Raw genomic sequence first — 51,221 nt, forward strand, 5'->3', positions numbered from 1 at the left:
ATACCTCCTTTCTCTCGAACGTTAGTATAGCCTCTCTTTAGGACATTTCTACTTTGGCACTTTAGGACATTATCATTTTGGCGGAACAGCTTTTTTGGCAATGGGGCGGGGCTGTCTGTCCAGTTATAATTCTCTTTTTTTCAAATGTATAAGTCTGTCAGAGACGTAACTTACCAGCTCCTCAAGCCCCTGGTGAGCTGCAGCTGAGACCGCGAAAAAAGGCATACCACGTTCAGCACAGTATTGTCTTAATGTATCCAGCCGCTGCCCATCGCCTGCGATATCAAGTTTTGTGCCTACGACGACTTGTTCTTTAGAGACAAGTGCCTCATCGTAAAAACCAAGTTCCCGATTTATTAACTCAAGAATATCGACAGGGCAGTCTTCAATATGTTCAGAGATGTCTACCAGATGAAGCAGCAGCGAGGTTCTCTCAGCATGGCGCAGGAACTGTAGTCCAAGCCCTGCCCCATCGTGCGCCCCTTCGATGATTCCCGGTATGTCGGCCACTGTAAAACTCATATAATCTCTCAGCTTCACAACGCCAAGGTTGGGCACAAGAGTGGTAAATGGATATGGTCCAATTTTTGGCCTTGCTGCAGAGATTGCAGCAATCAGTGTGGACTTACCGGCATTGGGCATCCCAATAAGTCCGGCGTCTGCTATTAGCTTTAACTCGAGGACAAGGCGGGATTCTTCGCCGTCCTCGCCGGGCTGGGCAAACTTCGGCGCCTGATATGTTGAGCTTTTAAAGTGGGCATTGCCCTTGCCCCCCCTTCCCCCTTTTAATACAACGGCCTCGGCAGAATCTGTGGTAAGGTCTGCAATGACCTCCCCAGTGTCAGCATTTTTAATAACCGTACCGGTGGGAACCTTAATTATGAGGTCTTCGCCGTCTGCGCCGTGCATGTTACTGCCCTTGCCGTGACCGCCGTTTCTACCCTTATAGTGTCTCTTATATCTATGGTCAAGGAGGGTATTTAACTGTATGTCGGCCTTGAAGACTATATCTGCGCCCTTGCCGCCGTCACCGCCGTCCGGGCCGCCCTTTGGTTTGTATTTTTCCCTGAGAAAGCTGATACATCCCCTTCCGCCATGACCGGCCTTCGCATAAATAGTCACATAGTCAACGAACTTCATAGTGTAGTCATTGTTTGTGATGAGTTATTATAAAAACGGGGAGTATGACACCCCCCGTTAATACATAATTTAAGTCTCAGGCTTGAACCGCTAGGGGATATACGCTTATTTTCTGTCTTGTTTTGTCCTTTCTCTCAAACTTAACTACGCCGTCGATTTTTGAGAACAACGTATCGTCTGACCCTATGCCGACATTTGAACCGGGGTGAAACTGAGTCCCGCGCTGCCTGACAAGAATGCTGCCTGCGGTGACGGCCTGACCGCCGTATCTCTTAATACCCAGACGTTTTGCCTTGCTGTCTCTTCCGTTTCTTGTGCTTCCAACACCTTTTTTGTGTGCCACGGTCTAACCTCCGATTATCTCTTCAATCTTTATCTTTGTATATGGCTGCCTGTGGACGATGTGCTTTCTGTGGGCCTTTCGGGGTTTCATCTTAAACACCTCGACTTTCTTGTCTCTGCCGCCACTGACCAGCAGGGCCTTTACCTGTGCCCCTTCCACGTATGGTTTGCCTACTGATAACTTTTCATCTTTATAAAGCAACAGTACCTTATCAATTGTGATAGAGTCGCCGTCGTTGCCAGCAATCTTTTCTACCTTGAGAATCTCGTTGCTTGTAACCCTGTGCTGCTTGCCGCCCATTTCTATTATCGCGTACATCGTGTACTGGCCTCCTTAACGTGATTAAGCTCTCATTAAATCATACTAGAACTTATATGAAAGCATAAATTATATCTATTTGTCAAATTACATTTCTATTTCGGCTTGACACAAATTTAATTGTTCTTGTTTTATGCTGAACCGATACGGTACAATATATTGCAGGGGGTGAGGTATGTCACAATATTACAGTGAGTTATGAGAAGTTTTATTTACACAATATATAGTCTTTTGCTTGCTTTATGGGTGGGTGGAATGTTTATGTTTTCCATTATAGTAACACCTGTTATTTTTAAAAATAACACCAGAGATGCAGCAGGTTCTATCGTGGGTTATTTATTTCCTGTGTATTTTCCCTTTGTTGTTGGTGTTTCTGCCTTATCTCTCTTGTCATACCTCTTAACTCTGTCATGGCCCTTGATGCGATTACAAACAATTATACTATGCCTGCTTGTTTCAGCTTTTATATTCAGCATGTTAAACTTTACAGTCATTCATCCGCAAGTTAAGAAAGTGAAAGCAAAAGTTCATTCCTTCGATAAATCTATGCCAGATACCGTCGATGAGGGTTTACTACGAAAGAAATTTAAAAGACTTCACCAGATTTCTGTACTCCTCAATCTGATTATCCTCGCCGATGGTATAGCATTGATAGTTATATCGCAAAGGTTTTGAGTAACGATTTGAGGCTTCATAAATGAGTGAGATAGACAAAATAAATGAATCTGAGTGGGAGAACCAGGACAATTGGACATCACCCGGCTTCTATTTTTCAAAGAAGGACACAAGATGGTTAGTTCCAAAGCGAACCCCTGCGTTGGGTTGGACTTTTAACTTAGGGAATACGAAAGGTGCATGGGCGATGCTCCTTTCATTCCTGATACCGATGCTTGTGATACCGATGCTTATTATTAGGAGTGATTGTCTTTGGCACTGCAGGGCATTAGCTGGATGTCAAAATGTGAGGGGTTATTTTAAACGCTTACTAATATGTTATAATAAGTTTGCAGAGACTGACTAAGCAAATGGAGGTAGACATGACGAGGGAAATGAGCAGAGGACTGTATTTGGCAATTAAAGAGTTACACAACCAGGAGTATTCTGCCCATACTATTCATCAAATAATCTATGGACTGAAGGATTCTTTAGGTATAACTTCTGCGGTGCTTGTAGAAAAGAACCGAACCAACGACTACCTCGAAATAAAAAACAGGTACAACATCTCAGAACAGTTTTCGCGGACTTATAGACGAGGCATTGGTACAGATTTAGTAGGGAGGATATTCTACCATGACGAGCTTGCTGTTGTAATCAAAGGAGAAAGTGAAAGCGATTACAAGGACATTTTCCTTGAGCACGACTATGAGATGGCTGTAGTGTTGAGGATTTCTACTGAAAGCCGTGCAATAGGCTTCTTAGCCTTGTACTTTGATAAAAAAGAAGAAATTACAGATGAACTAAGTATGTTTCTTATCGCAATGGCAACGGTATGTTCCGAAGCAATACGAAAGGAAGTGATGGATAATTGCATGAAAGAAACACGCACTATTGATCCTCATACAGGCCTTTTGTATTATCTCTACTTTCACAATAGATTAAAAGATGAGGCCACTAAGAGTAAAAGAATGCAGATTCCGCTTACTGTAGCAATAATGGACATGGATAATTTCAAAGATGTGATGAGTGTTTATGGTATTGAGACGGCAAATAACCTATATAAGGAGCTTGCCGCAGAGCTGCGTAGCTGCATAAGGGGTATAGATGTTGTTGGACGCTACGGTACAGATGAGTTTATCTTGTACATGCCTAACACCTCATTAGAAAATGCTGAAATGGTACTAACCCGTTTCGTTAATGGTTTAGGGACTAAGGATTTCACATCCCATCACTTGCATACTTCACTTTCAATTGGTATTACGACACTGCATCATGATGAGTCATTGGAGGAATTACTCAATAAGGCACAGCGTGCATTGTATAAGGCAAAGTTGACAAAAGATAAAATATCAAAATGTGATGAATAGCAGATATCATTGGCATGAAAAAACAAAGGAGGGGTCTGATGATGTCTAAGCGAAAATTTGTGCTGACGCTCACTTTAGCCTTTTTAACACTACCCGCTGCTGTTTTGTACGCTGAAAATCCTGCGATAACTATATCTATTACTGATAGAGGACTGACGGCTACAGGAGCAGTCATAGGAATCAGTTTAGCAGCATTCGGCTCTTCTATCGCTCAGGCTATTGGTTTATTTGCCGCATGTAACAGTATCGCAAGGAACCCTCAGGTATGTCAGAAAATAACTTCTACATTAATCGTAGGTCTTGCTATGATTGAATCACTGTGCATTTACGCCTTCTTGTTATGCTTAGGGCTTCTGGTAAGCCAGAAGATGTTCTTCTGAATATAACTTGAAATAACTTGAAATAAACGGTGGCGAGGGGATACATTCAACGGCAGTAAACATTACTCCAGCTTACACGCTGAACCATAAACCGACAAACCCAATATTTTGTGTATCAAGCAAATGCCTATAAACCCGCTGGCAATAGGTATTACAGTTATAGCCCCCTGCCAACTCTTAAAATACACGCCTATTGCTATCAAAAGAGTTCCCAGTATAATCCTGCTAATAAGTACGTAAGTGTGAAGACAACAACTTTTTATAAAAGTCTTGTGCTGTGGTTTAAAACTATGTGTACCTTTAGTAATGATGCTGTCGGCTTCCTCTTTGTTTACCATGTTTACCATTGCCTGAACCCTCCTCTTGCCTGTTCACAGTTTGCACCATAGCCCTCCCTCTCATTTATATTATAAATGGAAGCAACTATTTTATCAAGTGATATTTTTTTCCGGTGATGACACTCTCCGTTTGGCAGCATGACATTTGGGCTTTCAAAACTCTCTGCTAGCTGAGTTATGGGCAGACCCTACTTAGTCTCCTGGTCAGGATTTGACCACAGGACATAGAGGATTTGGCCGTTTCTCCCCTGGATTTTATACCCTTCTATACCTTTTTTTAGCACCATGCGGGTAATCACCGGCTCATCCAGACACTTAAATTTTTCTATCAGCATCGCATATGCATAGTATGAGAGCTTCTTAGTGAATGCCCCCCCGTTTTTTGGATTATTGATAAATCCCGTATAGTCGTAATAGCTGAAGTTTCCAGCGAACTTGTTATGGTCGTAGATGTTTGTCCAGAGAACCTTTTTCACGCCCGCAGATATGGCGCTAAGATATCTGGTGATGAGGTCAGCGGCCTGTCTTCGTTCTGAAAAGCCGGTTTCATAGGGATTGTGTGAGCCGCTTGGGTAGCTTGTCTCACCTATCCAAATGGGTACGTCTTCGTAGCCGTAGCTCTTTAGAAGCCTTGCTGATTTGTCGAATTCTGCCTTTATCTTCTCAGGCTCCATCTCTGGTCCTTTATAGACATTTAATGTACCAAAGGGATGCCACATGTCAAAGATGTCAAACGCCTTTGCCGTCTTCATTATGACCAGGTTGTCCAGCACCTCTTTGTAGTATGAGCGTTCGGGGTTTACGTACCCGGCGGTTATTATCTTACAATCAGGGCAGACAGTCTTGATGGTTTTATACGTGGCAGACAGGGCAAGGGCATAGTCCCTGGGGTCAAACTTATAGTCGGCCTCTGTCTCGACGAAGAAGTATTTTACCTTTGGGAGCTTGGTAATAGCGGCCTTTAAGAACTCTGTGTAGTCTTTTACGTCTTTGTCTGTAAACGTAAGCCTGCCGAGGCCACCGGCCTGTGGGTTGGAGGCTGATGGAGAAGAACCGGGGTGAATTGTGGTGATGACATTTAGCCCCTTTGCAGAGGCATCGTCGTAGAGGGATTTCAACTGGTCAAGATAAGCGTCACCAGAGGCAAAGTCCTTGCCACCGGACTTATAGACCATGTAGTTCAACCCCGTTGCACCCAAAAATCTTATCCACCTAAGGCCAAGTTCCTGTGAGTACCGGCCCGCGTATTTTTGCGAGTTCCTGTCAAGGAGGACTTCTATTTCCGGCGAGATAAGGACAAATGGCGAATTGGCAGCGTTTGGCGTACAACTCGCCTCTGAGAGCGGCTCGATGTAAAGCGGTGTGTCTGTGAATTCAAGTTCGACTACACCGTTTTTTACGTCGGCTGTACGGGCATTAAACGCCGTTGAAAAGCCTGCCACAGTGCGACCGCTTTGTGAGGCGGGGAGGCCTTCTGTTATTTTTACTTTTTCTGTGTTTGGCGCTATTTGTAATTCAACATTTTTTTTATTCATCTGAGTTTTTGGCGTAGCGTGTTTAGTGCCGCTTTCGAGTTTTTCAAGATCGCCAAAGACACGGTCAACAATGGCGGCGGCCTTCTTAGGGTCTTCGTTGATATATGCCCTTATGACAGTGGCAGTCTCGGCGGGGTAGATTTTTTGGGAGTCAGGGTTTGTTTTCTTGAGCGCTGCCGCCCAGCCGTTAAGAACAGAGGCGCGGGACTGCACATTGTGTTCGTTAGTCGGTGTGGACTTTACCTCGCTGCGGACGGCCTTAATGGTCTGCGCGTCAATGTGTGGCGCTGCAGCAGGGACTGAGCTGTGGGCTATTGGCGGCTGGTTGAGCTGGTCTGGGCGCGTATCTGATTTCATTTCCGGTCTCATTTCTGGGCGCGGCTGCGGCGCGGCGGTTAGTTCTGCTTTGCCGAAGTGCTGCTCAAGGTCGGCATATGCCTTGTCTATTATCTTAAATGCCTGCTGGGGATTGGTCTTGGCAGTCTCTTCTATTTTTAGGGCACGTTCCTTATCAACGGCCTTGCTTACGTCAATACCCTTTTCAAAGAGAAGCCTCTGCCACTGAAAAAAAATGACCAGCCGCTCGTTTAGATTTGAGGCATTTGTTGCGGTATTTTTCACGTCGTTTCTGACCCTTTTGACAGCCGAAAGCAGGTCTTCCTGGGCATACGCTGTGTTAAGGGAAATAATTACAGACAATGCCAAAGACAACAACAGTCTCACCACCTGCTCTTTGCCCTCATAACGATTGTTGGCTGAATACATTTACATAAATTATACAAAATCTCACTCTCCGGTGTCTACCTCACAATAAATGTATAGGATTTAACTTAAGATAAATGCTATGATAGTACATGGCGTTGATGAATTTATGGCTTACTAATGTGGACCGTTGCGAGAGATGTCGGCTATGAAATGTCCGGCATGTGCAAAGCCTGTTGTCTCGCCGAAGGCCTGTTCATACTGTGGTTACATATACACAGGGGATGAGGCCGTTAAACTCGATTTCTATTTCGATATCAAAGGCAATCTACAAAACCTTATCGACGCAAATAACCAAATAGGCCAAAGCATAGAGCGCCTTGGTAAGAAGCTAAACAAGTTCGCTGACGTGATAGACCATGACCTTGCGCATGATTATAGGCCGCAGGTACCTAAACCTACACCGGCTATTACGCCTGATGCTCACACAGAGCAGCCCCCTAAGCCTGACCCCAAACATGATCAAATATCTACATTGCGCCCTAAGATGCCGGAGATGGAGGTTCGCCTCGGTCAGAAGTGGCTATTGATTGTCGGCATCATGGCCATTGTGTTTGGCGTTGCGTATTTCCTTAAATACTCGTTCGAGCGTGGGTGGATTGGACCGGAGGGGCGCGTAGCGGTCTCCTATACAGCCGGTATTGCAATGATGGCCTTTGGGGATATATTCAGGAAAAAGGGATATAAGGTATTCGGCCTGTATTTATTTGGAGGCGGGATAGCGGTATCGTATTTTGCCGCGTTTGCCGCGTTTCAGTTGTATCACCTGTTCAGCGCGCCGGTGTCGTTTGCAGTGATGGTGATGATAACCATACTTGCCTCGTCGATGTCCATCGTGTATGATACGAAGTGGCTTTCGGTGCTTGCCCTGGTTGGGGGATTTCTCACACCGTTTTTACTCCACAGGGGAAGTGGAGACCATGTGGCGCTCTTTTCTTATATAACACTCCTCAATCTTGGTCTGCTTAGTGTGGCCTTCTACAAGCGGTGGCACCTCCTAAATGTACTTGGTTTTATATTTACTTATCTGGCGTTTAGTATTTGGTTTATTTTCGGATTCAATATGGAGAAATTTTGGCCGGGTTTAATATTTATAAATATATTTTTTCTCATATACAGCCTGATTCCTTTTGTTTATGGTCTATTCCATGCTGAGACAGGCAAGCTGAAGGGGTTTGCCCTGACTGCACCCAATGCCCTTATTGCCTTTGCTTACAGTTACCATATGATACATAGATACGGGGCGGCGGAATTGACGTCTATCGTTACACTGCTGTACTCGGTAGTGTTTCTCTGGATGGCGTCATACTTGTACAAGAAGGGCAAGGCAGGTGAGAGCGCCTTTGTGCTGCTCATAGCAGAGGCGGCATTATTTTTGTCCATAACAGTGCCGATATTGTTTTCCAGGCACTGGATTACGATATTTTGGGCGGTTCAGGGGCTTGCCTACCTGTGGATAAGCGTAAAACTCGCCCGTAAGTCCCTGCTTTACGGTGCGTTTGCGGTACTGGGGCTTTCGTTATTCAAGTTCCTGTTTTACGACTATCACCGTGTGTTCAAGGTCGAACTTGACACATTTTTCATATTAAATGGATTCACGTGGATGCTTGCGCAACGCTGGATTACGTCAGTGTTTTTACTGGCCGCAGTGTATGTGTTTGCCTCGATATTGAGGAAAAACGCCAGCGCTCCACCAGTCAATTCACTGCATAGGCTTGTGAGAAGTGCCGTGTATGTCATATTTGGCTGTCTGCTTTTTATCGTGTTAAATGTCGAGACCGGGGCATTTTTCTATACATATCTGAGGGCGGCGCAGTTTGCAGCCTTATCAGTGTTGTATGCCGTTTTTTCTGTTTCTCTTATGTGTGTCGGGTTTATAAAGAATTCCAGACCGGTAAGAAATACTGCGTTTGTACTTTTTGGCATAACGGTCGTAAAGGTGTTTGCGTTTGATATGTCTAACGTCAGCACGCCGTACAGGATATTTTCATCCATTGTGCTTGGCCTGATACTTGTGGGGACATCATTTGCCTACCATAAGTATAAAGACAGGATATTCGCCGCAATTGTGACAAAAGATGACGCCGGTACCCTCAGCACACAAGGCGATGCTGAAAAAACACCTGATGGAGGTGTTCCCAGATGAAAAAGCTGCTAATCATTTTCGCCGTCATTTTAACCGCCATTCTAAACATGGGACAAGATGTCAGCGCGGCCCCTGATAAGGCCCTCCAGTACATTGCCCCCATTGCCGGTACACTAAAAAAGGGAACTCTCTACAGGGTACACCTGACGACTGAAATCTTGCAAAAATGCGCCCAAAACTGTAAAGACCTCCGCCTAATTGAATCTGTGGGCACTGGCGAAGTCCCATATATAATCCTCAATGATATCTCACCCGGGCAGCCCGTAGAAACTTATACGCTTAAAATAACCGATTACTCCGTCAAGGGTACCTCTGTAGAGATAACTATGAAGATGCCGGATGCCGCAAAGCCCATAACCGCTATAAAAGTCAGCACCGAGGCCCGTGATTTTCAGAAAAATGCCGTCCTCTATGGCAGCACAGACCAAAAACACTGGCAGGTACTAACCGAGGACAGCCTCTATGATTTCTCCTCACAGGTTGACCTTAGAAAGACCTCCATTCACTTCAAGAGGGCTGACTTTCCCTACTACCGCTTAAAGCTGTCTGAACCCAACGAGCAGCAGAAAAAAATCAACCTCACCTACGAGGGGCTTAATCTCACTGTCAACGAAGATACTGTTAAAAAACTTAAGATAAACTCTGTAACCGCCCTAACCACCACCACGCCGGATATTACAACCGTATATGATAACATCACCTTCACTGGATTCAAGGCACAGACAACTAAGAACACGGTCATAACCATCGAGGCCGCGCTGCCATTTAACAGGATATACTTCAATGTGACCAATCCATACTATAATCGCAGGGTAATGGTCAGTGGAAGCGGCGCTGAGAACCAGTTCATACCGCTTGTCGGCTATTTAAACATCTATGCCTACCCTGCATATCAAACCAAAAACTTTATTGAGTTCAAATCGGAAAGGCATCAACACTACCGGATTGAGATAGAAAACCGCAACAATCCGCCGCTTGATATTAAGGATATTACGTTTCAATGGGTAAGGAAATACTTATTTTTCGTGGCCCTGAATGACGGTGTGCCTGTGAATATGTACATAGGAAACCCGTCAGCCGTGAGACCGGACTATGACCTGTCTTCCTTCATAAGCCAGGAAAGCTGGTATAAGATTCAATATGAAACGCTCAAGGCTGGCACTCTGATGCCTAATCCTGCCTTTGTGCAGTCGTTAAGTAACCAGCAAATCGGGAAGACTGCCCTGAGAATCGTTGTTATTTTGCTGGTGGTGCTGGCTGGATACTGGATATACCGTCTGACAACCGCACCCGGCAGATCAAAAATTGATTAACGATTATTTTTTCTAAGAATCGATGAGATATTTTTAAAAAGCAGGGCGTTTTCTCTGTGGCTCTTTACGGCTATTCTCAGGTACTTGCCGCTTAAGCCGTGGAAGTTTGAGCAGTCTCTGAGGAGAATCCCCCGCTTTCTCAGCTCTTCATAGAGAAGCGGCGCTCTTTCGTCTTTTACCAGATAAAAATTTATATTAGAGGGAAAGAAGTTAATCTCAAGTTTTCGCAGCATTTTTTCCATGTAGACCTTTTCCTTCTTCAGATACTTAAATGTCTCCGCCTCGTATGCCCTGTCGTTAAGAGCGGCAACCCCAGCCCTCTGTGCAAGCGTGTTTACCGACCAGGGTTCTTTGTTAGCGGTAAGGGCAGATGAGAGTTCATCGTGAAAGAACAATGCCCCAAGTCTCAGGCCAGAGATGGCGTAGAACTTTGTCAGCGACCTCAGCACCAGTAGGCGCGGGTTATTACATACTTCAGCCCCAACGGTCTCCTGCGGCACAAAATCTAAGAATGCCTCGTCTATGACAATATAACAGTTCGCAAGTTCAGCATGCCTTACTATAGACAACACAGCATCTGTGCTTAGTACATGTCCGGTTGGGGTGTTGGGATTGCTGACAAAGGCAATGTCAGCATCTATCATCTGCTCAATGAAGGCTTCGATATTTAATTGAAAATCGTCTTTTTCTTCGATTGGAAACAATGTTATTGCCTTTACGCCATTTACCGACAATGCCCTTTCGTACTCTGAGAATGCCGGTACAGCGATGAGCGCCTTTGCTGGTTTGACAGCCCGTGCGATAAGATATATCAGTTCAGTACTTCCATTGCCGCACAATATATTTTTGTCCGGCACCCCTGATTTTTTTGATATGTGGCGGCGCAGTAGTGTGCAATTTGGGTCAGGGTAGCCGGGCAGCAATTTCAGGGTTTTTCTGATAGCGGCCTTCACCTTTTTAGATGTGCCAAGCGGGTTTACCGACGCGCTGAAATCCAGTATCTTTCTTTCATGAGTCCGAAGGTCAGTGGCAAGGCTGTAAACATCCCCCCCGTGACCCGGAGCGGACTGCCCGGCGGCATGGTGCGCATTCTTTAACACTTCTGAAGAAAGGCTATGCCTTGCCTACTGCACGAAGCATTTCGTTATATACCTTATAAAACATATTGTTGGCCGTGACTGATTTTTTTAGAACCTGCTTGAATTCCCTCATGTCGGCCTCGTTTATCACGACATTGGCGCTCTCTGAGTAGGCTTTCATATTGTCATTGGTGGTGTAACTTGCCCCGGCAAGGACAACAAATATCTTTCTTCTTGCCGACATGGGCATTGACTGGATGAACTCGAGGACTTCGTTGCTTTCTGGGTTGCCGCCTCCAAAATTTGCATGGAGATATATTATATCAAACTGGTTATGTTTCACCCTTTCATATGCATCATCTGGAGATTCTGCTGTCTGAACTTTATAGCCAAGGTCGTCCAGTGACTCTGCTGCTTCTTCCTGCCTGTCCTTGCTGTCATCGCAGATCAATGCGGTCTTTTCATCTATGTTTTCATTTGTATCGGCTGGCATTTCCCGGCCTCCTGTCTATTTTTTAGCCTTTTTTGCATAGTCTTTATCTATGCTCAGGCCCTCGATGTCTGTAGTCTTTTCACCCTTGGAGCTTTTTACCATATCCAGCCCCCTGCCTACGATAGCCTTCCTTGTTGAATAGGCAAGCGCGGTCTCTTCGTTTATCAGCCCTGCCTTGTAGAGGTTTATTATGGACTTGTCAAAGGTTTGCATCCCGTAGTTGTCACCAGAGTCAATGATTTCATAATAAGTCTTCCCCTCCGACTCACCGTTTGTCACAGTGTCCTTAACACGCAGATTGGTCTTTAATATCTCAATAGCGGCAACCCTTCCGCCTCCGACTTTGGGCAGAAGCCTCTGGCTCACTATCCATCTGACTGTATCTGAAAGCCGATGACGAAGCAGCACCTCTTCGTCCTTGTCGAACATGCCGATTATCCTGTTAATCGTCTGACCGGCATCGATTGTATGCAAGGTGGCAAGGACAAGATGACCGGTTTCTGCTGCCGAAAGGCCAATTTCCACAGTCTCTCGGTCTCTCATTTCACCAACAAGGATGACCTTTGGCGCCTGCCTCAGGGCTGCCCTCAGCCCGCTTGCAAAGGTGTCGAAATCAACCCCCATTTCCCTCTGGTTAAATGTAGACTTCTTGTGCGGGTGCATGTACTCAACAGGGTCCTCAAGCGTTAAGACGTGAACGGCCTTTTGTTCGTTGATGAGATTTAGTACCGCTGCAAGTGTCGATGACTTACCGCTTCCGGTTGCGCCGGTGACAAGGACGAGACCGTTTTTCTCTTCGGCAATCATACCTAGCACCTTTGGGACTCTCAGGTCGGCAAGGGTAGGGATGCGGGTCTCGAGTTTTCTTAAGACGATGGAATATGTGCCGCGCTGCGAGAAAACATTTACTCTGAATCTGGCCTTTCCCGGCAGGGCATATGATAGATCGCAAGAGCCTTGCCTTGTCAGATTTTCCAGTAGTCTCCTGTCTGAGTTGATAAGATGCAGGGCAAAGACCTCGGTCTGAAATGGAGTCAGTGATTTCAACGACTGGTCTTCAAACTCTACAGGCATGAGCTGCCCGGCTGCCTCTACCTGCGGCGGTTTACCGACTGTCAGGTTCAGGTCAGATACATTGGCTGCACTTTCAAGCATTGTGGATAATATCGAATCAATATCGTTTTTTGTCACAGTTCTATCTCCTCAAATCTCTTTAAACAGGTCATATAAGTCAGACTAAAAATCAGGCGGCGGTTCCTTAAGAAATGGGATAAAGCGCTTCTTATCGATGGCCTTTTCGTATGATTCCTCTGGTGACACCCAGCCCTTTTGCAGTAAGTCCAAAATAGCGTCATCAAGGGTCTGCATACCGAGCTTTTTTCCTGTCTGCATTACCGAGGCAAGCTGCGGGGTCTTGGCCTCTCTAATAAGGTTGGCAGCGGCATAGGTTATGATAAGTATTTCAAGCACCGCTACCCTACCTTTTTTATCTATTCTTCTAAAGAGATTCTGTGCAACAACCCCTTTTAGTGCCTCTGACAGTGTGGTGCGTATTTGTGCCTGCTGATTTGCTGGAAACACATCTACTACCCTGTCTACGGTCTTTGTAGCGCTTTGCGTATGAAGGGTTCCAAAGACAAGATGTCCGGTTGAGGCAGCCTCAAGGGCCAGTTGAATCGTCTCAAGGTCTCTCATTTCTCCAACGAGTATTATATCGGGGTCTTCACGAAGCGCCCCTCTGAGGGCAGCCGCAAAGGACTTTGTATGAAGGCCGACCTCACGGTGGTTGACTATGCAGCTCTGACTTTTATGGACAAATTCTATGGGGTCTTCGATTGTGAGGATGTGGTCTTTACGTATCTTATTTGCGTAGTCGATTATTGCCGCAAGGGTTGTCGATTTACCGCTGCCGGTTGGGCCGGTAACGAGGACAAGGCCTTTTTGCAGTGTTGCAAACTTCTTACATACAGATGGGATATTAAGGTCCTCAATAGTTGCAATCTTGCTTGGGATTAACCTGAAAACCGAACCTACACCCCATTTCTGCTGAAAAAAGTTAGCCCTGTATCTGCCAAGCCCAGGCACCTCATAGGCAAAGTCAATGTCTCCCGATTCCTCATAAACCTTTATTTTTTCCTCGGGCGCTATCTCATAGAGCATGGACTTCAGCTCGTCGTTATCCAGTTCTTTATACTTTACGCGCTCCATCTCACCGCGAATACGTAAAATTGGCTGTGACCCAGCAACCATGTGCAAGTCTGAAGCGCCTTGTTCGTTCATTAATTTAAAAAACGCATCTATCTTCGCCACATTAACCCTCCCCTAACTAATTTGTAAATTATTACGGAACGAACCATTCAGAAGGAAGTTTAGCAAACTATAATAGATTTTGTCAAATGCAGTAACCGTTGATTGAATTCATGGGGACTTGACTAATCAGGCAGTCCTAAAGAAGTTCCGGCAAAGGTTACTTAACAATAGGCTGCCCTTTAGTTTTCTTTTATGTAAAATTGTAGCTTGAGGCCGGACACTTCAACCACATCCCCTTCATGGAGTTTATGCTGGCCTTCGATATCCCTGCCATTTACCCTTATCCCTTTGCCGCCGGTTGAAGAGCTGATTGTGTAGCCGTCTTTTTTTCTGTTTATCAGGGCGGCCACCTTGGGCGCAAAGAAACCCTTGAGCTTTATCAGTGAGTTCTGGTCTTTGCCTATTGTGCTGATTCTGTCAGTTACTTCGTATTCCTTTTTCTCTGTTGAGCCTTCAATAACGACAAACCCTCCAAGTATATCTTTTTGCTCTACCTTTCCGGCCTCGGATTTTGGCGCCTTGGCGAGTATCTCGTCCTTTAGCTTTGCGTCAATCATAATAGTTTCATCCATTAAATCCTTGTCCTTAGTTTGTTCGGCTTGTTTTTTAGGCTGTGCCTCAGAGACAAAATTAAGCGTATGTTTACCTATTATGATTACGTCAGTGTCTGTAAGGGTGCATACAGAAATCTTCTTGCCGTTTACAAAAGTCCCGTTGAGGCTGCTTAGGTCTTCTATATAAAATTGGTCCCCTTTCTTAAATATCCTTGCGTGCGCCCCGGATACCGCAAGATTGTCCACATGTATGTCGTTTGTTGCCTTTCTTCCAATGGTTATGACCTCTTTGTCAAGCGGTATTTCTTTCAGGGCAGCTTCTTTGAATTTTAGCAATATCTTAGCCATTGATTACCTCCTTATCCATTTTATGAAATCATATATAAATGAAAATATCTTTTTCTTATAAATATATGCGACAATCACCGTTATATTGTCTCGTCCGCCCTTTTTGTTTGCCAGATAAACAAGTCTCTCGCAGACGCGTTTGGGGTCAACTGATGACCTTACGGTGTGCAGGATTGCCGTATCTGGCACCATTGTATAAAGCCCGTCTGAACACAACAGTAACGCGTCTCCATCATATACGGTCATCTCCTCAACATCAACATCTATATCAGGCGTAAAGCCCAGCGACTGCGTGATAACGTTTCTCATGCCAACTTCGTGAGCCTCCTCCTTTGTCATCATGCCCTTGCGGATTTGCTCGGCAACAAGGGAGTGGTCATCGGTGAGCTGCTCTATGGTGTTGCCCCTGATGAGGTACAGCCTGCTGTCTCCTGCGTGCGCGATGCTCAACCTGTCACCGCATAAGGCGGCGGCCACTACTGTAGTTGCCATGCCGCTTAGTTTTGGGTCATCCTTTGCCGTGTTATATATATGGTCGTTAGCTTGCTTGATGGCCATAGTTATCTCGCTACTTGCGGATGTGGCTTGTCCATCATGTTGAGCTGAATTTGCGTTGTCAACATTTCTGAAATAACCTCCGATTATATCGACAGCCATCTTACTTGCTACCTCCCCGCACGCCGAACCGCCTACGCCATCTGCTACAACAAATACCCCGGCTCCCAGCTCAACGACAAAGTTGTCCTCGTTCTTTGGCCTTTTCATGCCCTTGTCCGTCTGCCCATCAGCTATTATTCTCATTTTACTTTTCATAGCTTTATCGTACCACACCACATATCATAATCCACACACATTATATCAGAATTGACCGCATTATACAACTAATATTAAGGCATTTTAAGCTAGTATTATAAGTATAAATTTAACACCTAATATATTATTGCCTTCTCAAGTTATTCAGTAAGACCATTTGACAGCACGTGTGGGTAGTTTTAGCGCTGCCCGTAAAAGGGCCATAAAGTCTCTCCGGGGGATTTCCCTTGCCCCAAGTGATAGCAAGTGCTGTGTTACAACCTGACAATCGATAAACAAAAAACCCCAGTCGTCAAGTTTATTTACCAATGCGGCAACCGCCGCCTTAGAGGCATTGGACTTTAGCGCGAACATAGACTCTCCAAAAAAAGCCCCTCCAAGCGCCACACCATACAGCCCCCCTACAAGCCTTCCCTCTGACCAGCTCTCAACCGAATGCGCAAAGCCCTGCTCGTGCAGAGCAGTATAGGCCGCAAGCATGTCTTCATTTATCCATGTGCCATTGCAGTCTCTTCTTTTTACCTCTGCACAGTTTAGCATTACATCGACAAATGCCCGGTCAAAGGTTATCTCGAATAGCTTTTTGTTTATCGTCTGACGCATACTCCGCGACAGCACGAACTCACAGGGGAACAACACTAGTCTTGGGTCTGGCGACCACCACAGGATTGGGTGGTAGTCCATGTACCACGGGAATATCCCCATCTGATACGCCACTATCAGCCGCTCAAGGCTGAGGTCGCCGCCTATTGCCAGCAGCCCGTCGTCTTCGGCCAGTTCAGGAGGGGGGAAGAGCAGCTCTTCTGAAAGCTCAAAGACTGGCACTTACCTGTTTTCCGATTGTATCTCGTATGTGAAGTCAATCTTACCGGCATTTATATCAATTGAAACCTTGCCGCCCTTTTGAAGCCTGCCAAAGAGTATCTCCTCAGAGAGGGGGGTTTTTATCTCAGTCTGGATTACCCTGCCCAGAGGACGCGCTCCGTAGCGCCTGTCATAGCCTTTTTCAGCAAGCCGCTGCCTGAGTTCGTCAGAAACATCTATCGATACTTTTTTCTTGTGGAGCTGACCAACGAGTTCCCCTATGAACTTATCCACCACAAGGAGCATGATTTCGTGGTTTAATGGGTTAAAGTGTAGTGTGTCGTCGAGGCGGTTTCTGAACTCGGGGCTGAATATCTTACTTAATGCGTCTTTTCCTTTGGACGCAGTATCTTTGGTTCTATCACCAAAGCCGATTGCGTTTTTGTCCATTTCCTGAGAACCCGCGTTTGAGGTCATAATCACTATGACATTGCGAAAATCAGCCTTTTTCCCGTTGTTGTCTGTCAGGGTTGCGTAGTCCATTATTTGAAGCAGGATGTTAAACACATCGGGGTGTGCCTTTTCTATTTCGTCAAACAGGACAACACAGTACGGGGTCTTCCTAACGGTGTCAGTGAGAAGCCCGCCCTGGTCAAATCCCACATAGCCCGGAGGGGCGCCGATGAGCCTTGCAACCGTGTGCTTTTCCATGTACTCGCTCATATCAAAGCGCAGGAAACTTATCCCCAGCGCCTCGGCTAACTGCTTTGCTATCTCAGTTTTCCCCACACCCGTAGGGCCGGTAAAGAGAAATGAACCGGTTGGTTTGTCAATAGCGCCAAGCCCGGCGCGCGAGCGTTTTATCGCAGTTACGAGAGAGTTGATAGCGCCGTCCTGCCCGAAGACCTTGCTTTTGAGGCGTGCCTCAAGTGTTTTTAACTTATCTGCCTCTGAGGTGGTAACGCTCCTGACAGGGATTTTTGCAATTTTCGAGACTACCCGTTCTATCTCAAGCGGCCCGACCGTGTGATGGTCCGGGGAGTTGAGCTTCATATATGCCCCTGCCTCATCGATTACGTCTATTGCCTTATCTGGCAGATATTTGTCATTAATATATTTCGCTGACAGCTCAGAGGCAGCCCTTAGCGCCTTTGACGTATATTTCACATTATGGAATTTCTCATAACTGGATTTCAGTCCGCTTAATATTTTATAGGTCTCGTCGATGGAGGGTTCGGCCAGTTCAATTTTCTGGAACCGGCGGGAGAGCGCCCTGTCCTTGTCGAAATAATTCTTGTACTCTTCATATGTGGTTGCCCCGATGCAGCGGAGTTTGCCTGAGTTAAGGGCTGGCTTCAGGATGTTTGAGGCGTCCAGCGAACCGCCGCTTGTGGCGCCCGCCCCGATAACCGTGTGGATTTCATCTATGAACAGGATAGCATTTTTCATCTTTTTCAGCGATTCAATTGTTGCCTTCAGGCGTGCCTCAAACTCACCGCGAAACTTAGTCCCTGCTATCAGCCCGCCCATATCCAGCAGATACAATTTAGTGGTACTCAGCGACACTGGCACCTCCTGCTTATATATCTTAAGGGCAAGCCCTTCGACAATAGCAGTTTTACCCACACCGGGTTCACCTACGAATACGGGGTTGTTTTTCTTGCGGCGGCTTAGGATTTGTATCATGCGCTGCAGCTCAGGCTCTCTGCCCACTATGGGGTCTATGTCTCCTTTTGATGCCTTGTCTATCAGGTTTACCGTAAATTGTTTTATCGGCTGGTGCTGGGGCTTTACAGCAGGGCCGGTATCATCATGGTCACCATTTTCCTGTTGCTGCTCCTCTGACGATGGGCTTACCTTCGATATGCCGTGTGATATGTAGTTGAGGACATCCAGTTTGGTAATATTTTCTTTTTTCAGGAAAAAGACCGCATAGGAATCGGTCTCTATAAAAATCGATGCCAGCAGGTCCCCTGCGTCAACCTCCACCTTGCCGGAGGACTGTATGTGCATGAGCGCTCGCTGTAAGACCCTGTGAAAACCCACTGTAGGCTGCGGGAACTCATCCTTGTCCTCTGAGATTTTCGGTATCTTCTCTCCAAAAAAATCCCTCAGCATGAGTTTTAACTTATCCACACTGCCGCCGCAGCTTGTTATGATTTCTATACCTTTTTCGTCGTGCAGTACTGCAAACAGTATATGCTCTATTGACAGATACTCGTGGTGTCTGCCCTTGGCCTCTCTGATTGTTGCCTCAAGGCTGATTTCAAGTTCTTTATTTATCATATTTTGTCCCACAGTTGCCCCGTTTCGATAACATGGCTATTCCTCTTCCATCATGCACATTAGGGGGAAATCGTTTTTTTCGGCCAGCTCGCGTACGCGGACCACCTTTGTCTCGGCAATATCTTTCGTATAAACACCGCAAAGCCCTGAGCCTTGCTTATGCACATGCAGCATTATCTGTGTCGCCTCGGCTGCGGTCTTGTGAAATATCGTCTCCAGCACGGTAACAACAAAATCCATCGTTGTATAGTCGTCATTGAGCAGATATACTTTGAACATCGGCGGCAGCTTCAGCTTGCTTGACGTCATATCCTCAAACAGTTCTCTGAATTTTCTTTCAGACATAGTACTATTATTCAAAAAAACATAACCTAAAGTAAAGCGTTAAATTAATCGCCGCCGTTACCCGCCCTTTTTTACTATCTGTACAGTCCCGAAATGCGGGCAGTTTATGCAATATGACAGACCTTAGCGGTATCCAATTCCATATAAGTGGGTGCGGATTCCCATATTATGAGATACTTCAAAACGACAGATAGGATAATTATAGCGTAATAACAAGCACTTACAATGACAACATGTCTGGCACAAATATTGCGATTATATGCGCGCAGACATGTAGGTCTGCTTATAGCAGTGTTAAAGGCATGGTCATAGATGATTAATAAAAAAGGCAGGGATTTTGTAGACTTTTTTCGTAAAAAACTCCTTAAAGAATATACTGTCACACTCTCAATAAATCGCTACTCTATCATATTTGGAATTATTATCATGATTGCCATACATGTTACCAGTATATATTTGTTTTCTCAGTCCGTTGTAAAGAAGGAAGTCTTTGAAATCAAAAAATCATCAGTAAAAACTGTACTAAGAAATGTGTACGAGATAGTACACTTGATTGACAAGAATTTCCAATCATACAAAGATTCGGCTATTCAAACAAAGGTAAGTGAAGTTAAATCTGTTGTAATGTTGGCAGAAAGCTACATTAACATAATGGAGGGGCAGGCTAACGGCTTATCCCAAGTCACTATCGAAAAAAAGATACTTGAGACAATCAGCAGTTTCAATTATGGAAATAAAGATTATATCTTTATATTCGATAATAATTCGGAAATACTTGCTAGCCCAGACCCAAAGCTTATGGATTATGATTGTTCATATGATGACTACACAGGTAAACACATAATGCCAAATATGGTTGAGTCTGCCTTACGAGATGGTGAAGGATACCAGATCTATAAGTGGAAAAGACGTAACACAGATAACAAATCAGTGGAAAAGCTAACATATTACAAGTACCTTCCCAAACAAAAATGGATTGTTGTAACTGGTGTATGCATAGATGACATCGAAAAGGCCGTTAATTCAATAATGACAGATGCTACCAACAGATTACGCCAAACATTGAGGGATTCGAATGTAGAAAACCTGGTTAACATCTTTATCTTTACCTCAAGAAATGTTAAGCCAGCGGCATCTTTACTCGTCCATCCAGAAAAGACCATGGAGCTGACAAATATGGAGCTTTACATTGACCCTGTTACGAAAAAGTCTCTATATGAAGAACTTACTGCCGTTGCGGATAACCCGGACGGTCTGCGGTATAAATGGGACAGCCCAAAAGATCCTGGACACTATGTTCATGACAAGATTATGTGGGTGTTATTTTATAAACCATTCGGGTGGTATATCTGCGCCTCTGTGTATGTAAATGAACCGCAAAACATTATAAATAGTCTTGTCGAACGCATCCTGACAAATACCTGGACAGTGCTCTTGCTTATAACAGGGTTTTTATTTTTTTTAAGAATGATTTTATCAGACGTTTTTTTACATTTCGAGACGCTTCAGACAGCGAACGATAAACTTAAAATCCTCAACGGGAAAAAAACAGAATTCATATCAAACGTATCACACGAAATTAGGACACCTTTGACGTCAGTGCTTGGGTTTGCTGAGATGATAAAGGAATCCTTTGAAGAGACTGTGTTACCACACGTTAATATGGCTGATAAAAAAGTGGAGCGCTCAGTAGATCGCATAAAAGATAATATTGACACCATAATATCGGAAGGCAGGCGGCTCACCTCATTAACAACAGATGTTTTAGATATTGTAAAAATGGAGGCTGGAAAGATGGTCTGGAAAGAAGATATTGTTAATATGAAACACTTACTTAACTATGCAACTAAAATGACAGTCTTGCCTGAACAGAGAAAAGATGCTTTAAAGGTCATCTGTGAAAGCATACCCGACACTATTTGTGACTTTAACAGAATTCTTCAGGTGATATTAAACCTGATTTCAAATGCCCTGAAGTTTAGTACAGATGGCGATATAATCCTAAAGGCTGATTACAATGACAATGAGAAACATCTCACCATATCAGTTGCAGACCAGGGGATGGGGATACCCATAGAAAAACAGAAGAAGGTTTTTGAGAAATTCGAACAACTGGGAGACACCCTTACAGATAAGCCGACAGGCACAGGTCTTGGGCTTTCTATCTGTAAAGAAATCATCGAACACCACAGGGGCAGGATATGGGTTGAGACTACGCAAGGAAAAGGAAGTACATTTTCATTTACGCTGCCTGTAAAACAGACCAATCAGGATTTAATATGATAAATACTAATATCAAACAGGGGGTAAAATGATTGCTTTTAACTTAAAAAAACTTATCGATAAACCTGATGTGAATGAGCTGATAAATGGGCTTAACAATTCTATGGGAGTGAATTTCTGCATAAAGGACAATTATGGCAATATTCTCTATGGAGCTGACTGCAACAATATGACAAACCGCCTGCCTATAAAGGCCAATAGTCAGATTGTGGGGTTGGTCTATGGACAGAATGTCAATCAGATTGCAGTAATTGCCTCGTTACTTAATCAAGTTATAGGAGCTGAGATACAGATTCGGATGATGACTGACGAGACACTTGCTAAATACGATGAACTCAAAACACTTTATGAATTTGTGGAACGATTTAACAGACTTAATGTCAAGGAGATAGCGAACTATCTTATACGATACGTGTTGGATCGGATTTGTGCTAACAATGTGTCTGTCATGCTTATAAACGAAAAAACCGGCTCACTTAAGTTAATAGACGAATACGGCACACCGGTAGGGGCGCTAATAGAGATTGCTGAAAGTCTTATGTCCTCCGGTAAGGCTGATATAATTAACGACTGCAAATCTGATTCCAGATTCGAAAAGGCGGCAGGCACTATAAGCTCCCTAATATACACACCCATAAAAACAAATGAAAAGACGCTTGGTATTGCAACCGCAAGTACCATAGAGCCATACAACTACACTGCGGCTGACCTTAAACTTTTCAGCACATTGGTATTTCAGGCGGCTGTTACTATAGACAATGCGAGACTTTACAAATCTCTTGAGGAAGCTGTTATTAAAATGGTATACACTCTTGTGGATACACTTGAAAAGAGAGACCCCTATACCGCTGGCCACTCACGGCGGGTGATGAACTACAGTGTTGCCATTGCGGAGACAATTGGCATGTCCTGTGAGGACAAAGAAAGGCTTAAGCTCTCATCAGTTCTTCACGACATTGGGAAAATAGGCGTCAGAGACGATGTGTTGCTTAAGAAAGACAAGCTGACAGATGCTGACTTTGAACATATCAAACTCCACCCAACACACGGTGCAGAGATTCTCTCACGCATAGAGGAATTTGAAGACATCATTCCAGGCATTAAATTTCACCACAGATATTATACCGATAACAACAGAAGTTATCCATTGGGGGGGCCGACGGGCTTGGATATTCACATATTTGCCAGAATCATAGCAGTTGCCGACACCTTTGATGCAATGACAACGAAAAGGCCATACAGAGAGGAGGCTAAATCTTCCTATGATGCCTTAGAAGAATTGAAAAAATACAAAGGCACCCAGTTTGACCCAAAGATTGTAGACGCATTTTTAAAGGCATGGAATGATAACAAGATAACCCTCGTGAATCAATACTAAAAAAGGAGGCTACAACAATGCCAACAATTCTTATAGCAGATGACGAATTTCATATCAGAAGGCTCATACAACAAACCCTCGAACTCTTTGAAGATGAGGGTGTCGAAATTATAACTGCCCAAAACGGCGAAGAGGCGCTTAATATAATAAAAGAAAAGAGGCCTGAACTCGTATTCCTCGATATTGTGATGCCAGAGATAGATGGTTTTTCGGTATGCATAACCGTCAAGAAAGAACTTGGTATGAAAGATGTACATATAGCAATTCTTACAGCCATGGGTCAGGAGTGCGATAAGGCTATGGGCAAATTGTGCGGCTGTGATGATTTCATTACAAAACCATTCAGTACCAAGGAGTTAAGAACTAAGGTAAGGGAAATCCTCTTCCCTGCGAAAAAATAGCAGGGGTATAATGGGGCTGCTGCAAATATCTGAAATATTTTTTCTGGTCAGAGACATTGATTTATCATATGTATTTCAGATATACTATTGTCATGGCTTTAAGTGGAACAAGTACGGTTACTGTCAACGGGAAGGCCTTTGTTGTAATGATTCGGGCTGACGAGTCAACGGCTGGATTTAATGTTGAATGCGGCGAGGTTGGCGTGGTGTCCCAGGGGAAAACGGTTAAAGGTTCGTTGACTGCAATTGCTGAGGCAATTGAGCAACAACTGCGTAACCAGCAAGGCGGCACTTAAACAGCTAACGGCCTCGCGGTTTGTCCTGTTTAGCACCATCCCTGAGCATCGGCGTCTCCTTGTATATTGAGGGATATTGAGGGATATTGAGGGATATTGAGCCAAATTGACTACTTTGGCATCGGATTAGTTCAGCTCACACTTAATTATCTTACGATACGCCATAAACATTATCAGTGCCGCAGCCAGCACCGACGACGACACGAGAAATACTCTGCCTAACCCCATGTATGCGGCAACTATCCCTGATGCAAGCGGCCCAGCCGTATGTCCTATGTCCATAACCGACGCAAATATCCCCATCGACGAGCTTAACTGCTCCTTGTGGCTGAGATCAGCTATCAGCGCCGATGCAGCCGATGTTACTACCGATATGCAAAGACCAAATAGTATGCTTATTACTATGCCTGATACCAGATTGTACGCATAATGTATTAGTCCCGAGAATATAGCGCATAACATCAAACCAACAATTATCTGATTTATGCGGCCATACTTATCTGAAAACCTGCCCATTACCGGCTTACTCAGCGCTATTGATATTATCTGAACCGATAGTACTGCACCAATTTCATACGGGCCTAAACCCTTGCTTATCAAATGTAACGGTAAAAACGTCTCAAACGTCCCATACGAAAACGACACCGCCGCCTCAACGCACGATGTTGTTAGTATTGCCCTGCGCGTAAATAATTCCCTGAGCGTCTTTGCCATATCGCCTCGCTGTGAATTGTTCTGTGATTTGATTTGTGATTTGCTGTGCGCATCTCTGTCCTCAGGCAGCCTTATGAAAAATATTGCTGCTACCCCCCCGGCAGCGGCACATATGACATATACGGCATTAAAACCACTGCGCGGGTCTGATGCTAAAAGGCCGATTACCACACCGCCAACTATCGGGGCAATAAATCTCCCAATTAGCGTAGAGCTTGAGAACATCCCTAACATCTCTCCCTTTCTGTCTGCGTAAAGCCTTGATATTACAGACATCGACACCGGAACGAATATCGTTGTGGCAAGCCCGTGGTAGAATCTGACAACCGACAGATAAAAGACATTTGAAGCAAGCAGGTAACACAGCGGGGCAGTAACAAATATACCAGCAGACACAAGAAGCATCCTCCTGCTGCCGTACCTCTCAGCAAGTATGCCAGCAGGGATGCTGAACAATATACCGGAAAGCGGAGATATTGAGGCAATAACCCCTATGCCCGATGGCCCCACTCCCAGGTATGACGCATAGAGTGGCAAGACCGGGCTCTTCGCCATTGTAGTGCTAAATATTGCAAAAAGCCCTGAAACACACAGTATTACATATGCTGACACGGGTTGCCCTTCATCAGAGCCTGAATCTCCTCGTGATAACCAATATATCTGTTGAGGGTTATTTCATTTTTGCCGTACTGTGGGTATGTCCTCAGAATTTCTATGAACCTATCTTCTGCATCGCGTTCATTCTTAAGCTGGACTACGCCGTCATATATTATATCCACCAGCCTGTCTGCGTATATGACGACCTTTTCGACAATGTTTGACAGTGCATAGTCCTTAACAGGCAGGCCAAGCGCCTGTGCCTCTGCGGGCGTCAGTCCGCCGCGAATGTGCTTTTCCATTATGTCTGTAACCGCAGCAGGCAGTCCAAGTTTCCTGCCTAACTCTGCCCCTATCTTTCCATGTGTGATGCCGTGAGTTATCGCCTTACCCAAGTCATGAAACAAGGCGCCGCGTGCCACAAGTTTCATGTCCATATTGCCTCCACAGCGTTCAGCAATCTCAAGGGACTTCCTGGCCACTTTGACACAGTGGTCAATATCGTCAGCGCTCACCCCTGAACGGCGTAACAAATCTACATCTTTTTCATCTATCACGACCATGGTATTGTTGTCCTCCGCTGTTTAATATCTATTTCTTTCACGCTTTGAGTGTTCTCTCCTGCCATTGTGTCCTTCTTCTGAATGCTGGCCCTTGTAGTCTTCTGAGTGTTGTCTGTGCAAGTTCCAGTTAGCGATATAGACATTGGCAAGCTCTCGTGATTTCAGGACTAGCAGATTCTCTGCGTTTTCGTATTCTGCCGATTTAGTGAAATTGAAACTCCCTGTAATGACGGTTTCTCTGTCAATAATCATAACCTTATTATGGGCTATGTTATGAATAGAATCTATATAAGTCGGTATCCCGGCATTATATGTGAAAACTCCGGCGCTGTAGTGTTCTGAAATAATGCTCTTGTCCATAATGATTGCTATGTTCACGCCGGACTTGCTGGCATTAATAAGCGCCTTGGCAATTGGCTTTGAGGTAAAGGAATATGCCTGAATGAGAATTTCTGACCGTGCTTTGGAGATCTCTGCGACTATGGCCCCAGCTGCCCCTCCATGCGGTGAAAAATACACGTGGGCTGTGGTGTTCAACGGTACGTCAAGTGCATAAGCCGATGTCAATATGGGCAGAAAAATCAGGGCTGCGGCTAAAACCTGCCTCTCAGCCCTTAGTAGCATTGTCTGTGCCGCCAGGGCTTTTCATAATATATGGAGACATTGGGAAGTCTTTTTCCAGTTCCGCAATTTTTGCCTTTGCCTCATCGGTCTTGCCTGAAGCGGTAAGCAGCGATGCCCACTCAAACAGGGCCAGGTCTTTGAATATCGGGGTTTTCAGCGCGTAGAGTTTTTGAATGGTCTGAAGCGCCTTATCAGCAGTGCCTTTAGCCTTGTACAGCTCGAAGAGCCTGTAGTATGATATGGGCAGCAGCTTGTCATATGTCTGGAAAGTATCATTAAACTTAATCAGGGTCTTCTCTGCCTCGTCGATGTTGCCAAGTTCTATGAATGCCGCCGCAGTGTAAAGCAGAGAAACAGGGGATTTTTCCTCGTTATATGAGCGTTGAAAGTCAGCGAGAGACGCCTTTAATCTCTTTTCTGTGTCTGCCGCAGATGTTTGACCATAAAAGGCATTATACGCACGATAGTTCAATGTCGAGACCTGACCTTGCGAATAATATTGATAAATTACGATTAATGACACAATTACGATGAGAGCAACGGCAGCGCCAATGATGAGCTGCGAACGCTGTTTATTTTTATCGAGATAGTGTTTAAGGTGTTCGTATGAGGACGGCAGATCGCCTTTAGATATGTCATGTTTCACAGGTCTTTTCTTAATGGCCTTAGGCATATTTGTATTCTCCAGTTAATTTATAAATTTTTAAAGAGTTTATCGACGATATACTGCGATTGTTTAAAAATATCCGATAGTTTGCCGGGTGGAATACCGGCGCCAAGTAGGACTTTAACGGCTGTGTCCTTAGTTATCAGGTCATCGGGCGAATGCGTGTCTGTGTTAATAACAAGCGGCAGCCCAAACTCCCTGGCTTTGATGGCAACATGCCCGTTTGTCAGGCTGTGGCCCTTGCGGGCGGTTATCTCAAGCGTAACGCCTGAGTCCTTTGCAAGGCGGCAATCCTCGTCTGAGATGAGGCCGGGATGGGCAAGTATATCAACTCCTGCCATTATAGCAGCCCTGTTAGTGCCCTCTATGACAGGCTCAACGATAGTCTCGCCGTGAACAACAATCAGCTTAGCCCCAAGCGAACGGGCAAGTTCTGTAAGAGCGGCAATCATCTCCGGCGGTACATGTGTCAGCTCAACCCCGGGAATGACCTTTATATTGCTATGGTGATTGAGGTCATCGGCAACCTTGACGATTTTGGGAACTAAAAACTCAATGTTTGAGCTGTCAGTGTGATCAGTCAGCGCGATGGCCGTATATCCGGCGGCGTGCGCCCTTTGGACAAGCTCTGAAGGGACAAGCTGCCCGTCACTGAAAAACGTGTGCGTATGCAGGTCAATCACAGTACTATTTAACCTCCCAAAAGCATTAGACTATTATAATGGTTTAACCTATGATTTTTGCAAGAAAAGATTTGGGCTAAAAAACAGTCCAGCGCTGCGGTATAAAAATCTTCTCAAAATTCATAAGCGCAAAGCGGTCTGTCATCCCCGCGATGAAGTCACAGACATGTGTAAGCAGGCCATCACCGGCAGCATACGCCTTGTCTTTGTCAATGACATTAGGGATAAGCCCTGCGTGTTCAGCGTAATATGTATAAAGGCTCTGAACGATATTCTCTGCCTTATGAAATTCCTCTTTTAGTTTAGCGCTTTCATACACTTTGGTGTAGAGAAAGGAGCGCAGTTGATTCACGGCTGCCATGATGCCGTCGGACATGGTTATTTTGTCTAACCCTGTTTCTAATGTGTTATAAATCAGGTCCCTGACCATGGTGTCAATACGCTTGGAGTGAGATTTACCGAGGACGGAGGATATGTCATCGGGGATGTCTTTTTTGTGAATGACTTCAGCCCTGAGCGCGTCGTCAAGGTCGTGATTTACATAGGCAATAACATCGGAGATACGAACGACTTGTCCTTCGAGTGTGTCGGCCATATCGTTTGGGGAGTCGGAGAGAATCTTGCCCATGCCCTTTGAGTGCTTGATGATACCGTTTCTGACTTCATATGTAAGATTAAGGCCGGAGCCGTTTTTCTCAAGGACATCGACAACCCTGAGGCTCTGGACATAGTGGTCAAAACCGCCGGGGTGAATCTTTCGCAGGACGGCCTCACCTGCGTGGCCAAACGGTGTGTGTCCGAGGTCGTGTCCGAGGGCAATTGCCTCTGTGAGGTCTTCGTTGAGCCTGAGTGCACGGGCAATAGTGCGCGAAATTTGTGCTACCTCAAGGACATGAGTGAGGCGGGTTCTGTAGTGGTCGCCCTTTGGGGCAAGAAAAACCTGAGTCTTGTGTTTAAGCCGCCTGAAGGATTTACAGTGAATAATCCTGTCTCTGTCGCGTTGAAAACAGGTTCGGATATCGCCCTCTTTCTCGGGGGTCTGGCGTCCCCTTGTGTTGGCGCTTAGGCAGGCGCGGGGGTGGAGTGTGTTTTTTTCTATCTCTTGTGTCTGCTGTCTGATTATCACATTATACCTCATCACCTGAGTACAGACGGGTGGGTTCGTGCGTTATTTCCTCTATTGCAACGGTCTCATCGGAGACAGCAACGCCAAGTTCTCTGAATTTCCTTAACGTGGGCAGCAGCCGTTTATCAACAGAAGAGACAACGGAGTTGTACCCATCGACGGACTTCTTAATGCCTTTTCCAAGTTCGGCAAGGTACTTAACGAACGTATTTGACCGCTCATATAGTTCTTTAGCGGCCTTAGCTATCAGTTCGGCGTTTTTTGCCATTTGTTCCTGGCGCCATCCAAAGGCAATTGCCCGCAAGAGGGCAATCAGCGTAAACGGGGTGGAGATGATTATCCTCTTAGAGGCGGCATCCTCAAGCAGCGCTATATCATACTCAAGCGCGGCGCTGAAGAACGACTCCCCGGGCAGGAACAGGACGACAAACTCCGGTGACTTTTTAAACTGCTCCCAGTATGCCTTATTCGCAAGCCTCTCCATATGGTCTCTGACATGCCGTGCGTGTTTTTTAAACAACTCTGCCCTGTTTTCATCCGGCGTATCAGACGAAATGGCCTCAATATAGGCAATGAGAGAGACCTTTGAGTCCACAACGATGTCCCTGTTCGATGGCAGATGTACAACCATATCAGGTCTTAGACGGCCTTTATCTGTGTCAACAGAGCTTTGCAGATTGAAGTCACAGTACTCAGTCATACCGGCAAGCTCTACGGTTCGTGTGAGCTGGATTTCACCCCATCTGCCCCGAATCTGGGGGTTTTTGAGGGCGGTAGAGAGATTGGATGTCTCCTTTTGCAGTTGCTGGTTTGACAGCACGATGTTCTGAATATGGGTGGCAAGGCTGCCGTGGTCTCTGTCCCACTTGGACTCAAGCTTTTGGATTTGCTCTTCGTACTTTTTCAGGGTCTCTGTGAGCGGGGAGACGAGGCCGTGAATTTTTTCCTGATGGAGGCCGAGGCTGCCCTTTGTTTCTGAGAGGATTTTCTCAAGGGATTCCGAGGCAAGCCTGATAAAATCCTCGGATGTGCTTTTAAGGGCAACGGCAGAGAGGGCGGTAAAGGTATCGGTGAGGTCTTTTTTTGCTGTTTCGATGATAGCCTGTTGAGCCTTCAGGTTTTCGTCTGAGGCAATGAGTTTAGTCTGGAGGACTGCGTGGGATTGCTGTGAAGCTGACAAATCTTCTCTTAGTGCTATAATCTCATTGTTTTTGTCTGAGAGCTGCCCTCTGAGCGAGCTGAGTTCAGCAGTTGCGGCCTTTACGTCCCCTTCGAGCGCGGAGCATTTCATATAATGCTCACCAAGCAAACGGCGGCTGACTATGAGCCATGAGACAACAGCGCCAATAGAAATGCCTGCTATAAAGATAATCGTATTGGTCAACATAAGCCGTTAAATTATAATGAATAGCAGGAGGTTATCACAAGTAAAAAATCAAGCAGACAGGGCATGACTACCTGTTACTGAGATATGAGACACACCATTGCGAACTATTTTACTAATCATCAGTTTTCAATTTAACTTACTTATCACTAAAACTACTGAATTTCTTAAAATACTATAACCATGATTGTGTTTCTTATTGAGAACAATATTTCTCTTGACATAATATAAATCTATTTAATATTATCTATATAAAGCAAAAAATAGAACACAGGAGGTTGCCATGAGTAAGAAGTTTTATGATATACATTTCCATGCATTTAACTTAAGTCATCCTGATATATTAGCATTTATTAAAAGATTTGGGATAGAAAAAGCGCTGTTTCTTGGCTCAATGGCTCCATTGGCAGCAATATTGTTAAAACATAAGATTGATGATTACAAAAATCTGATATCTTTGATGGAGCATGATCTTGGTTCTTATTTTCTTATTGTTGAAGAGATTTTAGCACAAAATAAAAATTGTCAGATAATTAAAAACGAGAAGGCCATTATAGGAGGACAAGACTACGACAAAATAGTCATTACACCACTTATGATGGATTTCGGGTACAAGGGACTGAAAGACAAAGGGATACTATACGAATTAAAGAAAAAGCCAATCAGAGAGCAGGTCATTGATTTATTTAACGGGATTCGTGACTATAAAAAGGAAAGCAAAATTCATATCTTTGAAATATTCCCGTTTATGGGTATAAACACAGCTAATTACACGATAGATGAACTGTTGGAGCTTCTCGAAAAATATTTCAAAGACTATACCGGCAAAGAGAATGACTTGCTGGAAAATATGGGCAAATTCGATGGAACCATTGACAACATAAAAAGTAACTTCTTTGCAGGCATAAAGGTTTACCCTCCACTTGGGTTTGATCCATGGCCTGAGGATAATGAGGACGAGCTTTTCAAAGTAAAACTCCTCTATTCATGCTGTGTTGAAAAGCAAATCCCAATCACAAGCCACTGCAGCGATGGTGGTTTTCTCGTAATAGATAAAGAACGGCATGAGTTGATTGGCTCTCCAGAAAGGTGGGAGAGGGTGCTGACTTATGATAAAGGAAGGTATAAGAACCTGAAATTGAATTTAGCACATTTTGGGTGGAAATCGTCTGGTTATGTAGCCACTGACTGGGCCAAAAAGATAGTCGATCTTATCCTCAGGTTCGATAATGTTTACACCGACATTGCCTACAGAGGAATTGATAACGACTATTACCAAATGCTTCGTAATTTTATCGACAGTTACAAAGACGATGCCCTCATTAAGAAATTGGAAGACCGAATCCTTTTTGGCTCCGATTTTATGATAAACCTGCGAGACATCGATTCATACAATGACTATCTGTGTAAGTTCTCAAAGGCAAAGCCAATAAGCTCGATCAGGGATAAAATGTGTCAAGACAATCCGAGAAGATTTCTTAATAAGTAAGATGATGACGTTAGAGGGCTGTTGATAAGACTGCTGTCCTTATGCCTTCTAACTCAAACGCAAGTTCCTTCAGGCTGTACGAAAACGATATGAAGTGAGCTACATCGTCTATAGAATAGTTAAGGGCAGTGTTAGTTTTTCTCAACTCTAAGCGGCGGCTCTCCATAGCGTTTACGGCTTCACTTAAGTTGGGAAATGTCTTAGCGTTGAGTGCATCAACAATCACGTGCTCGAGGGCATTGATTTCCACGGCAAACTCCTGTTGAAATCCATTACGCTTTGCCCCCTTTACCGAGTGGCTCATCGATATGAGGATTTCAAATATCCTGCGTTGCGCATCCATTATGGTTGAATAGTCCATAGTGTTACTTGTAAATCTCCCGGGCTCTCTTAAATAATGTGTAAATAAAGTAGAGTTGTTTTGAATAGTGGCAGTTATCTCCCTGCGAAGATTAGATATTTTCGTGTCGTCATACTCTGCGGTCATGAGACATTGTACGAGTGTTTGAAATAATTCTGAACTTTTTTCAAACATGCTGGAAATCCCGCGGGCAAGTGCGTCACTCGCCTTTGACGGCCAGAGAAAAAGGGAAACAAACAGCGCAATCAATATCCCTACCGTTATCTCAAGTAATCTTGAAATCCCTGTGGTCAACGGGTTTGTCCCGCCAATCATAATTATAATTGACGCAGTAATTGCAGTCACACGAAAACTATCATGATACTTTGACAAATAGAAGGATATGAAAACTGATAGGAATATACTTATGCCCATTGTCAGAAGGTTACTTCCCATAATCGTCAACAGTACCACACCCATTACTGCACCAAAGAGTGTACCTAAGACCCTCGACCACGCTGCACCAATCGAGCCGCCACTATGTGACTGCATCACTATAATAACTGAGATCACAGACCAATAACCTTGTTTCAGCTCCAGCAAATCGCAAAATAACATAGACATTGCCGCAGCCAGGGCTGTCTTCAGTGAGTGCCTGATATTAGCGGTATCCAACTGCTTGATTATACTAATCATTAATGTCTAATACACACCGTTGTATATTAAAAATCATCCGCTCCCCGCTTCACACTCTTGTACTGAAGATAAAGCATAAGTCCACCCCAAATAAAGGATATGACCATAAGCATAATACCTCCAGCATAGAGCGTCACTGCAATTCGATGGTCATAATGCAGCATGTGCATATCCTTTAAAATCACATGCCAGTCGTGAAAATCAGGGTCCTCGTAGCCAAATATCCCACCAATCAGAGGCAAGACAAGCGCCCTTGCATCGTTTACATAGACGGCCACATCCATGAGGTTTTCACCCACCCAACACAGACATATCGAGGCGCCAAACGGGTCCCTTGTCTTTATCAATAACGCGAAAAGGCAGATAAGGGGAATCAACACCTGACCAAGACTCCCACCTAGCACACCAATAAACTGCCCAAATACCCTGAATATCGTATGCCCAGCCTCGTGAAAGGCAAGGTTTACGTTGTGAATAAACCAGCCGCGCTCATAGAATCTCACCATAGGCGTTGTAATAATACTAATCCCCCAGACGACAATCCCTGCAAAGACCAACACACGACCGTAGAAATATAAAGGATTAATGCTTGTATCTATATGAAAAAATAGACTATACCAGCCGCCTGAACCGGTGGTCACTGATGCCGAATCTGACGGCAGTACGCGCCTCCTGTATTTGGAAAATATAAGTCCGCACCTGCGGCACTCATCCTGCACTCCCCTGCTTTCAAACCCACACTTTGGACACTTCATATCACACACACCTCCTGAGTCACTGATTATAATACATGGACAACGCAGGAAAATCACAGCCAGAAAATCCTATAAGTGTACTTGTTTTTTCAGTCAGTGTTTGTCTAAAATCAACTATCATGTTTCCAACGGTGAGGCCGAGACGCCTTAGATATAATCCCGTTCTCAGGGATATGGTCAGAGAGACATCGCTTTCTGTGACTAATCTTATTTACCCCCTTTTTGTGACTTTTGGACATAACGTCAAAAGGCCGATTCAATCCATGCCGGGGTGTGTTACAGAATCGGTTGATGTGATAGCACAATCGGCAAAAGAGATACACACATTAGGAATTCCAGCGGTTATCCTCTTCGGAATCCCAGAACATAAGGACGAAAAAGGAGCAGGCGCATATGACCCGGACGGTGTCATTCAGCGGGCAGTTAAAGAGATAAAACACGCCGTGCCTGAATTGTTTGTTATTACAGATGTATGCCTGTGTGAGTACACAAGCCACGGGCACTGTGGAATATTAGAAAATGGGCAAATCCTCAACGACCCAACCCTTGAACTTCTGGCAAAGACCGCCGTTTCTCACGTGCGAGCCGGTGCAGATATGCCTGCACCCTCTGATATGATGGACGGGCGCGTTCTATCAATCAGAACAGCCCTTGATACAGAGGGATTTGCCTCCATACCAATTATGAGCTATGCAGTTAAGTACTCATCTGCCTTTTATGGGCCATTCAGAGAAGCCGCAGAGTCCACACCCGCCTTCGGCGACAGGAAATCCCATCAGATGGACCCCGCCAACCGCCGTGAGGCCATAAAAGAAGCCGCTATTGATCTTGAAGAAGGCGCAGACATTCTCATGGTAAAGCCCGCCCTCTCTTATCTTGATATAATATCGGACGTAAAACGCGCATTTAACGTCCCTGTTGCCGCCTATAATGTCTCCGGCGAATACGCAATGGTTCACGCAGGGGCAAGGCTTGGCTGGATAGACTACGAAAAGGTTATGATGGAAGTCCTGCTGTCGATTAAACGCGCCGGGGCGGATTTGATTCTTACGTATTTCGCAAAGGACGCTGCCAAACTATTGGGTTGATATCGACAGATGATCATGCTGTGTCATGCTGATACATTGAAGCGGTGCTCTCAAAGATGAGCGCTCTGGCTTCAAAATTTTACATACGGCAGCCGCTTCGCCAGACTCCGGTGCTTATAATTATAAGTATGTGCTGTGTAGCGGCCTCTGTGATGTATATGATTAATCCGGTCTGGCTTGCCATACCTGCTGCGCTTGTCCTGCTTGCCGCCGTGTTCTTTGCCGGTTATGAGTTTGGCTTTTTGCTGACGATTTTCACGTTTTATATCGAGTTCACATGTATCGAGTATTTCGTCTCTGAAACAGGGGACGCTGCCATATTTCCCATATGTATCTTGTTTATGACGATAGCCTTTGGGGCATGGCTTTATAAAAAGGCCACTGACAAAACTCTCAAAAGAGAGACAACGCCGGTTGACATTGTTGTCGTGTTGATACTTGTGTATAACGGGATATCACTGCTGTGGAGTCCGTCTTTGGAGGAGGGTTCTTTGTTTTATCTTCAGATGCTCTTTGGGGCGCTGATATATTATCTCATAACGGCAGTTGTTACTACGAGGGAGAAGCTACATAAGTTGATTGTAACGCTCATAGTATCGGGCGTCATATGCAGTATCAGTGTGTTTGTATCAAAGTGGTACACGTCATTTTATGATCTTTTAATAGCACCCAATACGATGCTCTCCGTATATGGAATAAGACAGATAATGAACAGACCGACGGGGCTTACCATCGGGGCGCCCTCCACGCCTTTGCAGATGGAGATGATAATAATTTCTATAACACTGTTTTTTCTTACCAAAGACCGGCTGTTAAAATCCCTGTACACACTTATTGCCGCCATTGGAGCGCTTGCCATTGTTATGATGGCCGTAAGAGGGGCTTTTGTGGCGCTTGGGGCGGCCATTATTATGTTTTACAAGTTTCATCCCATTCATAAAGAAAAGTTCGTCAAATATACGGCTGTGACACTGTTTGCGTATTTGATGATTATCATTACAGCCACGCCCGGCTTCATCGACAGGCTGATCATTGGTTTTGGCTACAAGGGCAGCACAATGTTCACAACCAGCAAGACCCTGAAGTCAAACACAGAGGAGTTGTCATCAAAAAATGAAGGCGTCACCGGCATCGGCTCAAGAATGACTATGTGGAAGACGGGGCTGAGATATATGATAAAGCATCCATATACGCTCATAACCGGCATCGGTGTTGGGGGATTCGTATATGTCGTACCGGATACAATATCTGAGGTACACAGTCTGATATTTTCATTTTTTTACGAGATGGGTGTCTTTGGCCTTTTAGTGTTGGCCTTTTTTGTTAATTTTTTTGCCCGGACAATCTATCAGACATGGAAGGAATTCGACGGCAGTTACATGGCACACCTGATGTTTGCCCTGAATGTCGCAGCGATAGCCGTGTTTGCTATAAATGGGCTGATTCAGTTTGATCTGACTTCACATACGGCTCGCTTTGTGTGGTTGCTGCTTGGATTTTATCTGGTAGTTCTGAGGTTATATAAACAAGAGCGCAGCGCTGCAACAGCGGGGCACTGCTGATGGGACAGGCTGAACATCGTCCACCACGAACTACAGCTCAGGCAGCGGCATTTCTGAAATGGTTGTACTGGCGGTATGTACGCATCTGGTTTTCCTTTTTGCCCCCTGCGGCGATAAACAAATTTACGGCTGTTGCGGCCCGCCTCCAGGTGGGTGTGGCAGGCAGGAGAAAGCAGATAATGTTAGAAGAGCTTGAGCTGTCGTCATTGATTAAGGGCAGGAGTGCCGGGAAGCTCATCTTAAAATCGTTTCAAAACCAGTTGAACTCGTGGATAAAACAGTGCTATCTCAGAAAGATGAACGATAAAACCATTGATGACTACATCCCTGCCGAGGGGCTTTCACATCTTGACCATGCGTTAAGCCTCGGCAAAGGTGCAATATTATTAAATCCCCACTTCGGCCCCTATATGATGATAATGCCAGCCCTCGGGCACAGGGGCTATAAGGTGAGCCAGCTTGCTATACAGGCGGAGTCCCCGCGCGTGGCGCGTGCAGGCTTTACGATGCTTGCCAATAAGGCCCGATACGAGGCTGTTGAAAAATCAATGCCCATTCGATTCATCAACGCGGGAACTGAAACGTTCGACAACTTCGGTCTCAGAAACATGGCAATCAGAGACGTGTTAAACGCCCTGAGGCAAAACGAATTAGTCCTATATCCACCAACGGGCAGAGGCGGGCGCCAGTGGCACAGTGCGCCGTTTCTTGGCCGCACGGCCAACTTCAACCTCGTCCCATACAGGATTGCCCTTAAGGAAGGCGTTCCGCTTATCCCTGTGTTTTTAATCGATTTAACAGAGAATGTCAATTCTCGTAATTCAGCCAGGGTTGTCATAGAACCTGCCATAGAGGTATCAACTGGAGATACGCCTGAGGGATTGCTTATGAAATATCTTACAACTCTGACGGCTTATATAGAGAAGTACCCTGAGCATTTTGCCTTTTTTCAGTTCGATATGAAATTAAAATCCGAATGGGATGACCATCCTTTTTTCAGCTTACCTTAGTTGTCTTTGCGTTAGGTTATGTATATTAGAAATTCAGCTATTCTATTTCAATTGTTACGGTGAATGTGTCAACTGCGGTCTGAGGGCCTTCCCATATGCGGTAGTAAAGCAGTTTAAGTTCACTCTGCCCTTTTTTCTTAGCCATTAGCATCCATGTGGCAAGCATGGGGGCACCGACGACCAGCTTCCCCTTTGTGCCGGTCTTGTTGTCGGGAAGCAATTCTACGGATTTATCTTTGAGTGCCTCAAAGTACTCCATGTCCAGCTTGTCGAAGTACCATGCGTAGCCGGTAGAGCCATTCTCTGCAAGCCCTAAATAGATGAGGCAGCCGGTTTTGACTTTAAATCTGCCGCCGTTGTCCTTCTTGGTGATGGCTATTTTTTCTTTCGTGTTTTTCGTATCACCGCCAACTGCACTGCCAGTGACCGCCAATAAACTAAATAGCAGCGCCACGACGGCGATGGCTGCCGTTAATGCCCTGTGTTCACACATCGCATTCATTTATAAACTGATTATCCCAAATAGAGCCCAAATAGAGATTGACAGAAAACGGTATTGTGTACCGCCTTCTGTCTAATGTGTCTGCCTTATGCAGCTTGGGCCTTTAGTAGTATCTTATTGACTTTCAGCGTAAGACGGGATATGTTCCTTGCCGAGTTATTTTTGTGGATGACACCATTGGACGCTGCCTTAGCGTATGCCCTGACAGCCTCAATGAGGGTCTTCTGAGCCTCCTCAGTATTATTTGACGTTATGGCCTCTTCGACTTTTTTAGCTAATGTCTTCAGTTTGCTCTTAATCATCTTATTAACCAGCTGTCTTTTTACGGACTGTCTGGCCCGCTTAATTACAGACGGGCTTTTCTTAGGTCTTGACCTTGCTGCCATTGACTAACTCCTTTTAATTGAATTTTAAATATTAAACAGAGTCACAACTTCGCCCTGAAATCGTAGCCCACGTATCCTTGTCTATTTCATCGACATATTCCGAGAGTAAGAACCTTTGGCCGCAACCCGTGCAGCGCAGCTCGACAGCCTTTCACCTTATCAACAAATCTAATCTTCCACTGCATAGTTTGCAAGTCATATAAGCCTCCTCGTTCGTAGTTCATTAATGTAATTATAACAATTGCCGATATTTAATACAATGCAAAAATTTATATTAGTCAAAAAAAAGGCGATCTGCGTGTGTTGATTTTACAGCGCCTGTCGTGCTACACTATGTCTAGTTTGGCGTCTAGTTTGGCGTCTAGTTTGGCTGGATATAAGGGAAGAGAAGTGTGAGACTTCCGCTGCCCCGCAGCCGTAATGGGAACGAAAACCCCGATTAATGCCACTGAGCCCGTCTCTCAATCTTGTGAGAAGACGACTTGGGAAGGCGGGTGAGTAGGTATGCCCTAAGCCGGAAGACCTGTCCAGTAGGAAATCACGAGGGTGAATGGTAATGTGGCTGCAAGTAGTTTGTGAAGCGCGTGACGCAAGGCTTTTTCTGCTGTGAAAGAGAGAAAGCTAAAAAAACGAAACCTTAAGGATACCCCTGCCCTGGTTATCGCCGCATTTGGTACGACCTCGAATGGCAAGGCCGCCTACGATATATTCGACACCAGTGTTCGGGCGTACTTTGCAGATAATCACGCTCAAATTGTATGGGCGTATACATCAGAAATCGTCAGAGAAAAGACCGGCTCCCCTGGCATCCTTCAGGCCCTTGCATCACTGGAAGAACATGGTTACAGAAAGGCCGTTGTACAGCCGCTTCACATTGTCCCCGGCACTGAATATCAGGAACTTGCCGATATGTGCAGTGATTTCCCGGGAATGCGCGTTGTCATGGGTGAGACGCTGCTCCATAGGTGGCAGTTTGTGGATGATGTTATATCTGCTGTGGCACAGGATTTCATACCAGAAGGTATCAACGTTATCGTGGCCCATGGTACGCCCCTCTGCGCTGACCCCGCCAATATTCTCTATCAGGGGCTTGACTACTATTTAACACACAAATTTCCCAATTGCTTCTTTGCCACAATCGACGGGATGCCCTCAATGGCGCTTGTACTTAAAAAAATTGCCGCTGAAAAGCCGCCGGTTAAAAGGGCCAGGCTGATTCCACTTCTATACGTTTCTGGTTTGCACGTGGAGAAAGACTTATTGGGCGAGAGTCAGAGTCTTAAGGCAAACCTTGAGACACTTGGCTTACAGGTTGATTATCTCAGCATCCTGCACGAGGGCGGCAGCTTTGTTAAATCCCTGGGGTTTTACGAAGAGGTGCGCAGTGCGTTTATTAATCGTATCGAACGTGCATTAAAGCTGCTTTATTACTATTAAATGCTTAAATTAAAATATATTAATGCGGCGACTGTGGTAGCGCTGTTGATTCTTAGTCCTAAGTCTGCCTATGCGATGCACATCATGGAGGGATTTTTGCCCTTCAGCTGGTGCGCTTTTTGGTATGTCGTTTCACTTCCGTTTATGATTTATGGGGTTATAATGGTTAAGAAACTTACCCGGGATAACACGAAATTGAAATTGCTGCTTGGTCTTTGCGGTGCATTCGTCTTTGTCCTCTCGGCTATGAAGATACCATCTGTGATGGGAAGCTCTTCTCATCCCACGGGGGTAGGGCTTGGGGCTATACTCTTTGGGCCTTCAGTAATGACCGTACTTGGCGGGATTGCCCTGTTGTTTCAGGGGCTGCTGCTTGCACACGGGGGACCTTCGACTTATGGTGCGAATGTTTTTTCGATGGCTATTGCAGGGCCAATGGTTTCTTATTTCCTGTTTAATTTGCTCAAATACGCAAATGCCCCAATGTGGTTTGCGGTGTTTATGGCATCGGTCTTAGGGGATTTAGCCACATATGTTGTCACGTCATTTCAGCTTTCTTTGGCGTTTCCATCCGAAAGCGGCGGTCTGACCGTCTCTTTCATAAAATTTTTGACGATATTTGCTGTCACCCAAATACCCATTGCAGTTGGCGAGGGAATTCTAATCGTTTTGGTACATAATTATTTAACTGCCAATAGTGCCGAGGAACTTAAAGCTCTGGCAGGCGAGGAGACCTAAATGTTTTCAATTAAAAATATATCTTTGGCTGTGTTATTGACAATAATAGCCTTAACTCCGGCTATAATCTACAAGACAACCGATTTTATGGGCAGCGACGACAAGGGATCAACACTCGTAAGTGAAATTGCCCCAAGCTATGTACGGTGGGTTGAGCCGTTTTTGAGCCCGACCAAGGGAATCGAAACACTCGGATTTGTGTTTCAGGCAGCAATCGGGGCTGGGTTTATCTTTTTTTATATCATGCGTAAACGCAGGAAACGCTGACCAGCCGCACAATGCCGGAGCGATATGCGTATGCTAATGCCCTCAGAGATGTGCATCCGGTTGAGAAGCTGTTCTTTTCGTTTTCATTGATGGCGATTTCTCTAATCAGCAGCTCAATGGCAGTATTGTTAATGGTTATTATTATCATGGCGGCAGTGGTTTTATTTTTGGCGAAGATTCCGCCGCGGTATTATCTTAAGATGATGTCCAGTGCATTTGTTTTTGTTTTTTTGGGAAGTGCCGCTATAGCGTATGGCTCTGTAGATTTAAATGGGGCGATGTTTATATTTTTTCGGGCGTTTGCCGCGATTTCCTGTTTTTATTTTTTGATTCTTACAACCCCTGCCTCTGATATATTCTCTGTACTCAGGAAAATCCACGTACCGGCGGTTATCTGTGAGCTGATGGGACTGACGTACAGGTTTATATTTGTATTTATGGACATTTCACACAAGACGCGCACCGCTCAGTCCTCGCGTTTGGGGTATGATGGACTTAAAAATTCTTATCGGGCGATGGGGATATTAGTATCAAGCCTGTTTCAACGAATGTTCAGGCAGGCGGACATCTTAAACACGGCGCTTGAGTCGAGGGGATATACCGGTGAGCTGCGTGTCATGCAAAGAGGCTTCAAAACTTCAGCGGCGAATATTGCCGCCATCACCATCATCGATGTATTGTTAATCTTTGCAGGCACAAGATGATAGAAGCAAAAGGCATTACATACAAATATGACAGCGTTACAGCGTTAAGCGATGTCTCTATACATATTGAAAGGGGATTGAAGTATGCGCTGCTTGGGGCAAACGGTGCTGGGAAGACCACGTTTTTACTGCATTTAAATGGGATATTGAGGCCATTAAGCGGGAAGATTTTCTGTGACGGCACTGAAGTCACATATGACCGCAAGGCACTGACTACATTAAGGAGACATGTTGGAGTAGTATTTCAGGACCCGGAGGTTCAACTGTTTTCAGCCACAGTAGCAGAGGATGTATCATTTGGCCCAATGAATTTGGGCTTATCCTTTGAGGAAGTGAAAAGAAGGGTTGATGATTCATTGAATGCGTGCGGGATTTATGAATTAAAGGAACGGGCCACACACTTTCTAAGCCACGGGCAGAAGAAACTTGCCGCGATTGCCGGTGTAATAGCGATGGAGCCGCAGGTAATTGTGTTGGATGAACCGATTGCTGGTCTTGACCAGCGGCACAAGGAAATGGTTCTCGATATATTTTCGAGGTTGAACACTAATGGCGTCACACTGATAATGTCAACTCATGACATAGATTTAGCCTATGAGTGGGCAGACCGCATGATTGTGATGAAAGACGGTAGGGTGGCAGGGGTTGGAACGCCGCTTGAGATATTTTCAAAGGGTGATTTATCTATTTCTAAGCCGATTGTCCTTGAAATCTACGAGAGGCTCATCAGTCGTGGGTTACTAAGAGATAATGGGAATGTACCGCGTTTCAGGGATGAACTGCTTAGGGAATTGGGATAGTTTGTTGCCCGAAGCCCGATGGGGCATAGCAGTGTTGTGCTGCACTGTGGTATAATCAACAAGGTGTTGGTGAGAAAGGAGGATGCAGTGACAAGTCATAAATTTCAATGCAATAGACGGGCGTTCGATCATGCTATTGCACAACAACAGCTTGAGGGATTGGTAGTGCCTCCTGAAACAGTTGCCGATTTAGAGCGTGTAACACGTGGTGAAATAACTACCTCTGATGTCATCAGAAATCTTTATGATCGTTACACTCATGTCAAAGTACTCAAACTCTGACCATTACATCTCTTCCGTTGCTTTACTCAAACGCGGCGTATGTGGTACACTTCCTTATACCGACACATACTGAATTAGTACAGTTTGAAATCTAAATGAAAACAGAGACAGCAGACAGTGAATTATTGACGATTAAAGAGGCCAGTGACTGGGCGACTAAACACTTGGGTAAACCCGTAACGACCTCAAATATTTCTTACCTTATACAATACGGGCTGATAAAGAAACTTGGAAGCAACGGCTCAACTCAAGTTTCTAAACAAGAGTTAAAGCGCTACTACAAATCCTATACCGGCAATAGAGAGCATTCATGGAAGAATCAACTGGGCGAAGACCTAAACTGGGCTTTATCCTTTGATCAATACAAGGAGGCCGAGACTACAAAGCATGTTCACCGCCTGCATCCTTATAAAGGTAAATTCATACCTCAACTCGTAGAATATTTCCTTGACAGCCACACAGACCAATTTAAAAGAGAAGCCTGTTTTAAAGATGGCGACATCATTTTAGACCCTTTTTCCGGCAGTGGAACAACTATGGTACAGTCTTGCGAATTGGGGATGCACGCCATAGGAATTGATGTTTCTGCGTTCAATGCCTTAATCGGTAACGTCAAGGTAATCAAATACGATATGTTTGACGTTCAAAAGGAACTCAACAGAATTACAAGGGCGCTCAGAGGGTTTCTTGCAAACTCGCGCACAATTGAATTTGAAGAGAAACTCTTGCAGTTACTTTATAATTTTAACAATAAACATTTTCCAGTTCCCGAATACAAATACAGGCTAAAACGTGGAGAAATAAATGAAGGCAGCTACGGCTCTGAAAAGGAAAAAGAGTTTTTGCCAACTTATAACAAACTTGTAGAGGATTACAATATAAAGCTAAGGCAAGACAAGGCTGATACATTCCTCGATAAGTGGTATTCACAGCATATAAGGGACGAAATAAATTTTATGTTGGATGAAATCTGTAAAATAAAAAATTACGATACAAAAAATATCATAAGCGTAATATTGAGCAGGACTATCCGCTCCTGCAGGGCAACAACACACGCAGACCTTGCCACTTTATACGAACCTATAACGTCAACATATTATTGTGCTAAACATGGGAAAATGTGCAAACCTATCTTCTCAATCCTAAAATGGTGGATAACCTATACGAAAGATACCTTAAAACGTCTGGCTCATTTTGACAGCTTGAAGACACAGACCTTTCAAGTCTGTTTAACCGGAGATGGGAGATCAATAGATATTTTTGAAGGGCTTAGGAAAATAAACCCTGCTTTCGCTGATTTAGCAAGCAGTCAAAAAATCAGGGGGATTTTTTCAAGCCCGCCATATATTGGGCTGATTGATTACCATGAACAACACGCCTACGCATATGATTTATTTGGATTTGAAAGAAAAGACAGCTTGGAAATCGGCCCGCTGTTCAGGGGACAAAGCAGGGAAGCAAAAAATAGTTATATACTTGGAATTACAGACGTTCTAAACAATTGTAAGAGATTTCTTATAGAAGATTACGATATTTTTCTCGTTGCAAACGATAAATACAACATATATCCTGCAATTGCTAAGGAATCAGGAATGCAAATAGTTAATCAATATAAACGTCCTGTGCTAAACCGCACAGAGAAAGATAAAGGTGCATATTCTGAAACCATTTTTCATTTAAAGAGACACCAGTGATATTATCGCATGAACAAATTCTTAATATTGAAAACGTGCTGCGTAATGCCTTAAGACGTAAATTCCAAAGCTACAATCCAGCTAGCGAGTATATAAAATCCATGTTGAGATTAGTCCTGAGCAGTTGGGCAAGTCTGTCTATGGCTGCGTCTTTTTCGGCTGCGTAACTAACCGGTGCATATTCAACAGGGGGCAGACCTTTCCTTTGTCTTAAGCCATTAATTAAGTCCCTGCGAAGGGCGTCGTTATCGAATATACCGTGAATATATGTGCCCCACACGCCGTCTTTTACTGCGCCGTCGGGATATTGACCGCTGATGGTAAATGCTGGTGAGTCCGCCTCTGTGGTCTGGCCCATATGGATTTCGTAGCCCCTTAGTGCGCTGTGTGAATTATTTATGTATGGTATCTGCCCAGCAGTCCCGGCAACAATCTGCCGCGTGGTCTTCGTTTCATTAAACACAGTTGTCGTATCAAGCAGGCAGAGGCCGGTAACTTTTGCCTCAGCGCTTTCAACCCTGAGCGGGTCTTCGATTGTCCTGCCAAGCATCTGGTACCCCCCGCAGAGGCCGATTAGTGGAATCCCTTTTTTCACCGCCTTTTTTATTAGCTCATCAAGTCCGCTGTCTTTTAATATCATGAGGTCAGCAATTGTGTTTTTAGAACCAGGGATTATAATCAGGTCCGTATTGAAAATATCTTCGGGGCGGCGGCTTATGACAAGCTCCACATTCGGCTCATATGTAAAAGGCTGAAAATCTGTGAAATTCGATATATACTTAAGCCTCAGCACTGTAATCTTTATAGAGGCATTAGTTGACACGGCAGAAGAGCGGCTCTCCAGTACAAGGCCATCCTCTTCGGGAAGCCCCATGTTAGTAACATATGGAAGAACGCCGATTACGGGGATGCCGGTTCTATCTTCAATTTGTTTGTTGCCTGGCAGGAGGATATTTATATCACCGCGAAATTTGTTTATTATAAATGCCTTTATCCGGCGTGAGTCTTCGTAGTTTAAGAGCGCTGTCGTACCAAAAAGAGACGCGAATACCCCGCCTCTGTCTATGTCGCCAACAAGAATTACCGGTGAGCCGGTGTGCCTTGCAACTGCCATATTGACGATTTCCCTGTCCATTAGGTTTATCTCTGCCGGGCTTCCTGCACCCTCTATGACTATAAACTCATATGCAGCGCTGAGTTCGTCCCATGCGTGTGTTACGGTGTTCCAGAATTGTTCCTTTTTCGCATAAAATTCTGACGCCTGCATGGTCTTAGTCACCTTGCCCAGCACTATTACCTGTGAGCCGCTCTCACCTGCGGCCTTAAGCAGTATTGGGTTCATGTAAACTGAGGGTGCTGCTCCGGCGGCCTCTGCCTGTAATGCCTGGGCCGTGCCAATCTCCCCGCCATCTGCCGTTACAAACGAATTAAGCGCCATGTTCTGAGCCTTAAACGGCGCTACACGAAGCCCCAGGTCTTTGGCAAATATTCTGCAAAGCCCGGCAGCAATCAGGCTCTTGCCCACGCCCGAGCCGGTTCCCTGAATCATTATTGACTTAGGCATGAGGGGCTATAGCTCCGTCACGTAGTTCATGAGTTTTACCACAGGCACACTGTCATAAAAATCTATTATATTGAGACATGCGAAGTCCTGCTCAACACGAAATATGTTTGTCAGCGGGATGCCAAGCACATCGCATAGGATCACCCTGTTTACCCCGCCGTGCGCGACTATTGCTATGGTTTCGTCCTTGTGGTCATTTACGATTTTTTTAAATACTGGTGTCACTCTCAGGCTGACTTCCTTTGTGCTTTCGCCTCCTATGGGGCTGAAAGCCAGCGGGTCGCTTGCCCAATTTGTGAATGCCTCTGGTGAGACGGCCTTTATCTCGTCAAATGTCATGCCCTCCCATTGACCAAAGTGCCGCTCGCGAAGGCCGTTTATTGGCACAGGTGTGATGCCAATGGGCAGTCCTATCGCCTCGGCGGTCCTTATGGCGCGGCTGAGATCAGAGCAAAATATGCGGTTGACAGGTGGTGACTTCAAATGTTTTACAAATTCGGCAAGACGCTCTGCCTGTCTTATGCCCGCCTCAGACAGCGGTACATCAAGATGGCCCTTGTAGCGCCTCTCATGTGCGTCTATGGTTTGCCCGTGGCGAATCAGATAAACCCGCGTCGGCATATGTGCCCTCCTGTTGTTATCGTTAGATATATTAAAAACATCAGTTCAGCGCCCTCAATAAATGCCCCCATCGTATCCCCCGTGAGACCGCCAAAACGTCTCAGAAAAAATGCCCCGCTGAACTTTGCCGCAGCGGAAATTATAATTATTATCATTACAGACTGTAAAGAGACACAAAGGACGCTGCCACTATTCAAATACAGATTTAACAGCGTTGTAATTAAAAACATAGTTCCTGCCGCAGTCATAAACTCTTTAACTCCGGTATGCTCAATAAATATCCATCCAAGCCCCTCTGCCTTAGCGCTCTTGCCGGTGAACATAGCGGCAGTGGCGGCAAAGCGTCCGGCTGCAGGGCAACTGAGCAGGACGAAGGCGCTTGACAGTTGGGGGTTTAGAAGTAAACCTTTAAGCAGCGCATATTTTAACAGCACGGTCAACACAATGGCAGATACACCGATTGGACCGGCTGAGCCGCTTTTCATTATCAGGAGCCTCTGCGCTGGTGTCCTCTTTGCGGCAAGGGCGTCAAACGTATCTGATACGCCGTCAAGGTGAAGCCCCCCTGTGATTACCGCCCCAAGTACAATTACCACTACAGTGCATACTTCAACACTCAGCACATGCCTAAGCAGCATAAAGCACAATAAATATGCACCGCCCATGATAAGCCCCACGATGGGAAATACAGAAGAACTCCTGCCAATATCTTTTACAGGCCATATTTGAGACTGACCAGCGCTGTCTGCCCGTTTAAATGGCAAAGGGATTATCGTCAAAAACTCAAATGCTGCGGCGATTCTCTTAAACACTAAGGCGATTCCGCAGCTACGCCAAAAACAATTCCATCTGGGCAGGCTCCTCGCGTATAAAACTAATCGGGTATTTGCTGTTAAAACACGCGTAGCAGTAGTCGTCAGGGTTTGGCAGCACAGAATTCAGGCCGTCGAACGACAGGTATGAAAGCGAGTCAGCGGTCAGATATTTTCTGATTTCCTCAACCTGATGAGTCGATGCAATGAGTTCATTACGCGTTGGGGTGTCGATTCCGTAAAAACACGGGCTAATTGTACACGGGGAGCTGATTCTTACATGAATTTCTGCGGCCTTGCCGACTTCTCTGAGCATCTTGACAATTTTCTTACTCGTAGTTCCTCTGACGATTGAGTCATCTACGACGACGACCCTTTTGCCCCTGAGGATGCTTTGAACAGGGTTCAATTTTATTTTAACACCGAAGTGGCGAATGTTCTGTTTAGGTTCTATAAATGTGCGGCCAATGTAGTGGTTTCTGACGAGACCGAAATCAAATGGGATAATGCTCTGGTTGGCATAGCCGATTGTTGCGGCAACGCCGGAGTCCGGGACAGGGATGACAACGTCAGCATCGACATATGACTCAATGGCCAGCTGCCTGCCCAGCGCCTTTCGTATTCTGTGTACGTTTGTGCCGCCGAATATGTAGCTGTCAGGTCGGGAGAAATATATGAACTCAAACGCGCAGTGTGCCCTCATAGCGCTGCGAATCGCCCTTATGGAGTTTATGCCGTTTTTATTTATTACCACCATCTCACCCGGCTCCACGTCTCTGATATATGTGGCCCCGATAAGGTCAAATGCACATGTCTCTGACGCCACTACGTAAGCGCCGTCTAATGTTCCTATACACATCGGGCGCACACCAAAGGAGTCTCTGACTGCAATTAACTCGTCCTCTTTTAGTATGAGCAGGCTAAACGCGCCGTGTATCTGGTTGACTGCCTCAATGACTTTCTCTTCGGCGGTGCGGGCGGTTGAATGGGCTATTAAATGTACGATTACCTCGCTGTCGGCATTGGACTGGAAAATGGCGCCGTCGCGCTCCAGGGTCTCCTTCAGGACACCGGCGTTTGTGAGATTGCCGTTATGGGCTATTGACAGCGACCCCAAGGAGGAGTTCACCATGATGGGCTGCACGTTTTTCTGGGCGTTGCCGCCTGCTGTTGAGTACCTGTTATGTCCGATGGCGCTTTCGCCGAGGAGTCTTCTCAGGCGTTTTTCGTTGAATATCTCCGACACATAGCCAAGAGATTTCTCCAGATGCAAATTCCGCCCGTCAGAGGAGCATATTCCTGCCCCTTCCTGCCCCCTGTGCTGCAGGGCGTAAAGGCCAAGATATGCCATGTTTGCGGCCTCCGGGTGCCCGTATATTCCAAATATCCCACACTCTTCCTTCATGTCATATATGTTCATTTTGGTTGAGTCCTCTCTCTAAAGATGTGTCATAGATGGATTTTAGTTCACTTACTGGCATCTCGATAAGTGTCATGTCTTTGGCCTTAATGCGTAATATGTCTCCGCCGGTTTTGCCGATACGCGCTATTGGCAGCCCGGCTGCCACAACTGCGGCTTCCACAATGTCGGCATTTTCAGCAGTTGCGCTGATAAGCACACGCGTAGCACTCTCACCAAACAGGAGCGCGTCAGCCCTTAAGGAAGATGCCCCCAGGTCAATCTCCGCCCCGATGAGAAAACCAAACGCCGATTCAGCCGCTGTTACTGCAAGGCCACCTTCTGAGCAGTCATGGGCGCTCTTTAACAATCCCTGAGCGTTGAGTTTAATGAGCACGCTATGAAGTGCCTTCTCTTTGAGCGGGTCAATGGTGGGAGGTAGTCCACGCTCAATGCCGTGGCATAGGCTGAGATATTCGCTGCCGCCAAGTTCTTCTTTTGTCTGCCCTATTAACATGACAACATCACCGGCAGCTTTAAACCACTGGGTCAGCGCCCTGTCTGCGTCTTCTAAAACGCCTACGATGGCGATTGTCGGCGTGGGGAAAATGGCATCGCCTTTGGTTTCGTTATACAGGCTTACGTTGCCGCTTATGACTGGTGTATTGAGGGCGATGCAGGCGTCTTTTATCCCTTCTATTGCCCCGATGAACTGCCACATTACCTCTGGTTTTTCAGGGTTCCCAAAATTAAGATTATCTGTAACAGCAAGAGGAAGCGCCCCTGAGCAGGCAACATTCCTTGCGGCCTCGCATACGGCGTGAACTGCGCCAAGATATGGGTCAAGCCAGCAGTAGCGGCTGTTACAATCCACAGACATGGCAAGGGCCTTCTTCGTACCCTTTACGCGGACAACGGCGGCATCTGAACCTGGTCTGACGATTGTGTCCGTTCGCACCATGTGGTCATACTGCTGCCAGACCAGCTCCTTTGAAGCAATCGACGGCGATGCAAGGAGTTTTTTCAATGCGTCGTTACCTGAGTTAGTTATATCCGGGACTTTTGATAAATCAAGCGTATTTAGTTCGTCCTGATTGGTCGGTCTCTTTGATGGCCTGTCGTAGATTGGCGCGTCGGTTGATATTTTTGTTGCTGGAATTTCCGCTGCCATTTTGCCGTGCCAGTTGACTCTCAAAAACCCATCGCCTCCGACTTTGCCGATTACGACGGCGTCGAGGTCCCATTTTTTAAATATATCGATAAGTGCATCTTTATTTTCACGCTCCACCACAAGCAGCATTCGTTCCTGGCTCTCAGAAAGCATAATCTCATATGGTATCATGCCCTCGGCACGAAGCGGCACAAGGGACAGCTCAAGCTCCACGCCCGTCTCTGCCCGTCCGGCCATTTCAGAGGACGACGACGTAAGCCCCGCGCCGCCCATGTCCTGAATCCCAACAATCAGCCCCTTGTCCATTGCCTCAAGGCAGGCCTCAAGCAGGAGTTTTTCAGTAAAAGGGTCTCCAATCTGCACGTTTGGCTTTTTTTGCTGTGCGTCGTCTGTGAACTCTTCTGAGGCCATAGTAACGCCGTGAATGCCGTCTTTGCCGGTCTTTGAGCCTGCGTAGATAATCAGGTTGCCGTCTCCGCTTGCCTTGCCATAAAATATTTTATCTTTTTTTACAATGCCGACATTAAATACGTTTACAAGGATATTGCCAGCATAACAGGGGTGGCAGTATATCTCGCCGCCAACGGTTGGGACACCTATACAGTTGCCATAACCGGCAATCCCTGAGACAACGCCGCCAAAGAGATGCTTATGATAGGGGTCTGACAGGGGACCAAATCTCAGCGAATTGAGGCTTGCCACCGGCCTTGCCCCCATTGTGAAAATATCTCTGAGTATGCCACCCACGCCTGTGGCTGCCCCCTCATATGGCTCAATGTATGAGGGATGATTATGTGATTCCATTTTGAACACAGCGGCAAGACCGTCTCCGATGTCGATTACACCGGCATTTTCACCAGGGCCTTGAATGACCCACGGGGCGTCAACCGGCAATTTCTTCAGATGCAGCCGAGAACTTTTGTACGAGCAATGCTCACTCCACATAACCGAAAAGATGCCCAATTCGGTAAACATGGGGGTGCGGCCCAGTATGCTAACGATACGGCCGTACTCATCGGGCGTCAACCCGTGTTCTTTTATCAGCTCTTCAGTTATTAAGGGTTCTTTCACTTAGATGACCCGTTTACTGGTCTGGAATTCCCTCTATACTAACACAATCGGCAAAATAATGTCCTATGAAAAAAAGTAATACAGGGCTTAGCAACCGTAATGTCAAATCCGGAGGCTCACTCTCCACTGCGTTTGCCCTGACCGCACTATTTTTTTCTTGTAATTGATAATTAAATAATGTTATTATGTCTGATAGGTGCTCAGATAATTTAGAGAAAGGACTGAACCGTATGGCTGACTTACCTGTACCGGGGAGTGGTAGTTTAGTGGAAACACAGAGTTGTTCGACTCAAACCTCTGATTGCGCGTATCGGGGAAATATATTATTCATGGATGATGATGGAGACATTAGAGATGCTACATGTGAGCTTCTCCAACACTTTGGATTTTCAGTTGCGCTGGCTGAGGATGGTTCTCAGGCAATTTCCATTTATGAAAAGGCGATTGCCAACAATGCTGTCTTTGATGTAGTAATACTGGACTTGGTCGTGCCGCGAGGCTTAGGGGCTAAGGACACAATTGCCCGCTTGAAAACATTGGATCCTTCGGTTAAGGCACTAGTTGCCAGCGGGTATTCTAACGACTACATACTAGATAACTACAAAGAATTCGGATTCAGCGGCACTTTGGCCAAGCCCTATAATTTCGAAGAGCTGCTCGGCGCCATATCGGCATTGCTCTCTCATATGAAATAAAAGGGACACATCCAATACTGTCCGGTATAGAAATTGCTTGGCGGAATAATACGCGGCAATGAGGGATATCGAGATTTTAATGTAACCTAAC

Annotated in this window: 52 protein-coding genes, 1 pseudogene and 1 riboswitch; of the genes and pseudogenes, 23 read left to right on the top strand and 30 right to left on the bottom strand. The window is 45.4% G+C overall.

Going from position 1 to position 51,221, the window contains the following annotated elements:
* Window positions 1-123 precede the first annotated feature (123 nt).
* The 3 genes from obgE to rplU form a co-directional block, all read right to left on the bottom strand.
* On the bottom strand, window positions 124-1,140 hold the full coding sequence (obgE, locus tag ASN18_RS12965; protein WP_085053205.1) for a GTPase ObgE: 1,017 nt from the start codon (window positions 1,138-1,140) through the stop codon (window positions 124-126).
* Between the two features lie 76 nt (window positions 1,141-1,216).
* On the bottom strand, window positions 1,217-1,483 hold the full coding sequence (gene rpmA, locus ASN18_RS12970; protein WP_085053206.1) for a 50S ribosomal protein L27: 267 nt from the start codon (window positions 1,481-1,483) through the stop codon (window positions 1,217-1,219).
* A gap of 3 nt (window positions 1,484-1,486) precedes the next feature.
* Window positions 1,487-1,801, bottom strand: coding sequence for a 50S ribosomal protein L21 (gene rplU, locus ASN18_RS12975; protein WP_085053207.1), 315 nt, complete (start codon window positions 1,799-1,801; stop codon window positions 1,487-1,489).
* A gap of 261 nt (window positions 1,802-2,062) precedes the next feature.
* On the opposite strand from rplU, the pseudogene ASN18_RS17995 reads away from it, so the two are divergent.
* The 5 genes and pseudogenes from ASN18_RS17995 to ASN18_RS12995 all read left to right on the top strand — a co-directional run.
* A pseudogene (locus ASN18_RS17995) lies at window positions 2,063-2,269 on the top strand (DUF4149 domain-containing protein); the annotation flags it as partial.
* A 45-nt stretch (window positions 2,270-2,314) separates the two neighbouring features.
* On the top strand, window positions 2,315-2,476 hold the full coding sequence (locus ASN18_RS17605; protein WP_236861740.1) for a hypothetical protein: 162 nt from the start codon (window positions 2,315-2,317) through the stop codon (window positions 2,474-2,476).
* A 22-nt stretch (window positions 2,477-2,498) separates the two neighbouring features.
* Entirely contained in the window at window positions 2,499-2,822 is a 324-nt protein-coding gene (locus ASN18_RS12985) for a DUF5808 domain-containing protein (protein WP_085053209.1), read from the top strand.
* A 16-nt stretch (window positions 2,823-2,838) separates the two neighbouring features.
* Complete coding sequence (locus ASN18_RS12990) at window positions 2,839-3,825, top strand: GGDEF domain-containing protein (protein WP_236861741.1); 987 nt, start codon at window positions 2,839-2,841, stop codon at window positions 3,823-3,825.
* 38 nt (window positions 3,826-3,863) lie between these two features.
* Window positions 3,864-4,205, top strand: coding sequence for an ATP synthase F0 subunit C (locus ASN18_RS12995; RefSeq protein WP_236861742.1), 342 nt, complete (start codon window positions 3,864-3,866; stop codon window positions 4,203-4,205).
* Between the two features lie 62 nt (window positions 4,206-4,267).
* Here the strand turns inward: ASN18_RS12995 and ASN18_RS18085 are convergent, their stop codons facing one another.
* Both ASN18_RS18085 and ASN18_RS13005 read right to left on the bottom strand, forming a co-directional pair.
* The gene (locus ASN18_RS18085) at window positions 4,268-4,552 is read right to left on the bottom strand and encodes a YgaP family membrane protein (RefSeq protein WP_085053211.1); all 285 of its coding nucleotides are present in this window, start codon (window positions 4,550-4,552) and stop codon (window positions 4,268-4,270) included.
* 179 nt (window positions 4,553-4,731) lie between these two features.
* Complete coding sequence (locus ASN18_RS13005) at window positions 4,732-6,804, bottom strand: hypothetical protein (RefSeq protein ID WP_157072991.1); 2,073 nt, start codon at window positions 6,802-6,804, stop codon at window positions 4,732-4,734.
* Window positions 6,805-6,988: 184 nt separating this feature from the next.
* Here ASN18_RS13005 and ASN18_RS13010 point away from each other — a divergent pair, with 184 nt between their 5' ends.
* Together ASN18_RS13010 and ASN18_RS13015 are read left to right on the top strand one after the other, a co-directional pair.
* Window positions 6,989-8,986, top strand: a complete 1,998-nt coding sequence (locus ASN18_RS13010) for a DUF2339 domain-containing protein (protein ID WP_236861743.1) — start codon at window positions 6,989-6,991, stop codon at window positions 8,984-8,986.
* Complete coding sequence (locus tag ASN18_RS13015; RefSeq protein WP_085053214.1) at window positions 8,983-10,299, top strand: DUF3999 family protein; 1,317 nt, start codon at window positions 8,983-8,985, stop codon at window positions 10,297-10,299. The genes ASN18_RS13010 and ASN18_RS13015 overlap by 4 nt, the downstream gene beginning before the upstream one ends.
* Here the strand turns inward: ASN18_RS13015 and cobD are convergent.
* From cobD to clpS, 9 genes are all read right to left on the bottom strand, one after another.
* Entirely contained in the window at window positions 10,296-11,399 is a 1,104-nt protein-coding gene (gene cobD, locus ASN18_RS13020; protein WP_085053215.1) for a threonine-phosphate decarboxylase CobD, read from the bottom strand. The two genes, ASN18_RS13015 and cobD, sit on opposite strands and share 4 nt — an antisense overlap.
* A gap of 13 nt (window positions 11,400-11,412) precedes the next feature.
* The gene (locus tag ASN18_RS13025; protein ID WP_085053216.1) at window positions 11,413-11,871 is read right to left on the bottom strand and encodes a response regulator; all 459 of its coding nucleotides are present in this window, start codon (window positions 11,869-11,871) and stop codon (window positions 11,413-11,415) included.
* A gap of 15 nt (window positions 11,872-11,886) precedes the next feature.
* Window positions 11,887-13,062 (bottom strand): type IV pilus twitching motility protein PilT, encoded by a 1,176-nt coding sequence (locus ASN18_RS13030; RefSeq protein ID WP_085053217.1) that lies wholly within the window; start codon window positions 13,060-13,062, stop codon window positions 11,887-11,889.
* A gap of 45 nt (window positions 13,063-13,107) precedes the next feature.
* Window positions 13,108-14,181 (bottom strand): type IV pilus twitching motility protein PilT, encoded by a 1,074-nt coding sequence (locus ASN18_RS13035; protein ID WP_085053218.1) that lies wholly within the window; start codon window positions 14,179-14,181, stop codon window positions 13,108-13,110.
* Window positions 14,182-14,360: 179 nt separating this feature from the next.
* Complete coding sequence (locus ASN18_RS13040; RefSeq protein ID WP_085053219.1) at window positions 14,361-15,083, bottom strand: FHA domain-containing protein; 723 nt, start codon at window positions 15,081-15,083, stop codon at window positions 14,361-14,363.
* A gap of 3 nt (window positions 15,084-15,086) precedes the next feature.
* Window positions 15,087-15,896, bottom strand: a complete 810-nt coding sequence (locus tag ASN18_RS13045) for a Stp1/IreP family PP2C-type Ser/Thr phosphatase (RefSeq protein WP_157072993.1) — start codon at window positions 15,894-15,896, stop codon at window positions 15,087-15,089.
* A 144-nt stretch (window positions 15,897-16,040) separates the two neighbouring features.
* Window positions 16,041-16,721 carry a leucyl/phenylalanyl-tRNA--protein transferase gene (aat, locus tag ASN18_RS13050; RefSeq protein ID WP_085053221.1) on the bottom strand — a complete coding sequence of 227 codons (681 nt, stop codon included), beginning with the start codon at window positions 16,719-16,721 and terminating at the stop codon, window positions 16,041-16,043.
* Window positions 16,722-18,986: an ATP-dependent Clp protease ATP-binding subunit ClpA gene (gene clpA / locus ASN18_RS13055; protein WP_085053254.1), complete on the bottom strand. Its 2,265-nt coding sequence runs from the start codon at window positions 18,984-18,986 to the stop codon at window positions 16,722-16,724.
* Between the two features lie 36 nt (window positions 18,987-19,022).
* Window positions 19,023-19,331 (bottom strand): ATP-dependent Clp protease adapter ClpS, encoded by a 309-nt coding sequence (clpS, locus tag ASN18_RS13060; RefSeq protein ID WP_085053222.1) that lies wholly within the window; start codon window positions 19,329-19,331, stop codon window positions 19,023-19,025.
* A 312-nt stretch (window positions 19,332-19,643) separates the two neighbouring features.
* Here clpS and ASN18_RS13065 point away from each other — a divergent pair, with 312 nt between their 5' ends.
* The 4 genes from ASN18_RS13065 to ASN18_RS13080 all read left to right on the top strand — a co-directional run bounded on the left by ASN18_RS13065 (window position 19,644) and on the right by ASN18_RS13080 (window position 23,689).
* A complete protein-coding gene (locus ASN18_RS13065; protein WP_085053223.1) occupies window positions 19,644-21,614 on the top strand; it encodes a cache domain-containing protein in 1,971 nt (656 codons plus the stop codon).
* A 28-nt stretch (window positions 21,615-21,642) separates the two neighbouring features.
* Window positions 21,643-22,992 carry an HD domain-containing phosphohydrolase gene (locus ASN18_RS13070; protein ID WP_085053224.1) on the top strand — a complete coding sequence of 450 codons (1,350 nt, stop codon included), beginning with the start codon at window positions 21,643-21,645 and terminating at the stop codon, window positions 22,990-22,992.
* A gap of 17 nt (window positions 22,993-23,009) precedes the next feature.
* Window positions 23,010-23,393 (top strand): response regulator transcription factor, encoded by a 384-nt coding sequence (locus ASN18_RS13075; RefSeq protein ID WP_085053225.1) that lies wholly within the window; start codon window positions 23,010-23,012, stop codon window positions 23,391-23,393.
* A 92-nt stretch (window positions 23,394-23,485) separates the two neighbouring features.
* Complete coding sequence (locus ASN18_RS13080) at window positions 23,486-23,689, top strand: hypothetical protein (protein ID WP_157072994.1); 204 nt, start codon at window positions 23,486-23,488, stop codon at window positions 23,687-23,689.
* A 126-nt stretch (window positions 23,690-23,815) separates the two neighbouring features.
* Here the strand turns inward: ASN18_RS13080 and ASN18_RS13085 are convergent, their stop codons facing one another.
* The 7 genes from ASN18_RS13085 to rmuC all read right to left on the bottom strand — a co-directional run bounded on the left by ASN18_RS13085 (window position 23,816) and on the right by rmuC (window position 30,050).
* Entirely contained in the window at window positions 23,816-25,015 is a 1,200-nt protein-coding gene (locus ASN18_RS13085) for an MFS transporter (RefSeq protein WP_085053227.1), read from the bottom strand.
* Window positions 25,000-25,563: an HDIG domain-containing metalloprotein gene (locus ASN18_RS13090; RefSeq protein ID WP_085053228.1), complete on the bottom strand. Its 564-nt coding sequence runs from the start codon at window positions 25,561-25,563 to the stop codon at window positions 25,000-25,002. Before ASN18_RS13090 ends, ASN18_RS13085 begins: the two co-directional genes overlap by 16 nt.
* A 21-nt stretch (window positions 25,564-25,584) precedes the next feature.
* A complete protein-coding gene (locus ASN18_RS13095; RefSeq protein ID WP_085053229.1) occupies window positions 25,585-26,187 on the bottom strand; it encodes a phospholipase D family nuclease in 603 nt (200 codons plus the stop codon).
* Entirely contained in the window at window positions 26,171-26,860 is a 690-nt protein-coding gene (locus ASN18_RS13100; RefSeq protein WP_085053230.1) for a tetratricopeptide repeat protein, read from the bottom strand. Before ASN18_RS13100 ends, ASN18_RS13095 begins: the two co-directional genes overlap by 17 nt.
* 20 nt (window positions 26,861-26,880) lie before the next feature.
* Window positions 26,881-27,537, bottom strand: a complete 657-nt coding sequence (locus ASN18_RS13105; RefSeq protein ID WP_085053231.1) for a histidinol phosphate phosphatase domain-containing protein — start codon at window positions 27,535-27,537, stop codon at window positions 26,881-26,883.
* A gap of 76 nt (window positions 27,538-27,613) precedes the next feature.
* Window positions 27,614-28,675, bottom strand: coding sequence for a deoxyguanosinetriphosphate triphosphohydrolase (locus ASN18_RS13110; protein WP_085053255.1), 1,062 nt, complete (start codon window positions 28,673-28,675; stop codon window positions 27,614-27,616).
* A complete protein-coding gene (gene rmuC, locus ASN18_RS13115) occupies window positions 28,665-30,050 on the bottom strand; it encodes a DNA recombination protein RmuC (RefSeq protein ID WP_085053232.1) in 1,386 nt (461 codons plus the stop codon). The genes ASN18_RS13110 and rmuC overlap by 11 nt, the downstream gene beginning before the upstream one ends.
* A gap of 280 nt (window positions 30,051-30,330) precedes the next feature.
* On the opposite strand from rmuC, the gene ASN18_RS13120 reads away from it, so the two are divergent.
* The gene (locus ASN18_RS13120) at window positions 30,331-31,536 is read left to right on the top strand and encodes an amidohydrolase family protein (RefSeq protein WP_085053233.1); all 1,206 of its coding nucleotides are present in this window, start codon (window positions 30,331-30,333) and stop codon (window positions 31,534-31,536) included.
* A 10-nt stretch (window positions 31,537-31,546) separates the two neighbouring features.
* Here the strand turns inward: ASN18_RS13120 and ASN18_RS13125 are convergent, their stop codons facing one another.
* Together ASN18_RS13125 and ASN18_RS13130 are read right to left on the bottom strand one after the other, a co-directional pair.
* A complete protein-coding gene (locus ASN18_RS13125) occupies window positions 31,547-32,572 on the bottom strand; it encodes an FUSC family protein (RefSeq protein WP_085053234.1) in 1,026 nt (341 codons plus the stop codon).
* Between the two features lie 26 nt (window positions 32,573-32,598).
* Complete coding sequence (locus ASN18_RS13130; protein WP_085053235.1) at window positions 32,599-33,327, bottom strand: hypothetical protein; 729 nt, start codon at window positions 33,325-33,327, stop codon at window positions 32,599-32,601.
* A gap of 119 nt (window positions 33,328-33,446) precedes the next feature.
* Here ASN18_RS13130 and hemB point away from each other — a divergent pair, with 119 nt between their 5' ends.
* Genes hemB through ASN18_RS13145 form a run of 3 tightly spaced genes read left to right on the top strand, consistent with a single transcriptional unit; the run spans window position 33,447 to window position 36,987 of the window.
* A complete protein-coding gene (gene hemB, locus ASN18_RS13135; RefSeq protein WP_085053256.1) occupies window positions 33,447-34,415 on the top strand; it encodes a porphobilinogen synthase in 969 nt (322 codons plus the stop codon).
* 56 nt (window positions 34,416-34,471) lie between these two features.
* Window positions 34,472-35,977, top strand: a complete 1,506-nt coding sequence (locus ASN18_RS13140) for an O-antigen ligase family protein (protein ID WP_085053236.1) — start codon at window positions 34,472-34,474, stop codon at window positions 35,975-35,977.
* Entirely contained in the window at window positions 35,977-36,987 is a 1,011-nt protein-coding gene (locus ASN18_RS13145) for a lysophospholipid acyltransferase family protein (RefSeq protein ID WP_085053237.1), read from the top strand. The genes ASN18_RS13140 and ASN18_RS13145 overlap by 1 nt, the downstream gene beginning before the upstream one ends.
* A 37-nt stretch (window positions 36,988-37,024) precedes the next feature.
* Here the strand turns inward: ASN18_RS13145 and ASN18_RS13150 are convergent, their stop codons facing one another.
* Both ASN18_RS13150 and rpsT read right to left on the bottom strand, forming a co-directional pair.
* Entirely contained in the window at window positions 37,025-37,489 is a 465-nt protein-coding gene (locus tag ASN18_RS13150; protein ID WP_085053238.1) for a protease inhibitor I42 family protein, read from the bottom strand.
* Window positions 37,490-37,575: 86 nt separating this feature from the next.
* Window positions 37,576-37,875 (bottom strand): 30S ribosomal protein S20, encoded by a 300-nt coding sequence (gene rpsT, locus ASN18_RS13155; RefSeq protein WP_085053239.1) that lies wholly within the window; start codon window positions 37,873-37,875, stop codon window positions 37,576-37,578.
* A gap of 326 nt (window positions 37,876-38,201) precedes the next feature.
* Window positions 38,202-38,420, top strand: a riboswitch (cobalamin riboswitch).
* A 61-nt stretch (window positions 38,421-38,481) separates the two neighbouring features.
* On the opposite strand from rpsT, the gene ASN18_RS13160 reads away from it, so the two are divergent.
* The 7 genes from ASN18_RS13160 (at window position 38,482) to ASN18_RS13190 (ending at window position 43,797) form a co-directional block, all read left to right on the top strand.
* Window positions 38,482-39,312 (top strand): sirohydrochlorin cobaltochelatase, encoded by an 831-nt coding sequence (locus ASN18_RS13160; protein WP_085053240.1) that lies wholly within the window; start codon window positions 38,482-38,484, stop codon window positions 39,310-39,312.
* Entirely contained in the window at window positions 39,313-40,050 is a 738-nt protein-coding gene (locus ASN18_RS13165; protein ID WP_085053241.1) for an energy-coupling factor ABC transporter permease, read from the top strand.
* Window positions 40,051-40,317, top strand: a complete 267-nt coding sequence (locus ASN18_RS13170) for an energy-coupling factor ABC transporter substrate-binding protein (RefSeq protein ID WP_085053242.1) — start codon at window positions 40,051-40,053, stop codon at window positions 40,315-40,317.
* An 11-nt stretch (window positions 40,318-40,328) separates the two neighbouring features.
* Complete coding sequence (gene cbiQ / locus ASN18_RS13175) at window positions 40,329-41,021, top strand: cobalt ECF transporter T component CbiQ (protein WP_085053243.1); 693 nt, start codon at window positions 40,329-40,331, stop codon at window positions 41,019-41,021.
* On the top strand, window positions 41,018-41,821 hold the full coding sequence (locus tag ASN18_RS13180; RefSeq protein WP_085053244.1) for an energy-coupling factor ABC transporter ATP-binding protein: 804 nt from the start codon (window positions 41,018-41,020) through the stop codon (window positions 41,819-41,821). Before cbiQ ends, ASN18_RS13180 begins: the two co-directional genes overlap by 4 nt.
* Before the next feature lie 87 nt (window positions 41,822-41,908).
* On the top strand, window positions 41,909-42,103 hold the full coding sequence (locus ASN18_RS13185; RefSeq protein WP_085053245.1) for an antitoxin VbhA family protein: 195 nt from the start codon (window positions 41,909-41,911) through the stop codon (window positions 42,101-42,103).
* Window positions 42,104-42,198: 95 nt separating this feature from the next.
* Complete coding sequence (locus ASN18_RS13190) at window positions 42,199-43,797, top strand: DNA methyltransferase (RefSeq protein WP_085053246.1); 1,599 nt, start codon at window positions 42,199-42,201, stop codon at window positions 43,795-43,797.
* Between the two features lie 70 nt (window positions 43,798-43,867).
* Here the strand turns inward: ASN18_RS13190 and ASN18_RS13195 are convergent, their stop codons facing one another.
* The 5 genes from ASN18_RS13195 to purL are packed head-to-tail and all read right to left on the bottom strand — an operon-like array spanning window position 43,868 to window position 50,435.
* Window positions 43,868-45,361 carry a cobyric acid synthase gene (locus ASN18_RS13195; protein ID WP_085053247.1) on the bottom strand — a complete coding sequence of 498 codons (1,494 nt, stop codon included), beginning with the start codon at window positions 45,359-45,361 and terminating at the stop codon, window positions 43,868-43,870.
* Window positions 45,362-45,367: 6 nt separating this feature from the next.
* Window positions 45,368-45,982, bottom strand: a complete 615-nt coding sequence (gene cobC / locus ASN18_RS13200) for an alpha-ribazole phosphatase (RefSeq protein ID WP_085053248.1) — start codon at window positions 45,980-45,982, stop codon at window positions 45,368-45,370.
* The gene (locus ASN18_RS13205; RefSeq protein WP_236861745.1) at window positions 45,961-46,794 is read right to left on the bottom strand and encodes an adenosylcobinamide-GDP ribazoletransferase; all 834 of its coding nucleotides are present in this window, start codon (window positions 46,792-46,794) and stop codon (window positions 45,961-45,963) included. Before ASN18_RS13205 ends, cobC begins: the two co-directional genes overlap by 22 nt.
* Window positions 46,795-46,810: 16 nt before the next feature.
* The gene (purF, locus tag ASN18_RS13210; RefSeq protein ID WP_085053250.1) at window positions 46,811-48,214 is read right to left on the bottom strand and encodes an amidophosphoribosyltransferase; all 1,404 of its coding nucleotides are present in this window, start codon (window positions 48,212-48,214) and stop codon (window positions 46,811-46,813) included.
* Window positions 48,201-50,435 carry a phosphoribosylformylglycinamidine synthase subunit PurL gene (gene purL / locus ASN18_RS13215; RefSeq protein ID WP_085053251.1) on the bottom strand — a complete coding sequence of 745 codons (2,235 nt, stop codon included), beginning with the start codon at window positions 50,433-50,435 and terminating at the stop codon, window positions 48,201-48,203. Before purL ends, purF begins: the two co-directional genes overlap by 14 nt.
* A gap of 266 nt (window positions 50,436-50,701) precedes the next feature.
* Here purL and ASN18_RS13220 point away from each other — a divergent pair, with 266 nt between their 5' ends.
* Window positions 50,702-51,130, top strand: a complete 429-nt coding sequence (locus ASN18_RS13220) for a response regulator (RefSeq protein WP_236861746.1) — start codon at window positions 50,702-50,704, stop codon at window positions 51,128-51,130.
* The last annotated feature ends 91 nt before the right edge of the window (window positions 51,131-51,221 follow it).

The organism is Candidatus Magnetominusculus xianensis, from assembly GCA_001541255.1.
Lineage (GTDB): Bacteria > Nitrospirota > Thermodesulfovibrionia > Thermodesulfovibrionales > Magnetobacteriaceae > Magnetominusculus > Magnetominusculus xianensis.

What these genes read in the sequence shown, in the direction of transcription:
- ASN18_RS13080 (WP_157072994.1), top strand. Translation starts at nt 23,486, where the DNA reads ATGGCTTTAAGTGGAACAAGTACGGTTACTGTCAACGGGAAGGCCTTT.
- ASN18_RS13095 (WP_085053229.1), bottom strand. Translation starts at nt 26,187, where the DNA reads ATGCTACTAAGGGCTGAGAGGCAGGTTTTAGCCGCAGCCCTGATTTTT.
- ASN18_RS13100 (WP_085053230.1), bottom strand. Translation starts at nt 26,860, where the DNA reads ATGCCTAAGGCCATTAAGAAAAGACCTGTGAAACATGACATATCTAAA.
- ASN18_RS13170 (WP_085053242.1), top strand. Translation starts at nt 40,051, where the DNA reads ATGTTTTCAATTAAAAATATATCTTTGGCTGTGTTATTGACAATAATA.
- ASN18_RS13070 (WP_085053224.1), top strand. Translation starts at nt 21,643, where the DNA reads ATGATTGCTTTTAACTTAAAAAAACTTATCGATAAACCTGATGTGAAT.
- ASN18_RS13180 (WP_085053244.1), top strand. Translation starts at nt 41,018, where the DNA reads ATGATAGAAGCAAAAGGCATTACATACAAATATGACAGCGTTACAGCG.
- ASN18_RS13015 (WP_085053214.1), top strand. Translation starts at nt 8,983, where the DNA reads ATGAAAAAGCTGCTAATCATTTTCGCCGTCATTTTAACCGCCATTCTA.
- ASN18_RS13130 (WP_085053235.1), bottom strand. Translation starts at nt 33,327, where the DNA reads ATGAAGTGTCCAAAGTGTGGGTTTGAAAGCAGGGGAGTGCAGGATGAG.
- ASN18_RS13125 (WP_085053234.1), bottom strand. Translation starts at nt 32,572, where the DNA reads ATGATTAGTATAATCAAGCAGTTGGATACCGCTAATATCAGGCACTCA.
- ASN18_RS18085 (WP_085053211.1), bottom strand. Translation starts at nt 4,552, where the DNA reads ATGGTAAACATGGTAAACAAAGAGGAAGCCGACAGCATCATTACTAAA.
- obgE (WP_085053205.1), bottom strand. Translation starts at nt 1,140, where the DNA reads ATGAAGTTCGTTGACTATGTGACTATTTATGCGAAGGCCGGTCATGGC.
- ASN18_RS12995 (WP_236861742.1), top strand. Translation starts at nt 3,864, where the DNA reads ATGATGTCTAAGCGAAAATTTGTGCTGACGCTCACTTTAGCCTTTTTA.
- hemB (WP_085053256.1), top strand. Translation starts at nt 33,447, where the DNA reads ATGTTTCCAACGGTGAGGCCGAGACGCCTTAGATATAATCCCGTTCTC.
- ASN18_RS13165 (WP_085053241.1), top strand. Translation starts at nt 39,313, where the DNA reads ATGCTTAAATTAAAATATATTAATGCGGCGACTGTGGTAGCGCTGTTG.
- rplU (WP_085053207.1), bottom strand. Translation starts at nt 1,801, where the DNA reads ATGTACGCGATAATAGAAATGGGCGGCAAGCAGCACAGGGTTACAAGC.
- rpsT (WP_085053239.1), bottom strand. Translation starts at nt 37,875, where the DNA reads ATGGCAGCAAGGTCAAGACCTAAGAAAAGCCCGTCTGTAATTAAGCGG.
- cbiQ (WP_085053243.1), top strand. Translation starts at nt 40,329, where the DNA reads ATGCCGGAGCGATATGCGTATGCTAATGCCCTCAGAGATGTGCATCCG.
- ASN18_RS13025 (WP_085053216.1), bottom strand. Translation starts at nt 11,871, where the DNA reads ATGCCAGCCGATACAAATGAAAACATAGATGAAAAGACCGCATTGATC.
- clpA (WP_085053254.1), bottom strand. Translation starts at nt 18,986, where the DNA reads ATGATAAATAAAGAACTTGAAATCAGCCTTGAGGCAACAATCAGAGAG.
- ASN18_RS13145 (WP_085053237.1), top strand. Translation starts at nt 35,977, where the DNA reads ATGGGACAGGCTGAACATCGTCCACCACGAACTACAGCTCAGGCAGCG.
- ASN18_RS13090 (WP_085053228.1), bottom strand. Translation starts at nt 25,563, where the DNA reads ATGGTCGTGATAGATGAAAAAGATGTAGATTTGTTACGCCGTTCAGGG.
- cobC (WP_085053248.1), bottom strand. Translation starts at nt 45,982, where the DNA reads ATGCCGACGCGGGTTTATCTGATTCGCCACGGGCAAACCATAGACGCA.
- ASN18_RS13120 (WP_085053233.1), top strand. Translation starts at nt 30,331, where the DNA reads ATGAGTAAGAAGTTTTATGATATACATTTCCATGCATTTAACTTAAGT.
- ASN18_RS12985 (WP_085053209.1), top strand. Translation starts at nt 2,499, where the DNA reads ATGAGTGAGATAGACAAAATAAATGAATCTGAGTGGGAGAACCAGGAC.
- ASN18_RS12990 (WP_236861741.1), top strand. Translation starts at nt 2,839, where the DNA reads ATGACGAGGGAAATGAGCAGAGGACTGTATTTGGCAATTAAAGAGTTA.
- ASN18_RS13045 (WP_157072993.1), bottom strand. Translation starts at nt 15,896, where the DNA reads ATGAAAAGTAAAATGAGAATAATAGCTGATGGGCAGACGGACAAGGGC.
- clpS (WP_085053222.1), bottom strand. Translation starts at nt 19,331, where the DNA reads ATGTCTGAAAGAAAATTCAGAGAACTGTTTGAGGATATGACGTCAAGC.
- ASN18_RS13110 (WP_085053255.1), bottom strand. Translation starts at nt 28,675, where the DNA reads ATGAGGTATAATGTGATAATCAGACAGCAGACACAAGAGATAGAAAAA.
- ASN18_RS13065 (WP_085053223.1), top strand. Translation starts at nt 19,644, where the DNA reads ATGATTAATAAAAAAGGCAGGGATTTTGTAGACTTTTTTCGTAAAAAA.
- ASN18_RS13190 (WP_085053246.1), top strand. Translation starts at nt 42,199, where the DNA reads ATGAAAACAGAGACAGCAGACAGTGAATTATTGACGATTAAAGAGGCC.
- ASN18_RS13195 (WP_085053247.1), bottom strand. Translation starts at nt 45,361, where the DNA reads ATGCCTAAGTCAATAATGATTCAGGGAACCGGCTCGGGCGTGGGCAAG.
- ASN18_RS13075 (WP_085053225.1), top strand. Translation starts at nt 23,010, where the DNA reads ATGCCAACAATTCTTATAGCAGATGACGAATTTCATATCAGAAGGCTC.
- ASN18_RS13150 (WP_085053238.1), bottom strand. Translation starts at nt 37,489, where the DNA reads ATGAATGCGATGTGTGAACACAGGGCATTAACGGCAGCCATCGCCGTC.
- ASN18_RS13010 (WP_236861743.1), top strand. Translation starts at nt 6,989, where the DNA reads ATGAAATGTCCGGCATGTGCAAAGCCTGTTGTCTCGCCGAAGGCCTGT.
- purF (WP_085053250.1), bottom strand. Translation starts at nt 48,214, where the DNA reads ATGAACATATATGACATGAAGGAAGAGTGTGGGATATTTGGAATATAC.
- ASN18_RS13140 (WP_085053236.1), top strand. Translation starts at nt 34,472, where the DNA reads ATGAGCGCTCTGGCTTCAAAATTTTACATACGGCAGCCGCTTCGCCAG.
- ASN18_RS13040 (WP_085053219.1), bottom strand. Translation starts at nt 15,083, where the DNA reads ATGGCTAAGATATTGCTAAAATTCAAAGAAGCTGCCCTGAAAGAAATA.
- rmuC (WP_085053232.1), bottom strand. Translation starts at nt 30,050, where the DNA reads ATGTTGACCAATACGATTATCTTTATAGCAGGCATTTCTATTGGCGCT.